At 43.2% G+C, this 57671-nt stretch carries 52 protein-coding genes and 2 pseudogenes (1 of these 54 running past the window's edge); 24 read left to right on the forward strand and 30 right to left on the reverse strand.

What is annotated here, in order from left to right; all coding sequences use genetic code 11:
- Positions 1 to 12: 12 nt before the first annotated feature.
- Together BB427_RS12725 and BB427_RS12730 are read right to left on the reverse strand one after the other, a co-directional pair.
- Positions 13 to 432 carry a DoxX family protein gene (locus tag BB427_RS12725; RefSeq protein WP_083229874.1) on the reverse strand — a complete coding sequence of 140 codons (420 nt, stop codon included), beginning with the start codon at positions 430 to 432 and terminating at the stop codon, positions 13 to 15.
- Between the two features lie 135 nt (positions 433 to 567).
- Positions 568 to 1464: a LysR family transcriptional regulator gene (locus tag BB427_RS12730; RefSeq protein ID WP_069020997.1), complete on the reverse strand. Its 897-nt coding sequence runs from the start codon at positions 1462 to 1464 to the stop codon at positions 568 to 570.
- Positions 1465 to 1567: 103 nt separating this feature from the next.
- Here BB427_RS12730 and BB427_RS12735 point away from each other — a divergent pair, with 103 nt between their 5' ends.
- Positions 1568 to 2413, forward strand: a complete 846-nt coding sequence (locus BB427_RS12735; RefSeq protein ID WP_069020998.1) for an SDR family oxidoreductase — start codon at positions 1568 to 1570, stop codon at positions 2411 to 2413.
- Positions 2414 to 2464: 51 nt separating this feature from the next.
- On the opposite strand, the gene BB427_RS12740 is transcribed toward BB427_RS12735, so the two are convergent.
- Together BB427_RS12740 and BB427_RS12745 are read right to left on the reverse strand one after the other, a co-directional pair.
- Positions 2465 to 2821, reverse strand: coding sequence for a hypothetical protein (locus BB427_RS12740; RefSeq protein ID WP_010605604.1), 357 nt, complete (start codon positions 2819 to 2821; stop codon positions 2465 to 2467).
- Positions 2822 to 3020: 199 nt separating this feature from the next.
- The gene (locus BB427_RS12745; RefSeq protein ID WP_069020999.1) at positions 3021 to 3587 is read right to left on the reverse strand and encodes a uracil-DNA glycosylase family protein; all 567 of its coding nucleotides are present in this window, start codon (positions 3585 to 3587) and stop codon (positions 3021 to 3023) included.
- Positions 3588 to 3779: 192 nt separating this feature from the next.
- On the opposite strand from BB427_RS12745, the gene BB427_RS12750 reads away from it, so the two are divergent.
- Genes BB427_RS12750 through BB427_RS12760 form a run of 3 tightly spaced genes read left to right on the forward strand, consistent with a single transcriptional unit; the run spans position 3780 to position 6003 of the window.
- Positions 3780 to 4085, forward strand: a complete 306-nt coding sequence (locus tag BB427_RS12750; protein ID WP_010376045.1) for a hypothetical protein — start codon at positions 3780 to 3782, stop codon at positions 4083 to 4085.
- Positions 4082 to 5671, forward strand: a complete 1590-nt coding sequence (locus BB427_RS12755; RefSeq protein ID WP_069021000.1) for a PepSY-associated TM helix domain-containing protein — start codon at positions 4082 to 4084, stop codon at positions 5669 to 5671. Before BB427_RS12750 ends, BB427_RS12755 begins: the two co-directional genes overlap by 4 nt.
- The gene (locus BB427_RS12760; protein ID WP_045990636.1) at positions 5671 to 6003 is read left to right on the forward strand and encodes a DUF3325 domain-containing protein; all 333 of its coding nucleotides are present in this window, start codon (positions 5671 to 5673) and stop codon (positions 6001 to 6003) included. Before BB427_RS12755 ends, BB427_RS12760 begins: the two co-directional genes overlap by 1 nt.
- A 348-nt stretch (positions 6004 to 6351) precedes the next feature.
- Here the strand turns inward: BB427_RS12760 and BB427_RS12765 are convergent, their stop codons facing one another.
- The 4 genes from BB427_RS12765 to BB427_RS12780 all read right to left on the reverse strand — a co-directional run bounded on the left by BB427_RS12765 (position 6352) and on the right by BB427_RS12780 (position 11774).
- Positions 6352 to 7170 (reverse strand): hypothetical protein, encoded by an 819-nt coding sequence (locus tag BB427_RS12765; protein WP_069021001.1) that lies wholly within the window; start codon positions 7168 to 7170, stop codon positions 6352 to 6354.
- Between the two features lie 229 nt (positions 7171 to 7399).
- Positions 7400 to 9055 carry a hypothetical protein gene (locus BB427_RS12770; RefSeq protein WP_069021002.1) on the reverse strand — a complete coding sequence of 552 codons (1656 nt, stop codon included), beginning with the start codon at positions 9053 to 9055 and terminating at the stop codon, positions 7400 to 7402.
- A gap of 66 nt (positions 9056 to 9121) precedes the next feature.
- On the reverse strand, positions 9122 to 11041 hold the full coding sequence (locus BB427_RS12775; protein ID WP_069021003.1) for an alkaline phosphatase PhoX: 1920 nt from the start codon (positions 11039 to 11041) through the stop codon (positions 9122 to 9124).
- A 196-nt stretch (positions 11042 to 11237) separates the two neighbouring features.
- Complete coding sequence (locus BB427_RS12780; protein ID WP_069021004.1) at positions 11238 to 11774, reverse strand: lipocalin family protein; 537 nt, start codon at positions 11772 to 11774, stop codon at positions 11238 to 11240.
- Between the two features lie 173 nt (positions 11775 to 11947).
- Here BB427_RS12780 and BB427_RS12785 point away from each other — a divergent pair, with 173 nt between their 5' ends.
- On the forward strand, positions 11948 to 12490 hold the full coding sequence (locus BB427_RS12785) for a DUF6942 family protein (protein WP_069021005.1): 543 nt from the start codon (positions 11948 to 11950) through the stop codon (positions 12488 to 12490).
- Positions 12491 to 12792: 302 nt separating this feature from the next.
- Here BB427_RS12785 and BB427_RS12790 read toward each other — a convergent pair whose 3' ends face one another.
- The 4 genes from BB427_RS12790 to BB427_RS12805 form a co-directional block, all read right to left on the reverse strand.
- Positions 12793 to 13458: a class I SAM-dependent methyltransferase gene (locus tag BB427_RS12790; protein ID WP_069021006.1), complete on the reverse strand. Its 666-nt coding sequence runs from the start codon at positions 13456 to 13458 to the stop codon at positions 12793 to 12795.
- Between the two features lie 10 nt (positions 13459 to 13468).
- On the reverse strand, positions 13469 to 17128 hold the full coding sequence (locus tag BB427_RS12795; protein WP_069021007.1) for an AAA family ATPase: 3660 nt from the start codon (positions 17126 to 17128) through the stop codon (positions 13469 to 13471).
- Between the two features lie 4 nt (positions 17129 to 17132).
- Entirely contained in the window at positions 17133 to 18332 is a 1200-nt protein-coding gene (locus tag BB427_RS12800) for an exonuclease SbcCD subunit D (protein ID WP_069021008.1), read from the reverse strand.
- A gap of 81 nt (positions 18333 to 18413) precedes the next feature.
- Positions 18414 to 18653, reverse strand: a complete 240-nt coding sequence (locus BB427_RS12805; protein ID WP_010376069.1) for a hypothetical protein — start codon at positions 18651 to 18653, stop codon at positions 18414 to 18416.
- Positions 18654 to 19113: 460 nt separating this feature from the next.
- On the opposite strand from BB427_RS12805, the gene BB427_RS12810 reads away from it, so the two are divergent.
- From BB427_RS12810 to BB427_RS12835, 6 genes are all read left to right on the forward strand, one after another.
- On the forward strand, positions 19114 to 21537 hold the full coding sequence (locus BB427_RS12810; protein WP_069021009.1) for a M1 family metallopeptidase: 2424 nt from the start codon (positions 19114 to 19116) through the stop codon (positions 21535 to 21537).
- Positions 21537 to 22025 carry a DUF6702 family protein gene (locus BB427_RS12815; protein ID WP_039495427.1) on the forward strand — a complete coding sequence of 163 codons (489 nt, stop codon included), beginning with the start codon at positions 21537 to 21539 and terminating at the stop codon, positions 22023 to 22025. The genes BB427_RS12810 and BB427_RS12815 overlap by 1 nt, the downstream gene beginning before the upstream one ends.
- Before the next feature lie 112 nt (positions 22026 to 22137).
- Positions 22138 to 23025, forward strand: a complete 888-nt coding sequence (locus BB427_RS12820) for a hypothetical protein (RefSeq protein WP_045988636.1) — start codon at positions 22138 to 22140, stop codon at positions 23023 to 23025.
- Positions 23026 to 23315: 290 nt separating this feature from the next.
- Complete coding sequence (locus tag BB427_RS12825) at positions 23316 to 23909, forward strand: 1-acyl-sn-glycerol-3-phosphate acyltransferase (protein ID WP_069021010.1); 594 nt, start codon at positions 23316 to 23318, stop codon at positions 23907 to 23909.
- Positions 23910 to 24243: 334 nt separating this feature from the next.
- Positions 24244 to 24945, forward strand: coding sequence for a hypothetical protein (locus BB427_RS12830; RefSeq protein ID WP_069021011.1), 702 nt, complete (start codon positions 24244 to 24246; stop codon positions 24943 to 24945).
- Positions 24946 to 24960: 15 nt separating this feature from the next.
- Entirely contained in the window at positions 24961 to 25701 is a 741-nt protein-coding gene (locus BB427_RS12835; protein WP_039495419.1) for a reprolysin-like metallopeptidase, read from the forward strand.
- A 68-nt stretch (positions 25702 to 25769) separates the two neighbouring features.
- Here the strand turns inward: BB427_RS12835 and BB427_RS12840 are convergent, their stop codons facing one another.
- A complete protein-coding gene (locus BB427_RS12840; protein WP_069021012.1) occupies positions 25770 to 26390 on the reverse strand; it encodes an arylesterase in 621 nt (206 codons plus the stop codon).
- Here BB427_RS12840 and BB427_RS12845 point away from each other — a divergent pair.
- The 3 genes from BB427_RS12845 (at position 26389) to BB427_RS12855 (ending at position 30370) form a co-directional block, all read left to right on the forward strand.
- Positions 26389 to 27102, forward strand: a complete 714-nt coding sequence (locus BB427_RS12845; protein WP_010376092.1) for an ABC transporter ATP-binding protein — start codon at positions 26389 to 26391, stop codon at positions 27100 to 27102. The two genes, BB427_RS12840 and BB427_RS12845, sit on opposite strands and share 2 nt — an antisense overlap.
- Complete coding sequence (locus tag BB427_RS12850; protein WP_069021014.1) at positions 27092 to 29593, forward strand: ABC transporter permease; 2502 nt, start codon at positions 27092 to 27094, stop codon at positions 29591 to 29593. Before BB427_RS12845 ends, BB427_RS12850 begins: the two co-directional genes overlap by 11 nt.
- 159 nt (positions 29594 to 29752) lie before the next feature.
- Positions 29753 to 30370 (forward strand): HAD family hydrolase, encoded by a 618-nt coding sequence (locus BB427_RS12855; RefSeq protein WP_069021016.1) that lies wholly within the window; start codon positions 29753 to 29755, stop codon positions 30368 to 30370.
- Positions 30371 to 30389: 19 nt separating this feature from the next.
- Here the strand turns inward: BB427_RS12855 and BB427_RS12860 are convergent, their stop codons facing one another.
- Positions 30390 to 30770, reverse strand: a complete 381-nt coding sequence (locus BB427_RS12860; RefSeq protein WP_069021018.1) for a DUF3224 domain-containing protein — start codon at positions 30768 to 30770, stop codon at positions 30390 to 30392.
- Between the two features lie 144 nt (positions 30771 to 30914).
- Here BB427_RS12860 and BB427_RS12865 point away from each other — a divergent pair, with 144 nt between their 5' ends.
- A complete protein-coding gene (locus tag BB427_RS12865; protein ID WP_254663632.1) occupies positions 30915 to 31709 on the forward strand; it encodes a helix-turn-helix domain-containing protein in 795 nt (264 codons plus the stop codon).
- Positions 31710 to 31768: 59 nt separating this feature from the next.
- On the opposite strand, the gene BB427_RS12870 is transcribed toward BB427_RS12865, so the two are convergent.
- Positions 31769 to 32326 (reverse strand): TetR/AcrR family transcriptional regulator, encoded by a 558-nt coding sequence (locus BB427_RS12870; RefSeq protein WP_069021021.1) that lies wholly within the window; start codon positions 32324 to 32326, stop codon positions 31769 to 31771.
- Positions 32327 to 32412: 86 nt separating this feature from the next.
- On the opposite strand from BB427_RS12870, the gene BB427_RS12875 reads away from it, so the two are divergent.
- Positions 32413 to 32946, forward strand: coding sequence for a dihydrofolate reductase family protein (locus tag BB427_RS12875; RefSeq protein WP_069021023.1), 534 nt, complete (start codon positions 32413 to 32415; stop codon positions 32944 to 32946).
- Between the two features lie 40 nt (positions 32947 to 32986).
- Here BB427_RS12875 and BB427_RS12880 read toward each other — a convergent pair whose 3' ends face one another.
- Positions 32987 to 34360 carry an MATE family efflux transporter gene (locus BB427_RS12880; protein WP_069021025.1) on the reverse strand — a complete coding sequence of 458 codons (1374 nt, stop codon included), beginning with the start codon at positions 34358 to 34360 and terminating at the stop codon, positions 32987 to 32989.
- Between the two features lie 94 nt (positions 34361 to 34454).
- Here BB427_RS12880 and BB427_RS12885 point away from each other — a divergent pair, with 94 nt between their 5' ends.
- The 3 genes from BB427_RS12885 to BB427_RS12895 all read left to right on the forward strand — a co-directional run bounded on the left by BB427_RS12885 (position 34455) and on the right by BB427_RS12895 (position 36461).
- Complete coding sequence (locus BB427_RS12885) at positions 34455 to 35327, forward strand: LysR family transcriptional regulator (protein WP_069021027.1); 873 nt, start codon at positions 34455 to 34457, stop codon at positions 35325 to 35327.
- A gap of 213 nt (positions 35328 to 35540) precedes the next feature.
- Positions 35541 to 36053 carry a hypothetical protein gene (locus tag BB427_RS12890; RefSeq protein WP_069021029.1) on the forward strand — a complete coding sequence of 171 codons (513 nt, stop codon included), beginning with the start codon at positions 35541 to 35543 and terminating at the stop codon, positions 36051 to 36053.
- Between the two features lie 54 nt (positions 36054 to 36107).
- Positions 36108 to 36461: a VOC family protein gene (locus tag BB427_RS12895; RefSeq protein WP_069021031.1), complete on the forward strand. Its 354-nt coding sequence runs from the start codon at positions 36108 to 36110 to the stop codon at positions 36459 to 36461.
- A 243-nt stretch (positions 36462 to 36704) separates the two neighbouring features.
- Here the strand turns inward: BB427_RS12895 and BB427_RS12900 are convergent.
- Together BB427_RS12900 and BB427_RS12905 are read right to left on the reverse strand one after the other, a co-directional pair.
- Positions 36705 to 36940 (reverse strand): annotated as a pseudogene (locus BB427_RS12900) (helix-hairpin-helix domain-containing protein).
- Between the two features lie 37 nt (positions 36941 to 36977).
- A pseudogene (locus BB427_RS12905) lies at positions 36978 to 37199 on the reverse strand (nuclear transport factor 2 family protein); the annotation flags it as partial.
- A 129-nt stretch (positions 37200 to 37328) separates the two neighbouring features.
- Here BB427_RS12905 and BB427_RS12910 point away from each other — a divergent pair.
- Complete coding sequence (locus BB427_RS12910; protein ID WP_069021076.1) at positions 37329 to 37820, forward strand: GNAT family N-acetyltransferase; 492 nt, start codon at positions 37329 to 37331, stop codon at positions 37818 to 37820.
- An 84-nt stretch (positions 37821 to 37904) separates the two neighbouring features.
- Here the strand turns inward: BB427_RS12910 and BB427_RS12915 are convergent, their stop codons facing one another.
- Complete coding sequence (locus BB427_RS12915) at positions 37905 to 38660, reverse strand: DeoR/GlpR family DNA-binding transcription regulator (RefSeq protein ID WP_045965520.1); 756 nt, start codon at positions 38658 to 38660, stop codon at positions 37905 to 37907.
- 144 nt (positions 38661 to 38804) lie between these two features.
- Here BB427_RS12915 and BB427_RS12920 point away from each other — a divergent pair, with 144 nt between their 5' ends.
- A complete protein-coding gene (locus tag BB427_RS12920; RefSeq protein WP_069021032.1) occupies positions 38805 to 39452 on the forward strand; it encodes an HAD-IA family hydrolase in 648 nt (215 codons plus the stop codon).
- Positions 39449 to 39736: a hypothetical protein gene (locus BB427_RS12925; protein ID WP_019647463.1), complete on the forward strand. Its 288-nt coding sequence runs from the start codon at positions 39449 to 39451 to the stop codon at positions 39734 to 39736. Before BB427_RS12920 ends, BB427_RS12925 begins: the two co-directional genes overlap by 4 nt.
- 212 nt (positions 39737 to 39948) lie before the next feature.
- Here the strand turns inward: BB427_RS12925 and BB427_RS12930 are convergent, their stop codons facing one another.
- From BB427_RS12930 to ilvY, 11 genes are all read right to left on the reverse strand, one after another.
- Positions 39949 to 40419, reverse strand: a complete 471-nt coding sequence (locus BB427_RS12930; RefSeq protein WP_069021034.1) for an RES family NAD+ phosphorylase — start codon at positions 40417 to 40419, stop codon at positions 39949 to 39951.
- Positions 40419 to 40871: a type II RES/Xre toxin-antitoxin system antitoxin gene (parS, locus tag BB427_RS12935; protein ID WP_010376128.1), complete on the reverse strand. Its 453-nt coding sequence runs from the start codon at positions 40869 to 40871 to the stop codon at positions 40419 to 40421. The genes BB427_RS12930 and parS overlap by 1 nt, the downstream gene beginning before the upstream one ends.
- A 377-nt stretch (positions 40872 to 41248) precedes the next feature.
- Entirely contained in the window at positions 41249 to 44410 is a 3162-nt protein-coding gene (locus BB427_RS12940) for an EAL domain-containing protein (RefSeq protein ID WP_069021036.1), read from the reverse strand.
- Positions 44407 to 45357, reverse strand: coding sequence for a cytochrome-c peroxidase (locus tag BB427_RS12945; protein ID WP_069021078.1), 951 nt, complete (start codon positions 45355 to 45357; stop codon positions 44407 to 44409). Before BB427_RS12945 ends, BB427_RS12940 begins: the two co-directional genes overlap by 4 nt.
- 102 nt (positions 45358 to 45459) lie before the next feature.
- Complete coding sequence (locus BB427_RS12950) at positions 45460 to 46032, reverse strand: NAD(P)H-dependent oxidoreductase (protein ID WP_069021037.1); 573 nt, start codon at positions 46030 to 46032, stop codon at positions 45460 to 45462.
- A gap of 336 nt (positions 46033 to 46368) precedes the next feature.
- Positions 46369 to 47355, reverse strand: a complete 987-nt coding sequence (locus BB427_RS12955) for a sterol desaturase family protein (RefSeq protein WP_069021039.1) — start codon at positions 47353 to 47355, stop codon at positions 46369 to 46371.
- Positions 47356 to 47472: 117 nt separating this feature from the next.
- Entirely contained in the window at positions 47473 to 49680 is a 2208-nt protein-coding gene (locus tag BB427_RS12960; protein WP_069021040.1) for a TonB-dependent receptor family protein, read from the reverse strand.
- Complete coding sequence (locus BB427_RS12965) at positions 49673 to 50941, reverse strand: imelysin family protein (protein ID WP_069021042.1); 1269 nt, start codon at positions 50939 to 50941, stop codon at positions 49673 to 49675. The genes BB427_RS12960 and BB427_RS12965 overlap by 8 nt, the downstream gene beginning before the upstream one ends.
- Positions 50942 to 51023: 82 nt before the next feature.
- Positions 51024 to 52850 carry an Ig-like domain-containing protein gene (locus BB427_RS12970; RefSeq protein WP_069021043.1) on the reverse strand — a complete coding sequence of 609 codons (1827 nt, stop codon included), beginning with the start codon at positions 52848 to 52850 and terminating at the stop codon, positions 51024 to 51026.
- 309 nt (positions 52851 to 53159) lie between these two features.
- Positions 53160 to 53855 (reverse strand): response regulator transcription factor, encoded by a 696-nt coding sequence (locus tag BB427_RS12975; protein ID WP_010373828.1) that lies wholly within the window; start codon positions 53853 to 53855, stop codon positions 53160 to 53162.
- Positions 53856 to 53918: 63 nt separating this feature from the next.
- Complete coding sequence (gene ilvY / locus BB427_RS12980; protein WP_010605095.1) at positions 53919 to 54812, reverse strand: HTH-type transcriptional activator IlvY; 894 nt, start codon at positions 54810 to 54812, stop codon at positions 53919 to 53921.
- 105 nt (positions 54813 to 54917) lie between these two features.
- Here ilvY and ilvC point away from each other — a divergent pair, with 105 nt between their 5' ends.
- Together ilvC and BB427_RS12990 are read left to right on the forward strand one after the other, a co-directional pair.
- Positions 54918 to 56390, forward strand: a complete 1473-nt coding sequence (gene ilvC / locus BB427_RS12985) for a ketol-acid reductoisomerase (RefSeq protein WP_039497351.1) — start codon at positions 54918 to 54920, stop codon at positions 56388 to 56390.
- 270 nt (positions 56391 to 56660) lie between these two features.
- Positions 56661 to 57671: the 5' portion of a methyl-accepting chemotaxis protein gene (locus BB427_RS12990; RefSeq protein WP_069021045.1), read on the forward strand. Its footprint extends 891 nt past the window's final position; the window shows 1011 of its 1902 coding nt (coding positions 1-1011); its start codon is at positions 56661 to 56663; its stop codon lies off the right edge, out of view.

The following is a 57671-nucleotide window of genomic DNA, read 5'->3' on the forward strand; positions in this document are numbered from 1 at the left end:
CCGCAGCTCAGGTTACTTACTCTCTACGAGCTTACTATCGATACTGAATTGACCAGCACCTGACACGGCAAGTGCGAGAAAGCCACCAGCCATTGCAATATTTTTAAAAAACATTAAGAACTGCATTTGGTCGGCCAGATCAAAGTGAAACAGCAACGCACTGACAATACTAAATCCTGCAAATGCAATTGCTGTCAGCTGAGTAAATGCTCCCGCAAGAATGAAAAGCCCTCCTATCAATTCAAAGGCTATAACCAATGGCAGCAGCTCGCTTGGTAATCCACTTGAAGCCATGTATGCAGCATTACCTTCGAAGTATTGGATTTTATTAATCGCAGCCAGTATAAAAATGGCTGATAGCCCTACTCGGCCAAATAAAGATAATACTGATGCCATTGTACTGTTCGGTTTAATGATGTTAATTAGGTTCATGATACTTTCCTCGATAAATATAGACGGTATTGGATTGGCTCTCGGTGATGAGCCGTTGGAAGAAAGTATACGTTCGCTTTAAAATAATTAAATTAGTAAAAATATCACACATCATTCTGTTAAAAAGAATTAAAGCTATCCAAACAGATTCGCTTCCAATAGGTAGTCAATAACCGCCCGTGTCCTAGGTGGAATTTGTTTACGCGATGGATAAATGAGAGAAAACACCAGTTGCTCGCTACTTAACTCTGGACAGATCATTTGTAACTCCCCACGCTCAACTTCTTGCTTCACAGTAGAAGGCAATAACTGCGCAACTCCTAATCCTGCCACTGTCATTTGTTGTAACAGCATGGGGGAATTGCACCAATGTACTTGAGTTGGTGTAAAGTTTACGGCTTCACCGCCACGATAAAACTGTGTCATCCCCGTTGATTTAGCCTGCTCTAACAGTAACCAAGGTAACTGATTTAGCTGTGTGTCTTTGCTTGGTAAACCATGCAATGCTATCAGTTTAGGACTTGCATAGAGCTTAAAACATTCTTGATGTAATTGCCTTGCAACCAATGCGCTATCTTTAGGAAAGCCAACCCTGATGGCGAGATCTATTTGGTCGTTAATTATATCGCGCTTGTCATCATCAACGATGATATTTAATTGGATTTTCGGATATCGCGCCGTGAGTTCAGGAAGTTTTGGTAACAGAAACTTATGTGCGGTGTCGTGTGTCATGGTTATTGAGACCATACCATGAGGCTCTTTGTTATCGAGCAATACCTCAACATCATCCAAAATAGCGTGCAATGAATGCGCTTGAGCCAAAATGTCACGCCCCTCTCGCGTTAGCGTGAGTTGCCTCGTGCTACGCTGCAGTAGTCGAACGCCTAGCATGGTCTCTAACTGGGACACTTGTTCACTCACTCTAGAACGGCTAGTAGCCAGCTTTCGCGCAGCTTGAGCAAAGCTTCCCACATCCACAACCGTTGCAAATATAGCTAAGAGTTTTAGTGCATTTAAGTCTATTGTACTCAATTTCAGAACTCACCATATCGAATTAACCCACTTATGATAACAAAAATTACCACGCATAATAGCCACATCCAATACATTCTCGTTTTAAAAAGAGGTATACATCATGATCGCAATCACAGGCGCAACAGGCAAATTAGGTCAATTAGTTATCGAGTTTTTGACACAAAAGATCCCAGCCAAGCACATCGTGGCTCTTGTCAGAGATCTCGATAAAGGAAAGGCACTCACCAATTTAGGGATCACCGTAAGGCAAGCTGATTATGACAAACCGCATACACTTGATGCAGCACTTGCAGGTGTTGAAAAGCTGCTGCTGATCTCAGGCAATCAGATCGGAAGCCGCACACCTCAACACAAAGCAGTTATTGACGCCGCAGTGAAAAACCAAGTGCGCTTAATCGCCTATACCAGTATTTTGAATGTGGACAATTCACCACTAAAGCTGGCTAAAGAGCACAAAGAAACAGAGGCGTATTTGAGAGCGAGCGGCGTGGCTTATAGCATGCTGAGAAATGGATGGTATAACGAGAACTACACTGATTTAGTACCTGTATTTACAGCAAATAATGCCATTACCTCAATCGCGCCGAAAGCTCAGATCAATAGTGCTGCTCGTGCAGACTACGCACTGGCTGCTGCAACCGTATTAAGTAGTTCTGGCCATGATAATTCAGTCTATGAGCTGGCTGGCGATAACGCATTTACAATTGAAGGTTTAGCACAAGCGGTGTCAAAGCATACTCAAGTTGAAGTAAAAGCAAAGTTTGTATCTGAAGAAGAATACTTGGCCTACTTGGTTGCTCTTGGCGTGCCAGCAGCGTTTGCTGCGTTATTGGTTGACGCCGAGGCACAAGCACAGCAAGGATATCTGGCAACCCAGAGTAATGCGCTCAGCCAGTTGATTGGTCGCCCGACCACAACGGTGGCCCAGTCGCTCGCAAAGAGTTAAGCGTATTTTACCGCTGATATAGTGCACAGGCTTTGCTTGTGCACTTAATTTTTACTCAACCTTGCCTTCTAAGGTTGATATCAATAAGTCTCGGCTCACTAGAAAACCACAAATGCTCACCACGACTAAAAAGATACCGTACATAGAGCCGATATAGACCCAGTCGCTTTGGCCAAACCAAAGGCTTGCACGAGTACCATCATTCACTAACAAGATGTTAACAAGAGACAGTGTGATCACGCTGCGAAAATAAATCGGTTTATCCATATGGCTCGCAAATGCTGCGATAATGAGGGAAAACAGGCATAAGTAGAAGCCTATAACGGAAAACGCACCAGGTTGCATACTAGGATAAAATGCGACGAGAGAAAGGAGTACAGCAGCCCAACCGGTAGTTTTGTATATCATTATCAAGTCCTTTGAAAATGTTAAAAAGTGTTTGTTATGTAAACAGGCTGGAGTATGAGGTAATACTCGTAATTACGCAACTAAATGGTGATAAATATTGGCTGATATGACCTTTATTCCTTAGTTTTAAACCTATCAGATTGCCTTTGATTTTAAACCTAACCCTAAAGCATTAAGTGAAAGCTTAATTAGCGCGTTATCAAGATGATAGCGCAGCTGAAACTCTTGTCTTTAACTGCGGTACACTGTCTTTTTCAAACCAGTCGTGCTTTTTTAACCAGATCTGATTACGGGGGCTAGGATGAGGTAATGGCAAATGACTTTGACTGGAAAAGTCAGCATTTTTTACCATCTCAGTTACTGATGAATATTGCGTTAAGTAGCATTTTTGCGCATATTGCCCAATAAGTAGTGTCAGCGATACGTGGTTGAGTGTAGCTAGCACCTGAGAATGCCACGTGGGCGCGCAGATTTTAGGTGGTGGTAAATCTCCAGATTTCCCTTTACCAGGGTAACAAAATGCCATTGGCATAATGGCAAAGAGTTCAGGGTTACAAAACTGTATTCGACTTACACCCAGCCAGTCTCGCAATCTATCTCCACTTGGATCATTAAACGGCTGGCAGGTTTGATGTGCTTTTAACCCCGGCGCTTGGCCTATAATTAAGACTTTAGCGTTATAACTGCCTTGGATGATAGGTTTTGCGCCCATGGGAAGCGCTTTATCACACAGCTTGCACTGCCTAACACGTTCAAAAATATCCATCTTTCCTTACTTATTTTACCCAATGACACCAAGGGTCATTATGGCATAGCCACATTCAAAACCCCATTGAACCAAAAGCACTTAGTCGTTAAAACGCCTCCACTCAACTTAAAACAAGTACGAATCACTATCATTTAGATGCAAGTTATTGGATAATATTCTATTACGTTTTCTGTCTTTTTAAGAGGTGCTATGCCTAGTCGGGATAACACAAACAATAAGGCTATTTTGTACAGAGCTGAAGTGCTAGCACGCTTTTTCATCGCTATTTTCGGCGGCTATTACGTGACCGTTTTGGCTTCATCTTTGTTAGCTTTAACTTTACCTACTCCGCGCCTAGATGCGCTTTTATATGCATTAACAACCGGCATCGTCTTTTACGCCATCGTTTTTATTTGGGTGTTTGGATGCCGCTCTTTTAGAAAAGTATTTCTTGGCATGATCGGACTACTTTGTATTCTCTACGGCGCACTGACGCATTTTGGAGGCTCCCTGTGAGAGAGTCATTTTTCCGCAGTATGACTTGGCTACACACTTGGGTTGGTTTACTCGTTTGTTGGTTGCTGTTTTTAATCTTTTTTGCCGGTACAGCGAGTTTTTTCAGACATGAGATCAGTCTGTGGGCACAACCTGCGACACATCATCTACCTCATTACGATAGCGCTCAACAAAATGAAACCGTTAAAAAGAGTATCGAACGGTTTCAAGATATAGCACCAAACGCAGAGTCTTGGCGTATTGAAATGCCAACGGAGCGTCGCCCAAGCCTGCTATTGATGTACTCCGAAAAGCCAGCCGAAGGGGAAAGACGTGGAAAACGTCACTCTGAGTATCTTGACCCAGTAACGCTGGAGGCACTTCCTGAGTTTAGAGAGACTAAAGGTGGTAACTTTTTCTACCGCCTACATTTTGACTTGCACTACATGAACGCAATCACCGCGCGCTGGATTGTCTGTTTTGCGACTCTGTTTATGCTGATTGCGCTTATTTCTGGCGTGGTGATCCATAAACGCATTTTCAAAGATCTATTCCAATTTAGAAACGGGAAAGGACTGAGAAGTTGGCTAGATGCCCACAATCTCTCTTCCGTGGTGGCATTACCGTTTCATATTATGATCACTTATACCGGCTTAGTGACGCTTATTTTTATGTTGCTGCCACAACCTGCTGAGCAGCGCTTTGAAGATACAAAAACGCTCCGAGCCGAACGCTACCCCTTTCTTGCTGCGATCCCTGAAACAGGACAACCATTGAAGGAGCTCGCATTAAATACAGCGTTAGATCATTATTTTACTAACTCTGGTGACGCACCGCTTCGCCGCATTGTGATCTCATCACCAGGGGATACAAGTGCAACAATTAAGCTTTATGCCAATGCTCAACGTGCTGTTCAGGATGATCCACCAAGCTGGATGTATAGCGCGGGATCAGGTGAGTTGTTAAAAACACACAATGTGACACTGTCTGGCGCTGAAAATCTCTACGGCGGAATGATAGCACTGCACACGGGCCGTTTAGCAGAGCCGCTTTTGCGTTGGTTATACTTTGTTGCTGGATTAGCGGGATGTGCCATGATTGCTACTGGTGCGGTTATGTGGGCAAAAAGACTGCGCCAAAAGCTCAAAGGTGATGACAAGCCGGGTGTAGGCCTTAGGCTTGTGGAGTCGCTCAATTTAGGCACCATTATGGGTCTGCCAGCCGCAACGGCGATGTTCTTTTATGCAAACCGATTGCTTCCAATGGAATTAGCGGGACGTGCAGACAAAGAAGTTCTGGTGTTCTTTGTTACGTGGGGAGTATTCACTCTGGCTGCTCTATTTAAGTCGGATAGGCTAGCGTGGCTGCTCTCTGCGAAAGTAAATGCTATCGTGTGGGGCTTACTGCCTGTCGTAAACATGCTAACCATTGATGGCAGCATTGTGAGCTATTTCATTAATGGTCAGTGGGTATTATTTGGTTTTGATGTGATGCCTATTGGTATCGCGTTCGGTTTCTTGGTTCAAGCCAAAAAGCTCGGCAGTACCAAAGCAGCGCCAGCGCCAGCGACACCACGGCGCCAAGCAAAGCATGAGGTAAACGCCTAATGGAATGGCTAACGTTTTTACTTTGCCTGCTAGCGTTTATGGGTTTTGCAGTAGCAAAACCCAATCACTATAAAGAAGTATTTGGTACACGTCCAAAAGGTAACGTAACAAGTCAATTAACCATTGCCGGCTGGCTCTGCCTCGGCGGCAGCTTGGCACTTGCTCTTAAAACTCAGGGGGCCTACGGTAGCTTAGAGTTTATTGGTTATATGACCTTGGCAGTATTACTACTTATCGCTATCTTTGCGACCAAACCTAGTTACTTCAGATCACTATTTTACCTAGTCATTATCGCTATGCTGCTCAGTACGCTGTATTGGATCATATTTTAACTAAGGCGCCACTAACGGCGCCTTTTTTAGATCACAATTTTACTAACATTCCTTTGTTAACTCTTTGAAACCACATCATTTAGCATAAAATATCAGCAATAGTGGCGATATACACCGCAAATTTACTAACTCAAACTAAGGTAGGTTAGTAAAATCGTGATCTAATGAGCCCAATAAGCTTAATCAGTTGGTAAAAATATGATCTGATTGTCTTGTTTTCGGGCTAGCTTAGTAAAATCCTGATCTAAGCGCTAAAGGAATACTATTGGTTAGTTAAATTCTGATCCAAAAAGCGAGAAGAGTAACTCAGCTCTGCTCCGAGCTTGAGTTTTATCTTACCTTCAAGGTCTATAGCGCTCTATGCTGCGCTAAAAAGTCACGAGTCAGTTCGTTGGCTTGAGTAATTTCTTCTGGTGACATTTTTCCCTCGAGATCTCTGATTGTCCACTCAACTCTGCCAAATACGTCACTGTTACTCACCACTTCTACAAAAAAGTAAGCAAAAGCGAGAGACTTAACATAATCCTGCCCACCAGTTTGTGGATCTAAGTGTTGAAAGCCAGAGATAAGCTTTAGCATCGAATTCTCACCACCTTGAAGTGCGACCTTGTGCGCTAAGCGATATTTAGTCGCGATAAATGCTTGTCGACGCGAAACTTGTTCATCTCTTGGGACATCTTTTAACTTCAGCTCATCAACCAACTCAAAGTCGCCCAGTAGCCAAAGCAAAGACACTGCTTTATCTGAGCCCTTTTCAGCAGCTTCTATCAACATGTCAACATAAGGGGCATCGCGATCTGCGCTGCCTAAGCACACTTTAAACTTTCTATGCATACTATCTATGATTTCATAGTGCTCATCATTAGCATGCGCTCGTTCAGCCCAAGTGTCGAGTTCACTCTGCGTTTTAGGCACTCTTCTGCATATTCTTATGTTGTTTGCTTGCTCGTAGAGCTCATCAGAACTCTCGTGAGCATGAAGCAAAAGCGGTTGTTGAGCATTTGACTTCTCAACAAGGCGCTCTTCTTGAGGTAATGCCTTGATTAAGTTTGAATTTTCACCCACGAACGGAGTAAGCTGAATGCTGTTATCTTGTGTAAATAACCATGTTATAACGACTAACCCCGTAACAATAATAAAAACCAGCAACTTCTTCACGTATTTCAAACCCACTCCTGTCTTAAAACAAGTGTAACTTTAAAGCAGTAATAAAAACAATGAATTGCCCTCAGAAACTTGCTTTTGGAGTTTCAGAAATAATGAAAAGACATGCACTTATCCGCTACCAAAAGATTAGCGTGCAATTTCAATTTGAAACTACCTCTTATCAGTGCCAGTCCCCTATCTTTGAGCCTTTATCACCTCAGGGCAGGAAGTGTCCTACCCTGAATATACTTTACTCGGCTTTATTCCAATCCAGCTGCATATCCCATACATATCGGTGCTCTGGCTCTAGAGGCTGTTGAGAATCATCGACTTGTTCAAGTACATTACGCGCTTTTACTATAGTGGCGTCACGACCGAATAGGTAACTTTGCTCTTTGACAATGGTCAAGTAGGCTTTATTCAGTGCCAGCGCACGTGGTTTTGAAGGTGTGATCAATTCATAAAGGTTTTTCGCAGACTGCACTTTTTTGCTGTTTACCGTGCCATCTTCGTTAAACCAGCGCATTAGCATCTCTTGGTTTTGCCTAAACTCATCACCGCCGCCAACACGCATCATATAGGTCAAGAACTCCCCCAGCTCTTCGCCTTTGTTAGGTACGTCTTGCATCTCTTTTAAATTGATATAACCCCAACCCAGTTTGCCTTCAACTTTACGCGCAAACGAGAAGGTTTGGTCATAGGTTGAACCAATGGTTTTGTGACAACCATTACAAAAAGCAAGTTCTTGCTCATGTTGCGGACGAAGAGCACCATTTTTGTCTTCGATATAACCGTTAATCGTCCAACCGAAGTTGTTATTGATCCCTTGGTCGCCCAAATAAAGCGTTTGTGGGTAATTTTCGAATGACTTTTCTTTCGCTTCTCTGTAGTAAGCAGCGCCGAGTGACTGCTTGGATTTAAAGTTGTGCTTTTTCATGTAGCGCACTTCTTTCATTCTTGGCGCATTAAATACTTGGCCATTATCATCCACCCCAATATACCGAACGGTGTGTAAGAATTCAGTATCTTGTGGATATAACTGATGAGCAAGCTCGATAGTATTGGCATCACCAAGATAACGTTCACTGCGCAGCATGCTAGTGATCTTCGTGAGTTTGCCATCACCATTTAAATCTACGCCAATTCGCGACTCAGAAATCACTGGCGTTGATATTTCGTCAAGCCCCTTTACAGCCATTTCAACTAGGCTTAAGTTGGCAAGGTAAACGTCCTGATTATACGTTTCGCCCTTTTCTCTGAAGGCGTCAGCAAGGCGGATCATGACATCCCCAGTAGAACCATTGGTTGGCCAGAAAGTACTAGGGAAAGGTTTATAATTGAATGCCACCCAGCCACTGCCGTCTTTTGCTATACCAAGCTCATCGAAGGCTTTTTCCGGATATGCCAAGTTGTTAAGCGGGGTGATCTCACCTTTCCAGTCGGGGTTATTTTTTAGTTTTTCGATAAAAGGGCTGTAATTATCTTGGTTGACCCAGTTAGTAATATCTTGATCTGAGATACCTTTGATAAGCTCAGAACGATCTTTAAACAGATTTTTCCAATGGTTTTTAAATCCAAGATCGGAAAACTCATAGGCGCCTTGCAAATTGGCATCGCGCATCATGTTTGGTCGGTTTTTTTCATCATATGATTGATGGCAGGCATAGCAAGGGTTATTCACGCCATCCGTTTTGGTGTAACACTGAGGTGGGATCACTGATTCAGGGTTATAGACTTCATTGTGCTGCATAAATGCGGCCGCAGGAATATCATCACCCTGTTTATAAGGTGCTGTAGTTTGCGCCGACATAAGTGCGGTATTGGTTAGCCCTTGAGTCTGTTCATCATTACAACCAAACAAGGCTACGCTCGTCAATGCCACTAGAGTTAGGCTAACGTATTTCATTTTTATGACTCCAAAATTTTGCTAAAAAAAAGCAGCGCACCATTCAGTGCACTGCTACTTGCTTAATTATTTTGCTTTAGGGTCATAAAGCCAAAGCGTATTGTTTTCTTGGAAGCCATCTTCACCAATGATGATGCGACCATCTTCCATTACGATTACGTTATCAGGCTGCGAAAGCTGATTAACGTCACAACGCTCAGCGCCAGTTAATGACGAGCGGTAAGTTGCACCCATAACGACCGGCTCAATACGAGTTAGATTATAGTTGTTATCGATATGTGCACGGTATACACCGCCACAATCTTTAACACGCGCAGAAAGCTGCATGTCACCTTCGCCATCAATCATGGTGTTGTCGATATCCGAGATACCGATATACATATAGGCTTTATCTACCACCTCACCGGCAACAACATCTTGACCAGTTACTGCCTCAAGTACGCGGTTATGGTTGATGCTTAAGCCTTCAAGTTTACGCCATTCAGCCGTAGCGCCTTTTTGGCGTGCAGCCTGACGAGACTCAAGGAAGATAGCGCGGTTGTCCATCGCTTTACCTGCCGTTACTTTACCGCCACCGTTTGCAACAGTTGGATAAGTTGCAGCACCTTCTGCCCACGCTTTTACATCAGCAACAGACAGATAGCTTGTTTGACCTTCAACATAGTCAGTCTCATTGATGCCGTCGTATTCGGCCACCCAAGTTTCAATCTGTGTATTACTGCCGCTACCAAGCTCAACCCAGCTAATGTCAAAGCCAGTTACAGCCGGATCGGTAAGGCCTGCATCTTGAGTTAGCTTTGCTGCGTATAGGGTACCTGCACTTAAGTCTTCTGGTTGATCTGCAACAAATTTAAATAGTACGCCACCGGTATCATCTTGTGATGAATAGACAGTACGACGGTCAGGCATTACAACTGAGTTTTCATGCTCATAACGGCCAATTGTAAAGTGTTTTACAACATCAGGTGTTTCGGTTGTAGGATTTTTGATTTCTGCAATGTAACCGTAGCGATAAGGGTTAGGGAAATCAGGTGCCATTAACGCTTCCATTGTGTCATTACCTGTTTCAGCAGGGTTATTCCACTGTGGATCTTGTGTTGAATCAACTTCAGACCAGACAATCCATTCTTCCGAAGTCAGCGGTGTGCCCCAAGGTGATACTGAACCAAAGCAGTTAGCAGCAGTGCCTTTAACACCGTCAAAGTCTACCATCATGGCTTCTTCGATTGACCATTTACCCGTTGTCGCTTTACTCATTTTCAAACGACTGACACCACCTGGGTACGCTTCCCAGTTTGTGAATAGGTAACCTGTGTTTGCATCGACTGGAATATAACCATTGAAATCAGGGTTATCATTTTTAATGATTTCTTCACCAGTTGAGATGCTGTAATGTACACCCAAACCACCTGCTAACCCCTTAGTGCCAAGGTTTGCGAATGTATCACCTGTTTGGCCTAGAATTTGATATTGACCAATTGCAGAAATCACGGTTTGTTGTTCCATGGTCGAAGCAGGAACTGGCGCGCTTGGGATATTTGCAGGTAAATTATTAAAGTTCACACCGGTTAGTACACCAACAGTACCCGTATTGAATGGCTTGCTATTGAACTTATCAGTAGCTGTGTTGGTATCATTTGGGTGCTGAACATTGAAGAACAAGTCACCCCCTTCAGAAAGAAATAGACCAGTTACTTCAGCACCAGCAGGGACGGTTGCGATGCGAACAAGGCCTGGTACGCTGTAACTACCATCGCGACCATTTTGGCCGTCTTGTCCATTTTGACCGTCCTGGCCGTCAGTACCATTTTGTCCATTTGTGCCGTTTGTACCATTTGAGCCATTAGTACCGTTTGCACCATCTTGGCCAGCAGTGCCCTGCTCACCTTGAGGACCCGCAGGACCTTGTGCTCCATCGTCACCATCACAGGCTGTAAGTGCCATTGCAACTGCCGCTGCAATAAGAGAATATGCTACACGCTTCATGAGTTACTCCAGTTCCTAAGTATTATTTTTTGTAAAGCGTGCAACAGTGTGAAGTGTTCCTGTTACAGTTGACTGAATGATTTATTAACCATTTCCTACAGGAATAAGACACTTAGACTCAACTCACATACAGCCTCCCTTCTGTTAGTAAGTTTAAATACCCATAAAAGGAACTTTAGTGTAAAGGGGGTTTACACTATTCTTTTTGAACGGGATCGTGTCTCATATAGATAAGTTCATTGGTGTTAAAACCATATTGTTCAGACATAGTGTTAAACTTGCTCATTACGGAATCGGGCACTTTAGGTGCTCTAGATAGCAACCAAAGGTAATCACGATTGTAGCTGGTAACAAATGCATACTGGTAATCTTCATCTAACTCGAATACCACATAACTGCCATAAAACGGACCAAAAAATGACACTTTCAAATGCGCTATTTCATCATTTGCAACAAACTTAGCTTTGCCAACCGATTCTTTCCACTCACCTTCCTCTGTTACATATCCCTTATTTACGACTTTAATTGAACCGTCGGGATTTTGGCTATAAGTTGCCGTGACGTTCTGCATTCCTCTTTCAAATGAATGGTCTAATCGCGCGATTTCATACCAAGTGCCTGTATAGCGCTCAACATTAAAGTCTTTAACTGGTTTGATGCCATCTGGCAGCCCTGTGCATGCTGAAACTGCAAGCACTATAATCGCTGTGAAAAATAACTGTGGTACTTTCATATAAGTTCTCCATATTCCATCTTGATGTCATACGTAGTATCCAAGCACTAAGATTAGTGACAGGTTTAATTTTTACCTAGTAATAACAAAATTTAATTCAGAACCTTGCCATGCCAATTTCACCTTATTTATTTTAAACTTACGTGCAAATGAATAGACCGCAGCAAAGTATGATGAATACAGCACAGAGCAAAAAAATACTAACTCATGGTTTGGGTGTAGCAACGGGTAAAGTTGCGTTTTATATTGAACATCCACCACGCATAGAACCTTATAATAATTTAATACAAGTCAGTGCGTTAGCGAGTGGGGAGATCGAACATATTAATGCGCATTGCGGCAATGGTTGGCGGAAAATCTTCAATGTTTTTGCCAAGTTCTTATTTGCTGCAAGGCTACCAGATCACGATATTACTAACTATTCAACTTGGCAGTCATATCGAGATAGCGCGTTACTTCAAGCTTCAAGTCAAGAAGCCCTGCTCTTCTCAACGCCTGATTTTTCAGCAAAAACATACGATTGGCATATTATTGCAGGACGCACCTACGCGAAATCATTGCTCAGAGATCAGGTTTTTACTAACAATCTAATTTGGCTAGATGATGAGTTCGCCATTGACTATAACTTGCGCCTTATCATTTCGCCATTTTTGGATTATCGCCAACTTAGTAATATAAAAATCAATAAGTTAGTGGAAATAATAAGACAAGGTTAGATATTAGGCGGCAACTAAACTGTATGCCAATTTATGAAGAGATCAAATTTTTACTAAGTAAAATACTGATCTACCTTCCGTATCATAGTCATTGAGATCAGAGTTTTACTAACTTTTTAGAAGTAAATGACTTGAGGTTGAGATAGAGCGCGGTGACGTCAGTGGCAGAGCAGCAATTGACTTGATATAGATCACTATTTTACTAACTTAATACAAGCTACTTTGAAAGAGTAAGAAAGGAAAAGCCACACCCGAATATGGTCTGGCTTATTTATCCGAAGCTCAGGTTATTTAGATAAAAACTACTGTTTATCTACCACAAAGCCTGCAAATCCAAGGGCTTTGAAGAAAGGTTTAGCAATGCCAAAACCTGCGGTGTCTAGCAGTTCAGCAAGGCGCATTTTATCCACGGGGTAAAACTCATGCTCTAAATTTACCCTCATACGTTGCTCGCCAACATCAGTCAGCCCAAGTTGTTTGCAAACGATTAACTGCGCTTCACGTTCAAAGCTTGTCGCAGGTTTTTCTAAGTCGGCAATAAAAAGACGCCCATCCGACTTTAGCTGCTCACTCATTTGTTTAAACAAGCTTGCTTTATCACCGTTATCTTTTACAAAGTGCATCACCAGCAAGCACAGTACCGCATCTGCTTGATAAGCCTGTGGTGAAATCGCACCATGATGGATCTGCACGCGCTCTTGAAGGCCTAACTTAGTAAAATGCTGATCTGCAATTGCCAACATATCAGCAGATACATCTTGCGCTATAAACCGCCAACTAGGATTTAACTGAGCAAGCTCTACAATTTCTTTGCCTGTCCCTGCACCCACAACCAAAATGGTTGCGCTATCAGGGTAAAGTGCTAACAGTTGTGCCCCGGTAAGTTGGTGAATTAACGCATAACCTGGCACCAGTTTTGTGATCCTAGAGTCGTAGTTTTGGGCTTCTTCGCCCGTAAAAGTCGGCATCCAAATTTCCTTATGTTTGTGGTACTAAATTTAAAGATGAGTAGCCTCCCGGCTGTTTATTCACATGAATACGGGTGGCGATCCGCTCGCTCATCTGAGCAACATGCGAGATCACGCCAACCTTGCGGCCTTGTGATTGCAACGCATCCAGTGCATCAATTGCGACACCTAGCGTCTCGGGGTCTAACGTACCAAACCCTTCATCAATGAATAATGAATGTATTTGCACTTTATTTGATGAAAGCGCAGCAAGTCCAAGTGCTAAAGATAAAGATACCAAGAAGGACTCTCCTCCAGATAAGGTGTTGACGCTACGTTGTTCGTCAGCCATGTCTTTATCTATAACCGCAATTTCCAAAGATTGCTCAATATTAGTAAGCAGATAACGTCTAGAAAGCGTATGCAATTGCTGGTTAGCATACTGCAATAAGATTTTTAACGTTTGTGTTTGCGCCCAATTACGCAATTTTTTGCCTGTTGCGTCGCCTAATAACTTGTCTAGCAAATGCCATTGCTCGTAGTCTTGTTGCAACTGAGCGAGATTTGCCGCTTGCAAAGAAAATTGTTGTTTATTCTGAGCATCAACCTCTAATGCACTTTGCACTTGTAGTAACTGATTTTGAGTTTGCTCAAGTGCTTGCGTCGTCTCGGTATGACTTTGCTTAACGTGTTCACTATCAACCCCATCAGGATACTTACTTTCAAGTTGGCTGAGTTCTTCACGCTGATGACTAAGCTGCAGCTTAGTGTTTTGAAAGGCTTGCTGAACTTGCGCACACTTTTCTAAATTCGCTCGCGCTTCATCCAACGAAACCTCAAGTAACGCTAATACTTTTACTTTGTTTAGCTGCCCTTGCTGGTCGAGCAGCCATTGTTCAAAGCGCGCATCAAGTTGCTGCAACCGCGATGTTTGCTCGGCAATTTGCTTTTCTAGCTGCGTCAGACTGTGTTGGGTCTTTTCACGCTGTGCTTCGGTTTGGCTCAGCGCCAACTGGGTTTGTGTGATCTGCTCTCGGCTTTGCTGTTCTTGCTGCTTCAGCTCTGCAATCCAATCATCCAATCTGGTGTGCTGCTGTGGTAAGTATTCAGCACGTTCGCGATTGAGGCGTTCAATATTCTGCTGATGTTGTAAAAGCGTATGTTCTAATTCTTCAAGCCGCTGCGCCTCATCTTGTTTTTGTTGACTGACAAGATGTAATTGATGCTCAAGCTGAACTTTATTCGCCGTTAACGCATCTGTACGCTCGGTGGTTTTTAGCCAAGTTTGCACCCCCGTTTTAAGTTGGCTAATGGCAGCTTGAGGAGATGAATCAAAGTTTTGCCACCACGACTTATCGGAAATTAACGCTTCAAGTCGATTGCGTAAGGCGTCTGCTGTCTGTGATAGCTGCTCATATTCGGTTCGCAAAAAGGCAATATGATTGCCTAAATCATGGTGCTGCTGCTGAAGTGCCTGCCCTTTATGTTTAGCCTGCTCGAGGTGTTGTTGTGCCTGCTGAACCGATTGCCACTGGCGGTCGATATTATTGCGTAACTTTGATAGTTCATTTAGCCGTGACTGAATACTCACGAGTTGCAATTCAGCTTGCTCAGCGCTGCCAACTTTATACTCATCGCTCAATGCATCTAGTCGAGCGCGATTCTCATTTATTTGCTTAGTGCAGTGAGCAATTTCCTGAGTGACTGACTGCCATAGCGCATTCTCACGCTCCTTTTCACCGACTTGTTGATTATAACGCTGCAACACTTGTTCACGAGCTTGCTCAGCAGCTTGATACTGAGACCGAAAATCCGATAGTAGCTGTTCCCAGTGGGCATCGATGTGCTCCACACCATAAGGATGTTCTTTTGAGCCACACACCATGCATTCTTGCCCTGCCCGCAGTTGAGAGCGTAAATCGCTGATCCGCTCACTTGCGCGTAACTGCACTTGCTCCAAGTTATCACGAGTTAGGGCTAGGCGCTGCTTAGACAACTCGTCTTGCTGCTTGGTATCTCGGATCAGTATCTCAAGCCTTTCCAAGCCAATATGTTGTTGAGTTTGTTGCGATCGTAACTGATGCAGCAAGGCATCCCCTTCTTCGATACTACGATAGGCCTGCACGCATAGAGACCAGTTTTGCAATGCCAAATTTAGGTCTTGTTGAGTCAAAGGTGCGAGTGCTTCTTTTAACGCTGAGAGCGCGCTGGCTTCGGTGTCGTAAACCTTTTGTAGATGCTGTACCTCAGCCTCATGTTTGCTCAATTGTGTACCTAGCGCTTGCTGTTCGCTCGGTAATTTTTGCAACTGGGTTTCATGATCGTTACGTTGTTGTTGGTACTTTTGCAGATCATCGAATTGAGGCTGAACCACGCTCCATTGCCCGGCAATATTGCTAACTGAGTGCAAGTTCGCTTGCTCATGCTCTAGCTGCTTTAATTCAGTAGCGATCTCGCCTTGTTGCACTTGATACTTCTGTATTGCAGCTTCATGTTGCGCGATAAGATTGGCGTGCTTGTCGAGATAGGGCTTAGTTTCTCGTTCTTGCGCTTTGTGTAGGCTCAGCTTTTCATCCAATATACGAATGGTATTAAAGCTTGGTTCTAACTTTACAAAATTGGCTTGCTGCGTAATAAGCTGCTGTTCAAGTTGCTGCTGTTTTGCTTTTAGCGTTGCAATAGCGGATGCAAAATCTTGTTGCTGCAGTGCTAGCTGCTCTTGAGATAGCTGCGCAACGCGTTTATCCGCCAGCTCATGCTGCTCACGGTTATCACGCATCTCATTGGCTTTTAAGACTTGCTGCGCATATTCCTGCTGTGGCTTTCCCTCTGCTATTTGCTGCTCAAGCGTTTTTAGCGTGTGTTCCACCTCAGCTATTTTTTGCTTTCTTAGCTCGACATCCGCGAGCCATTGCAGCTGAGCTTGCAGCTTTGTGCTTGTTTCTTGTTGTCGATTTCTTGTTTCAATCAACGCCAACTTCTGTGCTTCAAGTTCGGCAAGCTGATCTGGTGACAAAAGCACAATTTGACCTAGCCTATCTTGCAGAGATTGCAGCTCAATTTTCTTTTGTTTGTGCGCTTCAAAAACCGCTTTACCGATATTGCTGAACTTTTCGGTACCCGTAAGACATTCTAGTAACTGAGCCCGTTCATCTCCCCCTGCCTTCAAAAACGCGGAGAACTCATGCTGAGCAAGCAGCACGGCCCGAGTAAACTGTTCAAAGTTAAGCCCGACTAGCTGTTCGATTTTTTGTCCCGTTTCTTTTTTCTTCTCACAGACTAGGGTCATATCTGGTAGGCTGAACAACTCAATTGTAGCGTCTTTTAAATTTCCTTTAGGGCTTTTTCTAGCGCGTTTTACCGACCAGGTAGCTTGATAACGCTTGCTATCTTGAGCAATAAAAACCACGCTCGCAGATGCTGCAACACAGCCCCGACGCAATAAGTTTCGCGGGTCATTTAATTTAATGTTATCGCCATTAAAGGCAACTCTCTCTTTGTCGTCCGATTTTAACCGTGCGGTTTTGCCATAAAACGCGAGACAAACCGCATCCAGTAAAGTGCTTTTTCCCGCCCCTGTATCACCAGTAATGGCATAAAGACCGGTGTCTTTGAGTGGTGCCGCAGTAAAGTCGACTTCAGCACTTTCTATAGAGGCAAGGTTGGTGATTAATATTTTTTCAAGTTTCATTGCACTACTCCTCCATGCTCGCGATCACTTCTGCTAATTTTTCATGCAATGTCGCGGGTGCTTTTTCCTGCTCAGGTTCAATTTCGCGATAGGCAATATCCAACAAGGTATTGGGCGATAACGATTCAACTTTGCCCAAATCTTCAAACAACCACTCACTGGCGGCTGCGCCTTTAGACACCCGCTCAATACCACAAAACTTAATATCCTTTCCTTTTAGCGCTTCATCAATCTCAGCTCGAAAGCGGCTATTGGTTTCCGCTGCAGATAATTTTAAGCGAATATAGGGAGCGCTATCGAACTTGCTAAAATCCTGCGCCGCGATAGCTTCGCATAATTCAGTCAAGCGCTTTGCACCATTTTCAGGGATATATAGCACATCTTTAAAACGGGGAACGTAAAGGGGGTTTACATCGATCAGACCTTGCTCATTAAATTCAGCGAGCAATACCTGATGCTTATAATTGCGTTCGGAAAATGACATTGGCAAAGGTGTGCCGCAGTATCTGATAGCGCTTTGCTTAGCGACGGTTTGCGCTTTATGTAAATGACCTAACGCAACATAGTCAAACTGCTCGCCAAACACGCCTGCAGATACCGCATCAAAACCGCCAATGTTGAGGTTACGCTCAGAATCTTCAGAAATCGTTCCCCCCTTGGCGTGCAGATGCCCCATTAGCACAATAGGACCTTTCACTTCTTCTATCGTGCTTAGCGCATGCTGATAAGCTAATTGTACCCCGGTTTGATAGTCAAACTCGTCAGCTAGCGGTTTTGGTAAATCAGCACTGCGCAAAAATGGCATTGCCACAACATGCATATGCTGCGCGGCGATGGGTAAATCGATAACAACTTGTTCAGGCGCTTGTTTGTTAAAGCGTCCAATAACATGGGTGTTGAATAAGGTTAAGAGTGGTTTTGCGGTTTCAATGCGATTAGCGGAATCGTGGTTGCCTGCAATCAGAATAATGTGCAGCTGAGGGCACAGTTGAGATGCTTTTTGGATAAAGGTATACAGTTGCTTTTCAGCACTGGCGGGCGGTGTTGCGGTATGAAAAATATCACCGCTGATCAACAGTACATCGACTTGCCGTTCAACCAGCGCATCGCATAGCCAGTCTAAAAACAGCTGATGCTCTTCACTGCGATCATGCTCGTAAAACGATTGCCCTAAGTGCCAGTCAGACGTGTGTAAAACCTTCATTTAGCGTTCCTTTTCCTATAGAAACGCTAATATAGCATCGTCGAGCAATATTCGTCTTGTGAATATTGACGCTTTAACAGCTTAGTGAGTCAACTGCCACCAAGCAAAAATGATTATAGGTAATGCTAGTAAAAAGAATTTAGCAGGTAACTTGAAAACACGACTATGCTTATCTTGCACGCGTTTAATCGCCGATTTCTCGTTACAGGCAGCTACTTTATCAACATAAAAATAGCCGTCATCTAAATAATCTTTACAGTTTTGTTCGTCTGCAGGAATTGCAACAAACTTCTCTTGTTTTTTTAGTATGTAGAAATCCATACTGCCCACCACATTCGATTCGCTAAACGGGTATTTAGTACAGAGCAAAACTAACGCCAGTTTTACCCAGAGATTGTAAAGTGCGCGATTTTAAAGACAAACTTGGGTCAATATCAACAACTAATTTTGTTTTCTTTATTTATTTATAAAATGTACACAATAACCCAGCAAAATACCTTTTTGGCATACAAATTAATTTTTTAGACCACTGTATTTTTTCTATCAAAAACAACAGATTAAAAAACACTCAAAACAGTCTCATTTCAGTCGTGTCCAAATCTTGTTACTTTATCTCAAAACTTTGATTTATGTGTTTTTATTTGTCAGTTTATTGACACGTAGAAGGTTTTATTTGTCTTCCTTTGTCACCATGTAAATCCCCTCTACTCACTCAGAGCAAAAAACTGAAATAAAAATGTTTATCGGTCAATGCCTTGGCATGATAAAACGGGAAATAACAATGAAAAAATCAACACCAGCTATGCCTTTATTGGTTGCACTCGCGCTATCCGGTGTCGCACACGCCAGCGCCATTTCACAAACCAAAGGGCATTTTGAAGATAAGTTTCGCCAATTAGACGAGACTTTACCGACCCCAAATATCTACCGCAGCGCAGCCGGTGAGCCCGGAGAGCGTTATTGGCAACAAAAGGTGGATTATGATATTGATGTAAATTTGGACGAGAAAGCCAAAAGATTAACCGCTACGCAGACCATAAATTACAAAAATAACTCTCCTCACACCCTCAAATATTTATGGCTACAATTAGACCAAAATATCTTCAAAAACGATTCAATCGCTGAACGAACTGCAACTTTCGGGAACGAATTACAGAGTAATCCGGTTACAAAACATGCAAAAATTTCACTAAATCAACTCAGACGCCAGCAGTTTATGGATGACACTGAGCTTGGTTTTGTCATCAATAATGTCAAGGATGGTCGCGGTAAACCGCTCAAGGTCACGATTGTTGATACCATGATGCGTGTTGACCTAAACGAACCGCTCAAATCAGGTAAAGATCTGCAATTTAGCATGGACTTCGCCTTTAATATTGTTGAAGAAGATGCGGTTGGCGCACGTTCGGGTTATGAGCACTTTGAAAAAGATGGTAATGACATCTTTTTGCTCGCGCAATGGTTCCCTCGTCTAACGGCGTATACAGATTATGAAGCTTGGACCAATAAGGCGTTTCTTGGCAGTGGTGAGTTCACGCTCGAATTTGGTGACTACGACGTTGAAATCACGGTGCCGGCCGATCATATCGTTTCTGCAACCGGTGAGTTAGATAACCCAAAGCAAGTTCTGAGCAAAACCCAGCGTGACAGACTAGCGCAAGCAAAAACAGCAAAACGCCCGGTATTTGTCGTTACTGAAGAAGAAGCGCTAGAAAACGAAAAAGCCGGCACAGATGACACAAAAACGTGGCGCTTTAAGGCCAAGAATGTGCGCGATTTTGCGTGGGCTTCATCACGTAAATTTATGTGGGATGCTAAAGGCTATCAGCAAGGTGGTGACGAGCAGCCTCTCGTGATGGCCATGTCATTTTTCCCCAAAGAGGGGGGTGACTTGTGGAAAAAATACTCCACCGAAGCCGTTATTCATACCATGGAAGTCTATTCACGCTTCTCGTTTGATTACCCCTATCCAACCGCTCAGTCGGTAAATGGTCCTGTCGGTGGGATGGAATATCCGATGATCACTTTCAATGGTCCGCGTACGAAATTGCAAGATGATGGCTCTCGCACCTATTCACTGGCCGAGAAACGTTTTTTAATCGGCGTTGTCATTCACGAAGTGGGGCATATCTACTTCCCCATGATAGTCAACTCAGACGAGCGCCAATGGACATGGATGGATGAGGGCCTCAATAGCTTTTTAGATGGCGTTGCCGGCCGCGAATGGGATCCCACCATTCCTTGGGGCGTAGAGCCAAGAGATGTTGCTGCCTACATGAAATCTGAAGATCAGTCTCCAATCATGACGCAATCAGACAGCGTATTGCATCTCGGTCCAAATGCCTACACTAAGCCTGCTGCGGCTCTTAACATTCTGCGCGAGGTGATTTTAGGCCGTGAGCTATTCGATTTTGCATTTAAAGAATATGCCTTACGCTGGAAATATAAACGTCCAACGCCTGCCGACTTCTTTAGAACGATGGAGGAAGCTTCTGGGGTCGATTTAGATTGGTTCTGGCGCGGCTGGTTTTACAGCACTGATCATGTCGATATCTCATTAGATAAAATCTATCAATTGCGGTTAGATACCAAAAACCCAGACATCGATTTTGGCCGCCTACGTGAGTTTGAAAAGAACAAACCAATGTCGTTATTCGTCAAACGCAATCAAGAACAAGGGCGCGCACTTTGGATTGATAAAAACCAAGACATAACAGACTTTTACGATAGTAATGACCAGTTTACGGTAACCAATGAAGAACGAAATGAGTATCGTGAGTTTTTATCTGAGCTCAAACCTTGGGAAAAACGTACCCTTGAGCGCGCGGTAAAAGAAGACAAAAACTATTATGTGCTTAAGTTTAGTAATGTCGGTGGACTCGTGATGCCAATCTTACTTGAGCTCACGTACCAAGATGGTAGCAAAGAAGAGCGAACTATCCCTGCCGAGATTTGGCGTCGCAATGCCCGTAACGTCAGCAAGCTAATTATTACAGATAAAGATAAGCCGCTTGCATCCGTGACTGTTGATCCGCGATGGGAAACTGCTGACGTTGATATCGAGAATAACCATTACCCAAGGCGCATTATAGAATCCCGCCTCGAACTCTATAAAAAGAAAGAGCGTGAAGGTAAAGTGTATCGCGATATCATGCAAGACGTGAAAGCCGAGCTAAAACCATTCGAAGAGAAAAAGGATAACTAATGAAAACCTGGCGCTTAGCCTGTTTATTTGTGCTGATTTCGCCGCTTTGTCAGGCGCACCAATTAAAAGCAGCGATCACCACTGTTTTATTTAACGAACGCAGTGGCAATATCGAGATCATGCACAGATTTTATCTCCATGATACTGAGCATGCGATAGAGAGCCTACTGAGTCACAATGCCGACATCTTTAACAATGCTGCAGATAGAGCAAGCTTTGCGGATTATGTCAGTAAGCACGTTGAAATAAAAACAGGCGCAGGGAAAGTTCTGCCTTTAAATTTGGTTGGTGCGGAAATCGATGGCCAATTCTTTTGGGTATATCAAGAAACCCCGCTGTTCTCACCAATAACAGAGCTTAAAATGCGTCACAATGCACTCAGAGATGTGTGGTCAGAACAAGTCAATTTAGTAAACTTCGAAGGCAAAGGAAAAGTCAGGTCGCTGCACTTTGATGGCAATGATGATTGGCTAAGCGTCACGTTTTAGGTTATCTAACTCGCTAAAGTAAAAAGGCACTTCGGTGTCTTTTTTACTTTATCAACTCACGTTCTGCGCTAGAGTTAAAGCATACATTGTGAACGCGCGACGAGGAAAAGGAATGATAGCCTCAATAAAGCTGGTTTTAACCTTCATATTACTAACGTCATATAGCGTCTGTGCAAGCGATCTTGTGCGCTATAACATCTCTAAAGAATTTGCCGATCCCAAACAAGACTACTACATCGCGTTGTTAAGACTGGCTTTAAATAAGAGCCGCGATAAATACGGCGCTTACCAACTCATTGAAAACTCTTTCGATCACACCCCCCAAGGACGCACCTTAGAAATTTTGGAGCAAGGGAAACTTTTAGATGTTCACTGGAGCATGACGTCAATCCAAAGGGAAAAAAGTTTAGCGACGGTATATGTGCCGTTATTAAAAGGGATGATGGGGGCGCGTTTATTTCTTATCCATAAAGATACCGAGGAAAGACTCTCCCTACTTAACTCACCCGCCCAATTAATGAGCTTCACGCTTGGCAGTGGTATCGATTGGCCTGATACCTCAATCTACGAAAAAAATGGCTTTGTTGTGGTTACTAGCATGGCAGCTCTATTACCTAAAATGCTAGAAGAAAAGCGCTTTGAGCTCTTTCCTCGTGCGCTTCACGAACCATGGACGGAGTTACAAAGTATGAATAGTGCAGTGGTAGAGTCCAAGTTCGCGTTTTGTTATCCCGCCGCCATGTATTTTTTCGTTAATAAAAACAATCGTCGACTCAAGGAGCGCCTTACCTATGGCCTCAACAAAGCAATAGAAGACGGCTCTTTTGATAAACTGTTTTTCAATCACCCAATTACTCGTGAAGCCATTGCAAAAGCTAAATTTGAAGAGAGAAAAGCATTGAAACTGCAAAACCCAAACTTGAGTGGCCACACAAGGGATACCCTGTTTAACCCCAAATATACTTGGCAACCTATCCACCAGTGCATATCCCCCAACTAAACCTAGCTCAGAGCGACAAGCTATTGAAACTTGAATTATCGGCTTTGGTTAATTAATCTGGGGCTGGGATACAGCAGTAAGGGATCTATATTAGTTCAATGATGCTTTTGTAGATTTCTCTGCCTAATCAGTAGTTCATTTTATATGATGGCATCGCACGCCTGCGTTTGGTACTTATGGCCTGCTTATCTTTCAATTTTGTTTTTGCAGCAAAGGTCAACAAGCCCCAAAACTGTCTACTAAAATAAATTCACCACCAATAAATAACAAAAACAAAGAAGGCCATTACCTTGATCAATATTCCACCTAATATCCCACGCTCGAACAGCCCTATTGGTCGAAAGCTTGGAAACTTGATGCTTAAGATGATGGGATGGAGGATAGCTGGCACTTTCCCAAGTGAAGACAAATTCGTAGCAGCCGTCGCGCCGCATACATCAAACTGGGATTTCTTTATTGGCATTGCTGTCAAGCTTGCACTTGATGTTGAAATTCGTTTTTTAGGCAAGCACACCATTTTTATCCCACCATTTGGCTGGCTATTACGCAAATGGGGCGGTATTCCGGTTAGGCGAGATACACCTCATGGTATGGTCACGCAGGTTCGCGATATCTTCAATGCCAACGACAAATTAATTTTGGGCTTAGCCCCAGAAGGGACTCGTAAATACACCTCAGAATGGAAAAAAGGTTTTATCTACATCACACAATCCGCCGAAGTCCCCATTGTGCCTATGGCAATAGACTACCGTAGTAAAACTTTTGTTGTTATGCCGGCGATTAACAATACTACAGAGCTCACTCCAGATCAGTTACTTCACCAAGTCAAACAACAGTTTTCAAAACAAATGGCAAAATACCCTGAACACGCATCAGGACTATGAATAAAAGCGTCAACTAAAGCTGAAAACTTTAAATATACAAATCAACTAGATAGAGACTAACAGATAAATAATGCCACTAATTGAAAAAATAAAGTCAATTTAATCAATCACTTTCAAAAAACACACTTTAGTTACATTAGTTTGACAACCCCACTGCTTAACACATTTAACCACACCACATTGTAAAGATTTGTTAATGAAATTTATACATATATATCATGAAGATATTTAATTTTAATGAATACAAATGAAAACGTTTGGTAAATTTAAAGTTGATCACAAACCCGCAAAATGAATAGTATTTCACCACTTATTAACGTATTCGTGGTGGATTATGCGATTGCTCATTGTTGCATTACTTGTTGGTTTTATTGGAATTGCTTTTTGGAAAATGATGCCTGAAGCTCAACTTTCACATGCAAATGTAATTCAAGTTTCGAACAACACAGAAGATGAGTCGAAGGCGACCCTAGAGCTTGACACGCTTGAACAAGGTTCTAAGCAAGCCATCACTACAGCAGCGCCAATACAAAAAAGTAGCGACTTTTATGCGGTGAATAAGGTATCGAATAAAGCAAAAGCCGTGCTGTCAGCCGCAAAGGTTTTACCACAAGACTTAAACAATGAAGCTTATATTGAATTTGACTTACCTACACTCAGAAAATTAGAAGGCGGCGATAACTTTGAATTGCTTATTCCGCAAACACAAGAGTCATTTGTAGCAGAAGTGACCGGCATATCCTTGGCAGAAAACGGCGATAAAAGCGTCTTTGGTAAGGTCACTGGTGCTGATGGTCGTTTCCATACCACCGTTTTGACGGTAGGCAAAGACGCCGTATATGGCCAACTCACCGCACCAAGCGGCAACTATGTATTCGAGTCAAAAGACCAATTTGGCTGGATCGCAGCCAAGCGAGACTTATATCGTTCTCACAAAGAAGAAGAACTGCATCCGCATGATAGTCATGATGAAACAAAACATAACTCAGTTTCTGTGAAGGAAGATATTTTTCAACCCAAAAGTAACGTTAACTAAAAGAAAGGAAAAACAATGAATACAACAGTAAAGGCAGCATCGCTGGCAACAGCACTCGCTCTATCTGCAAGCGCATCAGCAGTCACCGTTGATATCGGCATTCTTTATACTGATCAGTCAGCGGCTGCTACATCAAACATTAATACTAAAATCAATCAGTTGATTGCGTTTACAAACCAAGTTTACAGCCAAAATGGTATCGATCTGCAACTACGCCTTGCAGGTACGCAAAACTTAGGTAACTACAACATCACACCAACGAGTGCTTGGTTAGATTCTGTGACTAACAGCAGCTATGTAGCTAACCTACGTAATACTTGGCGTGCAGATATGGTTGCAGTACTTGGTACAGGTGAGCGCAATGGTAACTACATCACATGTGGTCTAGCTTGGGTAGGTCAAGGTAGCAATGGCAACCTATATTCAAGCATGAGCAACCGTATGTTCAGCATTACAGGTATCGATTGTGGTGCAACCACATTTGTTCATGAGCTTGGTCACAACCAAGGTCTAGCGCATTCACGCAAACAAGGTGACACCAGCGGTGGTGTATACGTTGATGGCATGGGCCACGGCGTACAAGACAACTTCGCTAGTATCATGGCTTATCCACATGTATTTGGTAATGCAACACAGTACGACTACTTCGCTAACCCGAACTGGTCTCTTGGCGGTGTACCTTATGGTGTAGTTGGTCAATCATATGCTTGGAAAACGGTAGATGCGACTAAAACGAGCATCGCAAACTTCAAGTAATCGCTTTACGTTCAAGTTTCAAACTAAAACACACCCAAACCCGCGCTCTTAGCGGGTTTTTTTCGTGCTTACTTTGCCAGCCATTGATTTATTTCTTTATACATAAAGTCGCGGATTAGAGGTTGTGCTTCTTTGTTTGGGTGTAGGTTATCGTTTTGCATTAACTCCGGTTTGTCCGCCACTTCTAACATAAAGTAGGGCATTAGGTAGCTACCGGTTTGCTCTGTCACTTGTTGGTAGCTCTCGGTAAACATACTGGTATAACGTGGACCTAAGTTAGGAGGTATTTGGATTTCCATTACGGCAACGTTGGCGCCTGCTTGTTGACTAGATTGCACCAGCTGTGTGAGATTTACCTTTAACCTTTTTACAGGGAAACCGCGCAAGCCATCATTACCGCCCAACTCGATTAATACATGAGTAGGCGAAATCGTTTTCAATTGCTGATTTATTTTTGCCACAGCATTACCTGTTGTTTGACCGCTAACGCTAACATTGATAATTTCGATCGGATTTTGTTCTGTTTCGTATTTATTTTGTAACAATTTAACCCAACCATCATCTTGTTTCAGGCCATAAGCGGCGCTTAAGCTATCACCAACTATCATGAGTTTTTGCTTGGCATTTGCGCTTAACGGCGTCATTACAATAACAAGTATGAACAACAACTTTAGGAAATAGTACTTCATGTCAGTGCTTTCTCAGTTAAATATGATCCAAGTAAAAGGCCTTACTAAACAGGTCTCTACCGTCGAAGGTAATCTCACTATCCTTAGTGATATCGATTTCACTGTCAAGTCAGGTGAGTCCGTGGCAATCGTTGGCGCTTCTGGCTCTGGTAAGTCAACCTTACTTAGTTTGCTTGCCGGCTTAGATATCGCATCCAAAGGAGAAGTTCATTTAGATGGCGAATCATTACAAAAAATGGATGAAGAAGCTCGAGCTCAACTGCGAGCAGAAAAAGTCGGCTTCGTATTTCAGTCATTTATGTTAGTGCAAAGCTTAACGGCGCTTGAAAATGTGATGCTTCCTGCTGAATTAGCTGGGGACAAAGGTGCAAAAAATCAAGCGACAGAGTTATTAGAAAAGGTTGGCTTGTCTCATCGTCTAACGCACTACCCTTCACAACTTTCGGGTGGCGAACAGCAACGAGTGGCCATCGCCAGAGCCTTTGTTGGCAAACCCAAAATCTTATTCGCCGACGAGCCATCGGCCAATTTAGACAGTAAAAACGGCCATCTTATCGAGCGTTTGCTGTTTGACCTAAACAAAGAGAATGGCACCACTTTGGTGCTTGTTACCCATGATGAGCAACTCGCTCAACAGTGTGATCGCATCATTCATATTGAAGCTGGAAAACTAGAAGTAATAAAACAAGGAGCGGCCGTCAATGTGGTTTAAGTTAGCACTTACTGTATTCTCTAGGGAATTTAGACGAGGCGAGCTCACCATCATTCTAGCTGCAATTGCGCTTGCAGTATTGACAGTGTTTAGCTTGTCTTCCATTACCGAGCGGATCCGTTTGAATCTAGAACAAAAATCCGCAGATTTTATTGCTGCTGACAGGCGGCTTTCAAGCAATCATGATTTCGACGACCGAGTACTAACCACAGCACGAGAGTTTGGCTTAAATACCGCCAAGCAAGTATATTTTGACTCGATGTTATTTGCCAACGATGAGTTAATACTTGGCGCGCTAAAAGCGGTGACAGAGACATATCCACTTAGAGGTAAGCTTACTTTAAGAGACAGCCTTAATGGCGAGAATTACCAAGTTCAAGCCGCTCCGAAAAAGGGCAATGTATGGCTCAGCGAAGGCTTGTTTTATTCCCTTGGCCTTAAAATTGGCGACGTGGTAGAAATAGGGGCAGGGCAGTTTACCGTGAGTAAGGTGCTCATTAGCGAGCCTGATGCCCCGTTCTTCTCGCTGGCGGGGAACAAACGCGTCCTTATTAATTATGATGATATTGCAGTGACTAAAGCCATTCAACCCGGAAGCCGAGTATTTTACCGCCTACTATTTTCGGGCTCAGAGCAGCAGCTGGGAGAGTACTACACTTGGCTCAAGCCACAACTCAAGAGCAACCAATCTTGGCAGGGAATAAAAGACAGGCAATCACCTTTGGGTGAAAACTTAGCTCGCTCAGAGAGCTTTTTGCTCCTTGCTGGACTATTTGGGATCATGCTCGCTGCCGTAGCGATGGCGGTTTCTGCAAAGCGCTATTGTGAGCGCCAATATGATCCCGTCGCCATGATGAAAACGCTCGGTGGTAGTCGCAAAACCATCCGCCGTATTTATCTTTTACACCTTTCTTTAGTGACCTTTTTTTCCGTTGTAGCCGGTCTTGCTATCGGTTACGGACTGCAAAGTATAGGAGCCGCTTATCTGATTAACTTTATGGATACGGCCCTGCCTGAAGCAGGGTTTAGGCCTTGGCTGTTGAGCATTGCCGTGGGTGTGGTATGCGCAATGATGTTTTCATTAAAACCACTATTAGATTTATTTGATATCCCGCCGCTGCGCGTCCTAAGACGCAACCTTGGAGACACCATCGCGATTAGCCGAATTCATATGGCGCTTTCAGTGTTAACTATTTTTGGGTTAATGTGGCTATTTAGTCGCGATATTAAGATCACCGCGATTTTATTCGGCGCAACCTTGCTACTCATGGCCGTGCTATACGTGATCTCACGACTATTATTTTCAGCGGGCAGAAAACTAGGGTTGAGCCCGGGCTCAAGTTGGTCTTTAGCCATTGCCACACTGCAAAAACGTGCCAATGCAAATGCGGTACAGCTAATTAGCTTTGCTCTGGCTATCAAATTAATGTTGTTTTTAGTGGTGCTGAAAAATGACATGATCTCAGATTGGCAGATGCAAGTTCCAGAAGACGCACCCAATGCGTTTTTTATCAATATCATGGAACAAGAAATTCAGCCAATGCAAAACAAACTCGATGAAAGTGGCATCAAGCATGAACATTTTTATCCCGTCTTTTTGGGCCGTGTAAATGCGCTGAATGGCGAAGAATTTGCGCGCAGGGTCTCACTACAAGAAGGTGAAGAAAAAGACGAAGATGCACGAGAAGGGGTAGGGCGAGAGCTCAACCTTACCTGGCTAGATGAATTGCCAGCGGGCAATGAAGTAGTCGATGGTGAGTGGTTTGATGACTCTGATGCGCTTCAAGTTTCCGTCGCCCAGGGGCTTGCCGAACGGGTAGGGATAAAAGTGGGGGACACGCTTAGCTTCCTAATCAATAGCCAAACAATTGAAGCCAAAGTGACGAGTTTACGTAGTGTCAATTGGGGCTCGCTGAAACCTAACTTTGTGATGATATTTAACGATAAAATCGCCGGCCAATTCCCAGTGACTTACTTTACTGCCGCCAAGCTTGAAATAGCAGACACTAAGGTTATTAGTCAGTTTTTGAAAGCGTATCCAACAATTAGCATGATCGACATTCAAAGTCAGCTCAAACAGGCGCAGTCGATGATTTCTCAAGTCTCACTGGCGATTAGCTTTGTACTTAGTATCGTGCTTATCAGCGGTTCTTTGGTGCTCATTTCTCAGGTTCAGGCGAGCCTTGCCGAACGTATGCAAGAAATCGTTATCTTGCGCACACTCGGTGCCAAAGGTCGTTTGATAAAACTCGCCACGCTTTATGAGTTTTTATTACTTGGCGGATTAGCAGGGCTGGTAGCTGCCGTGGTCAGTGACATTGCACTTTTGGTGATCCAAGTCCAAACATTCGATGTGGATGGCCGCTTGCACCCCTATATTTGGCTATTAGGGCCTGCAACTGGCGCAACTTTCGTCGCTGTAATTGGTTACTTTATGGTGGCGAACACTATGAAACAAAACACGCAAGGGCTACTACGCAAACTCGCATAGAACTTCGAAAAGTCTAAAAAGTGGCTCACCATTACCCTCAGTGAGCCACTCATCTCGCAAAAGCAAAACTCCATCGTCTTGATCTTTACAAACTTCAATTACGTACCTACCTTTAAGTAGGGCTACGCAGTACACATGCGAAACCAAAGGATATTAAAAATGGATAGGATACCGGTTAAAGGCATCATTTTTGACCTAGATGGCACACTAGTGACATCTGAACTCGACTTCTCACTTATTCGGGCACAAATTGGCTGTCCGGTAGGGCAAGACTTACTCAGTTTTATCAGTACATTGCCTTCACCTTACATGCGTGAAGAGGCCATGAACATCGTCCACCAACATGAATTATGTGACGCACAGCACTGTGAAGTTATTCCTGGGGTTAAGGAGTCTGTTGCGCACCTTTCGAGAATGGGGGTCCCGCTTGCCGTTGTGACCAGAAACTTTGCAAAAGCGGCGCGATTGAAGCTTAAAACAGCGGGATTGCCAATTCCATTGATTTTAACCAGAGACGACGCGCCAGCCAAACCAGACCCGGCCGCACTGCTGCAAGTTGCTCAGACCTGGCAAGTGCCACCTTATCAATGTGTTTATGTTGGCGATTACCTCTACGATATAGAGGCGGCACATAACGCCAATATGCCGTCATGCTTGTTTGCCCCCAATGACAAACCTCACTACGCAGAACAAGCAGATGTCGTCATTAGTCACTTTGCTGAGTTAGTTGATGCGCTGTACACGCTAGACATGAGAAGACACCGCTACTTAGCCTAGCGCAATAACATTGAAGCTATCAGTTATGTGTTATTTGGTAGTTTGCCTTTTTTCCCTCAGTCGACTCAAATGACCCTTTGTCACCCACCGCAATCGCGTCAACATCGCTCTGTACCACCGTAAAATTACTATGTGCTTTACCGTGCTTAAAACGACCATCGTGCATCAATACAATCTTACCTTGTTGCCCAGAAAAGCCCCCGGTTACGGCTTCAAAGCCATTAAACTCAACATCTCCTTCTTCGGTATAGTGAAGCTGATAATAAACTTCGCTACTGCCTTCAATTTCGCCTTCATAACTGAGGCTCACCACGGCTTTTGAGAGTTTAGCACCATCATCAAATTGTTTTTCTGTGGTTTCTTGCCAATTGGTAATTTCGTACACACCTGTTAGTTGCATCGCATTTCCCTTAATTTTATAGTAGAAGAGTTTGACCTTGCTCTGCAGTTTCATGCAGCTTGTTTTAAATCTAGCACGCAATTTAAAATTGGTATTGTAAAAACACGACAACAAACAATGAGCTCTATCCATAACAAGGCAGCGATGAAATCTAACCTTAGCCCAATCAACGGCGTACTTCACCAACAACAAAGCGCTCCAAACTACCAGCTTAGACGGTATTTCCCATGCACAGAGTTAAAAGGTCTTGTCGAGCAATTTTGGTTTGTCGACTGGAGTTTGCCGGATAATAAAACCCATACACAAAGAAACTTACCTGATCCCAACTTTCATTTACTGCTAAGTACCGATGAAATAAAAATTATTGGTCCTGTAAGCAAAGTATACGATTACACAATGTATGGAAAAGGGCAGATCTTAGGGGTTAAATTTAGGATCGGTGCCCTAGTAGAGCGATTTGATATCACCCCTTTGGCATGTGTCGATAAAACCTTTTCTTGGGAGCATCTTTGCGATGTGCCGTCAAGTTCACTTGTTTCTTCATTAACGATGGCAAGTGACGATGCAGAGCGGGTACAAGTGCTATCACAATTTTTAACGCCGTTTACACCCCCCTTAAGCACAGGTGCAGCTATGGCTGAAGATATTCTCAACACTTTGCAAGATCACAGCGATATTTTTACGGTTGAGCAACTTGCTAAACACTGCGACATGCCAATACGAAAAATACAAAGGCTTTGCCAACACTACATCGGTTTTAGTCCCAAATGGCTAATTCGAAAGTATCGCCTGCACCAAGCGCTTGCACTGCTTGAATCTGATGCGACTACAATGGCAGACATTGTTGCTCAGTTGAACTATACCGATCAGTCACATCTTATTAGAGATTTTAAAGAAATAATCGGCACCACTCCCAATCGTTATCTCAAGCGTCCCTAACAGGTACTTCGCCTCTATGTGTTGTAATGCCCCTTTACAACGCCACAACGCAATGACACTTAAGCCTCAATCGCTTTACAAATTAGTGCAATTGCACCGCTTGTCATCGAGACATTTAACGCTTCTCTATCTGGGTTACACTCCATAGCGAGTGCAAAACCATGCAGATAATCAACCAGTAAGCAAATCGCATCTTGTTGTGCCTGCCCTTGTAATTCAAGCGTTTGAGTCACTTCTTCAAATCGAGTTTGAAACACTTCAGCTGGACCTACTGAGTCCATTGATAGCAGCACAGTTAACAACCCTGGATAGTCGTCGAGTAGCTGTAAATAACTTGCACTGAGCTTTTGCAGTTCTGTTTGCCACTGTTCATCGCAGCTAGGTTCATATATTTCATCGACTAAAGAGCAGGTCAAAGCTTCGAGCAAAGCCTGTTTGTTTTTAAAGTAGTGATAAATTGCCATCGCATCGACATTTAGGTTGCTCGCCAACGCTCGAATACTAGGCACTTTTCTGCTTTCCTTCATCTGCAATTTGGCTGCTTGTATGATCCGCTCCTGACTTAGTGCTTCACCTTCCGCTAACGGTCGGCCACGCTTCTTCTCCTTGACACTCATTGTTTACTCTCGCTAAGATAAAATAAATTCTACATTGTAGAATTTATTTTATCTTGAAATGGTTTAGGGTTCAATTGGAGTATAAAATGGCAAACATCGTCTATATCGGGGCAAGCCTAGACGGCTTTATCGCGGATAAAAACAACTGCTTAGACTGGCTACACGATTTACCCAACCCTGAAGGTTCTGACTTGGGGTTCGCCGATTTTATGGCCCGCGTAGATGCCATCATCATGGGACGTAATACCTTTGAGACAATCCAAGGATTTGATTGCGAATGGCCATACAATAAACCTGTTTTTGTACTAAGTAATACGCTTAAAGAGGTACCAAAAGTCTTTTCAGATAAGGTATCGCTTGTACGAGGTGAACTGACAGATATCGTCAAACAACTGGCTCAGCTGGGCTTTAAAAACCTTTACATTGATGGCGGAAAAACCATACAAAGCTTTCTTCAACAAGATCTCATTGATGAGCTAATTATCACGACCATTCCAACTATTTTAGGTGGCGGAATACCTTTATTCGGAGAATTAAACGAACCGCTTAAATTTAGACATGTGAATGCTGTGAGATATTTAGATTGCGTGGTAAAAAATTACTACATACGCCAAAGATAACCCTAAGAAGGCGCTTAAAATAAGCGCCTACAATATGCAACTAAGCGCACGGCTTATCACCTGACGTAGCTTCCATATCTGCATGCTTTAACTGATATAAATCACGCCAAAGCAGAGGGATGATAATAACGGTTAACGTGATGTTTGAGATAGGTACCGCAAGCCACACCCCATCAACACCAAACCAGAAGGGCAATAAATATAAAAACGGCAATTGCACCAGCATGTTTCCAAGCGAAATAGCCAACGCTTTACCGCCTTTGCCTACCGCGACAAAGTACATCGAGGTAAGAAATATAAAGCCATCCAAGAATAACGTGGATAGATGCAGCTGCAAACCACGCTCGGCCGCGTTGAGCAAAGCCAAATCCTCACTGAAGAGCCCAAGTACATCCTTCGGAAACAGATAAAACATCGTTACCATCATCACACCAACACCCAAGCTCACTTTGAGTGCCAGCTTAAACATAGTGTGAATGCGCTGGTAAAGGCCTGCTCCATAATAATAACTGATGGGCGGCTGGACACCATTCGCTACGCCTTCTGCGATAAAATAGTAAATAACGCTAAGGTAACCAACCACAGCGAAAGCTGCCACCTCAACTTCACTGGCAAATATCAGCAACTGCTTGTTGTGTAACGCAACGATAAAGCCAAAATATAAAAACATCACCAACCCTGCAGCGCCTAGCTTTAGTATTTCCAGAGCTAGTGGCTGATTAAACGCGCCTTTGGGTTTACTTTCGTCACCAGAAGTGAGCAAAAAGTAGAGCGCTGCAAGTGCGACTATCCCTTGTGAAATCAGCGTAGCAAGTGCAGCACCGGGCAGTTGCCATTGCATTTTCACAATCATAAAATAATCGAGCACTATATTGCTGAGCGCCCCTATAATTAGCAACGCTGTTGCCATTTCTGGTTTACCGTTGTTTCTTAGTAGTAACGGCAGTGCACCTGCCGCAATGGTAACCCCAGCACCCCAATTCAATACCTGTAAGTAGGCCAAACTGGAATGTAAAAGCTCGCCCGATGCACCTTGAAGCTCGAGCAAACTCGGTCCGAATAATACAAGGACAATCATTGCAACCACAGTCAAGATAGCGATGAGCCAAAAGCTGGTGCTCATCAGCTGCTGCACACCTGTATTTTCGCCAGCGCCACGATAAATCGACAGCAAACTGCCAGATCCCATCCCGACTAAAACGCCAAAACCAATAATGATCCCTATAATGGGCCAAGCAAGGTTTACTGCGGCCAACCCCTGAGCACCAAGGTAGTGACCAATAAAAATACCATCGACGATTTGGTACAATCCGTTGACCACCATTGCGACAACGGCAGGGATAGTATAACGCCAAAAAGTGCGGGTAACGTTAGCGTCTTTTGTGGGGGTTTTGCTCGCTGAATCTAACAGCATGATGAAATCCTTAAGCATGAAAAGCCGTTATTATCCTTGTAATTGAGATTGGTCAAAGTTAGTATCCATCCGAAATTCGGATAGGTTAATCATTATGCATTGGACACTCGATCAACTTGAAGCCTTTGTCACCGCCGTCAGGTTGGGGTCATTTTCAGCTGCGGCAAGATACTTGGGAAAGGCACAATCTCGGGTCAGCACCGCAATTGCCAATCTGGAAGCCGATCTAGGCTTTGCACTTTTTGACCGCTCCGCCAGGCTGCCTGTGTTAAATCAAGCTGGTCTCGATCTGTTTAAAGAAGCCGAAGCGGTGCTCATGCAATGTCAGCGACTGCAATCAAGAGCCAATTCTCTTAATAGTGGCGAAGAGGTGTCTCTCACCGTTGCCATGGATGAAGCAGTGCCCATCATCGCATTTGAATCGTTGTTTGAACGATTAGCTCAGCAATTTCCGCTATTAAAATTAGCCATTATTAATGGCTCCCAAGACGATATTGCACAATGGGTGAGCGCAAAAAGGGCAGAAATAGGCATTTTATTTCACCAAAAACCATTGCCAGAATCGCTGGATTTCACTTCGATAAACAGCTTTAAACAAATCTTGATCTGCTCCCCTCACCACCCGCTGGCACAACATCCGGCCCCGAGTATTGAAGAGCTAAATCGACATCGGCAGCTCGTAATACGCGACCGCATTGGTAATACTCAGTCACAAGCCATATCCACAAGTCACTGGCACATTGACAGTTACTATTACATCATGGGTTTAGTCATTAGAGGCGTTGGATGGGCATTAGTACCTGAACATGTTGTCAATACGCCGTGGTACATGGGAGAACTGTTCGAGCTATCAACCGAACATATCCCTAACCCTCTAGTCGTCGAAATGGGCATAGTGCAACGCAGAGATCAAAGCAAAGGCCCTATTGTGCAGTGGCTTTATAACGAAACAGCTAACTTATTCTGAGTAAACCTATACTGTCAAATTAAAGCCATACAGGCTCTGCATAGGCTGGTATTTTTTCTACACTGATGGTTAAATTGATTTGTTTTGGATAAATTTCCTTTTAGCAAACACCAGTAACAAAAGTTCACATTTACATAGTAGAGTGGAATTAATACTGAGAACCAATTTAGGAACACGTAGTTTTATTGTTTAAGACTGCAGTTAGGATACATTATGTTTGATAAAAATACGCTTATTGAAGCCTACGAAAACGTTTTAATTACGCTCATTAAAAAGCGTATCAACGAGTTAAAGTTTTATGTAAATCAAAGTACTTATTCTCATATGTCGTTATCTGTTGAATTTTGGCATTACGATGTAAATTGGAATATCTACAGCCTGCCCGACAGCCGTTTCGAGCAGCATAAAAACGTTGCTTCAGACGAGTTTATCATCTTGTCTGATTTTGAAGATGATTGTCCAGAAGTCAGTAAACTGAGAGACATTTTCGAAAGCTGGGAAGATATAGAACTCGTTGAAGACGAGGACGAGAATATGGATATGTTGTTCAAGCTATCTCATGAAGCGCTCGCCGAGGCACTATGCGGAAACGAAGTAAAACCACTATTACTAGACATCTTTGCTGAAAATAAAGCGCTGAAAAATAAACCGCTTAACGAGCTTATCAAAGTAGAAGATCCGGACGGACGTTTTGATCTCAACTTTATAGCAGCCGCTTATCAGTAGGGCGGTGAGACAACGTTTTAAGCACACGCTTAGACATATTTGGAGCTTAGTCTAATGAAAGTAAAACGGATTATTTCAAATATTTACACCCCCAACCCAGAGGATGCCGCAGTATTCTATGAACGTGTCTTTGGTCTTGAGCTTGTCATGGACCATGGCTGGATTAAAACTTTTAGTTCAGGTGAAGAAATGATCGCACAAATTAGTGTGGCATCTGAAGGGGGATCAGGAACGCCTGTGCCTCAATTATCCATAGAAGTCGACGACCTTGACACCGCTTTGAATAGAGTTGTTGCGGAGCAAATACAGATTGAGTATGGACCCGTGTCGGAGCCATGGGGTGTGCGCCGCTTTTATGTTCGGGATCCATTTGGCTACTTAGTGAATGTGCTGCAACACGAAAAGTAAGCTACTTTTATCGCAGCAGATTGATTATTCGTAGCAACAAATAATAAGGGAGCTTTCTTGCAAACACTCCCTTATTCATTGCTCCAAAGGAGCCCTGATTTAAAAAACCTGTAGTTTAAGTTGCAACCCGATGTAAGATGGTTGATTCATACTCTCACTTGCGGATGATAGAGCGGTCAAGCCCATAAATCTAACCCACTTAATGTAAAGGGGCTTTACATCACACCACCATAAACCAGTCAGTTAACTTACTTCTTTGGCTTTGGTAATAGCAGCTTGGATCGCAGCTTTGGCCTGTGGGCTGTTTTTCCAACAAGTTGTTCGCAACATAGAAGCGACCCGCTCAGCTATTTCTTCAACTTCATAAGTCGCAAGTTCGCTCAAACTGCAAATACCGATTTCTTCAAAACGCTTTATTACCGTAGGGCCAACTCCCTTGAGTGCGAGTAAGGTGTTTTTTCACTTTCAGAGAAAACCATAATTCAGCTATCCTTTTCTTTATCAAAACGCTCAACATTAGCGCGATAATATTGAAATTCTATCACTATCTTGGCTTGAGAAGTCTGGATCAACATAAATATGCATTCTTGTGATCAAGTTATCAGAGAATTCGAACACACTACAAAAACGGCCAGATGAAATTTGATTATCAGGCCAGTGCGTACCATCACGCATCACACCGCCTTCGCGCCCTTCAACAACAACAGTTTTTCCAGACACAATGAAATTAAAATGCGCAAAATAAAGTCCGATGACGACAACCTGCCCCAGCTTGCTTTTCTCAACACAAAGCACGCATTGTATACCTCGAAAGGGAATGGTAACTTATTGATGAATTTACGTTTAAATTTATTGAAAGAAAGCTCAATGTTCAAGCTAAGACCGTTCCAAGCCAATGATGTTGACAACATAGTCGTGATTTTGAACGATCCCGATGTCGTTCGGTATTTATCAACAAAAATTCCTCAACCTTACACCGAGCAAGATGCCATGTGGTGGGTAAATGAAGGCAGTAAACACGGCTATGTTCGGGCGATTTGCGATGGTCAGCAACTTATCGGCTGTATAGGTGTTAATCCTGGCGAGTTTGAATATGAGCGCTCTGGTGAAATAGGCTATTGGCTCGCAAAAAGCCATTGGCGTAAAGGAATTACTCATAAAGCCATTTTGCACATTACCTCAGAGGTATTTAGCGAGACCAATATTGAACGGATCTTTGCCGCAGTATTTGACGACAATCATGCATCAATGAAGCTACTAGAGAAGTCAGGTTTTGAGCAAGAAGCGGTGTTAAAACACGCTATATTCAAAAATGAACGTTTCTATAACAATCACATTTTTGCCTTATTAAAGCCTTAAGTATACAGCTGCTTAGCTCAATAGTCAGTCGGCGACCCTAGTTGCTAAGTAGATCCATATTAATTTGTTGGCTTCATTATTAACCTAGACCAAGGTCAGCGCTATCTCTAGCGACTCAATCTGCTTTTTTAAGCTTGGATTGATTTCTTCATCAGTAATAATTGTGTCAATTTCGTTAGCTGTAACAATCTGATAAGTAGCGACTTTATCTAGTTTATTACTCGGTCCCATAATCACAGTGTGATCGCTTTGACGAATAGTCGCAGAGAGGATCTCCGCTTCTTCGATATAGCTTGCACTAAAACCGTGATGAATATGGAACGAGCAAATCCCCATAAAAACAATATCAAAACGGATCCGTTTCACCATTTCGATCGCCGTCATGCCTACCACCCGCATTGCTGGTTTAAACATCGGGCCGCCCAATAAAATCACATCCACCAGCGAATGATAAGCCAACTCTTTGGCGATCAGCGGACAACCCGTAACCACAGTCAACGGCATATTTTTAGGTAAGTGTTGTGCCAAATAACGGCACGTCTCGCCAGAATCAATCACGATCGTTTGTCCAGGCACGAGCATCGCTAAGGCAGGCTCAATATAACGAATTTTACTGGTATCGGGTTTATCTAAACGCTCGATATAGTCAGGAGTATTATCCTGCAGCGCTAAAGCGCCACCATGAACACGCCGCAGGAGCTTAAGCTCAGCCAGTTTGTTTAAATCCCGACGGATTGTGTCTTCGCTTACATCAAGCGTTTGCGCCAAGGACACTGAGGTGATCCGCCCTTGTAAATTAAGCTGATCGAGAATGAATTGATGACGTTCTGCCAATAGCATTGCATGTTCCTGCATGTTTTTGCGTAATTTTACTTGAAAAAGATCGAGATACAAGCGTATTATTTGCACAAACATGCATGATAAAGCCGATTTAATATTAACTAACGCCTGTTTATGCGTGAAATATTATCATAAGGAGTAAAAATGGCACTTAATTCACTCAACCTGAACCGTTATCAGGGATTGATATTCGATATGGATGGCACACTTGTTGATTCTGAAATTGCAGTACGACAGGCCGTCGCGCCTTGGTGTGAGAAACATCATGTCGATTTAGAAATGGTATTAACTACGGGCAGAGGTGCACGTTTCAAAGACTTTATAGAACAATTTACTCCGCATTTAGATAGCCTGCATGAAGTTGAGCTGTTGGAACAAGCAGAAGCCGACCTTGCCCAGACCGTCACAGCCATTCCTGGAGCTAAATCGTTTTTAAGCGAAATAAAAGCGCAGCAACGCAAGTGGGCCGTTGCAACTTCTGCAAATCGTCACAATGCAGTTGCACGACTCACCACAGCAGGTTTACCTATTCCTGAAATATTAATTACCGCAGATGATGTTGGGCAAGGTAAGCCTCACCCTGAGCCATTTTTATTGGCGGCCAAACGACTGGGAGTGGCAACCTCTAAATGTCTTGCATTTGAAGACTCAGATCAAGGGGTAAGATCTGCACTTAGCGCTGGCTGTGACGTAATCGTAGTTAACCGTTTTTGCACTATTTACCATGACCATATTGTTGCCCGTATCAATCACTATCAGGATATCTACTTATCAGAGGAAGTAAGCCAATGAAAACATGGCTGACAGGCTTTTATCAAACGAAAGATACCTACTGGGATTTCGCCGGTGTGTTCTTCGGCGGTATCGGTTTTATCGCATTATTCGGCCAGCTACTTAGCGAACTTGAGCGCCAAGGCCCAACCAACTTGTCCTTTACGTTTTTAATCGGGTATGTGTTGGTGTTTAGTTTTTGGCTGATGTATGGGCTGAGATTTCAGCGAATGGCAATCATTGTTACTAATGTACTTTGCCTACTTTTACAGATCTTAATTTTACTAACTGCGATTTTGCGTTGAGTAGTTGGCAAAGGAGAGAACCTTTCAATAAAAGGGGGGTGGGTGAGTGCCTACCCAAGAAATCACCGATAAAATGTTTAAAAATGGTGAATAAGAAATATAGGATACATTTTGATATCAGCGACTGAGGGCTAGATTACCTTATTACCTCACAAAGCTAGATTATTAATACTTGTATTGACTAAACTATTCTTTTGGCAAGTGTTACGTGACTATTTAAAAATTCGAGGATCAAATCCAAACTCAAGTTTCTCATGGTTTTTAAAACTTGCTTTCATTGCAGGGTGATTCGGGTTAACAACATAGTTTTTATCTCTTGGTGAAATGGTTGATGGAACCTGTAGGGCAGCGTATTGAGGCTTTACTGCATTTAGAAACTCATCACCAATTTCCTGTGTTTCTTCACCTGCAGGAATGCTTCTCCAAGTTTTAGGTAAATCCTCTTCGTCAAGCTTTACAATAAGTTCATCCGGCACCTCTATACAGTAAAGATCGTATTGATCTACTATCTTTGGATCATTATTTACATGCACAAATACTTCTAGAGAGCACAGCGACTCTGATTCAGCGAAATACAAAGCTTCTGTTCCCTTAGAGTTCCATCTACCGCCATATAGCTTCGCGCCTTCGGGACTAAAAGGCGTGTCCGCAAACTTTTTTTGAGTTAAGCGGTAAAGCTTCATTATGAGAAAACCCCGTGTTTAATTCTTCCTATAAGGTCCTTTACAATCTCAAAGTCCACCGTAGTTGACACCATATCGAGCGGTCTCTTGCCACTCAATCCATAGACATTTTCACGAATCCATTCTAATGCTCTTTTCTCATCATTGAATAACTCGGTAGCTAACTTGATTAACATAGCCAACCTATAAATCGCGTCGCTTTCTTGGGTGCTAAAGCGTTCTTCATTTTTAAGTCGGCGCTTGATAGTGCTAACAGGTATATGAGTTACGGTGTGAAATTCATTTTGAGAAAGCTTTGTCATTTCTATAATATTGCGATACACCTTTGGCTTGAATCCCTGATGTACCGCTTCTGTCCGCGCTATATTTGCGTCTTCAATTCCAAGACTAATCCAAAAGTTTGTTTTGCTACTACGCTTGGGCTTGAAGCTTTTTAATTGGGCTGTAGCCATCCTACCTCTCTCATTTTTTCGGCTCATATGACCTAATCATATTGGCTCAAATGAGCTGAACATGCAAACGATAAATTACACCGAACTGTATTAAGTAATCCAAAGTGATGTATGAGATATCGTACTGATAGCTTATATGGTGCGAGCAAAGAGCATAATTGCTATGAGTTAAAAATAGGCATAGGCGACATTGTTTGGTTCATTCTCTATGTAGGTTCAAAAGAATGGACGAGAAGTGGATAAATAAAACAGAGGTAGATTAACTTCCGATATAAGGAGAAAAGTCCTGAATGATATGTCTGTAATAACTGAGCAAAAGCTAGCATGTAAGATCAGACACCACGAACCCTCACCAAATACAACCCAAGCCACACACTTCAATCCAACCACAACTTAGGAGATGCTCGCTCCGATGCAATGGCAAATTGCTCAACCCAATCAATTAATCCCTCAATCGCCATTGGTTTGGCATAAAAGTATCCTTGTACATACTGACAGCCCAAGCCTTTTAAGCAATCTAGTTGTCCTTGTTGTTCTACGCCCTCAGCTATCACTTTGAGCGATAAACTCTCTGCCATCGACAAAATCGCGTTGACCAAAACGGCAGCATCTTGGTTTTGATCTATATCTTGAATAAAACCTCGGTCTATCTTTAATATATTGATGGGGAAGCGTTTCAGGTAGCTAAGCGAAGAGTAGCCAGTGCCAAAATCGTCGATTGCTAAGTTGACCCCCGTTGCCCTTAAGCTTTGCAGCCAAGCGGTTACGGCTTTATCATCTTCAAGTAAGATGCTTTCTGTGATTTCAAGCGTTAAGTTCTCTGGAAGAAAGCCTGATTGCTGCATGATTTGTTTAATGATAGTGGCGTTAAAGCCGAGTCGATACTGCTGACTCGAGACATTTACCGTCAAATAACAATTCATACCGAGCGCTTTATTTAATCTACGAATATCATTACATGCCTTAGCAAGTAACCACTCACCAAGAGGAGCAATAAGGCCGCTTTCTTCAGCGACCGGAATAAATTCAGCAGGGGAAATATACTGGCCGAAATCAGTTGGCCAGCGCATGAGCGCCTCGACACCATATAATTTACCCGACACCGTATCGACAATAGGTTGGTAATGTACGGTTAAGCGCTGATGTTCAAGCGCAGCTCGGAGCAGCTGCTCGAGCTCAACTCGACGATTCACCTGTTGCTGCATTTCTTGCGCAAAAAAGTGATACTGATTGCGCCCCGCCTCTTTTGCTTTATACATGGCTAAATCGGCAAGTCGTAATAGCTCTTTTTGATCTTTTGCATCACTTGGTAAAATCGCGATCCCGATGCTTGCCCCAGTAAATACCTCAAAGCCGTTGATCACAAATGGTTCGCTCAGTGCTTTGACAATTTTATCGGCTACTTGAGCTGCATGATCCGGATGCGCAATTTGGCTCAATAACAATACAAATTCATCTCCACCAAAGCGGCTCAAGGTATCGCTTTTACGCAGCAGGCCGTTTAAGCGCTTGGCTACGGAGATAAGTAAGGCATCTCCGGCCTCGTGACCCATGGTATCATTGACACGCTTAAACCTATCTAAATCAATAAATAACACTGCACTTTGATGATGAGTACGGCTCATGCGTTTAATATCTTGCTCAATGCGCTCAAGTAATAACGTTCTATTCGGCAGTCCGGTCAACACATCGTAATAGGCTTGATATTCAATCTGCTCTTCTTGTGCTTTGCGCTCGGTCATATCAGACAATATGGCAACGTATTGCTGCACAAGTCCTTTGTCATCATGCACGACACTGATTGCTAGCCACTCTGGATATAAAGTACCGTCTTTACGCTTGTTCCAGATCTCACTCGCCCACTGTCCGTGCGAGTTGAGGGTGCTCCACATCTGCTCATAAAAATGTTTGTCATGCTTACCCGAACTTAAAATATTAGGTCGTTGACCAAGCACTTCATGTTCTTCGTATCCAGTAATTTTGGTGAAAGCAGGATTGACCGCGGTGATCTCAAGTTTTGCGTTGGTGGTCATGATCCCTTCTTGCGTTGCATTAAATACCGCCGCTGCGGTTTTAAGCTGTGCACTTGCGCTTTTTTGTGCAGTGATATCTTCTTTGATCGCAATAAAGTTAATGATTTCCCCTTGTTGGTTTTTAATCGGGGAAATAGACGCATACTCCCAATAGTAATCTCCAGACTTACGGCGATTGTAAAACTCACCACGCCAGACTTTGCCTTGTTTGATGGTTTGCCACAGCGCTTTGTAGTCAGTAAATCCTTGTTTGGAGCCGAGTAGTTTGGGTGTTTGTCCTTTCACATCCTCAAGTGAATACCCAGTAACTTGTTCAAACTTAGGGTTAACGTATTCAATACGAGCACGAGGATCGGTGATCACAATGGAGGAGGGGCTTTGCTCAATGGCATGGCCCCACTTGCGAAGCTCTTCTTCCGCTTGTTTAAAAAGGGAGACATTAACACTCACAAACACTTGGCCATTGTTGTGCGTGTTCGTTTGTTTTACCTGTAACCAAGCGCCAGATTCGGTTTGATGCAAATTGGCATCGGAGTTAAAAATTTCTCCAAACTGCTGCTGCCACTCTTCTAGTTTGCGTGGCATTTTTTCGCTATCAGCAATTGCAAAATGATTACGCCAAGCACTGTTACAGAGCAGCAAATTGCCGCTGCGACTAAAAAGAGCAAAGCCTTCGGTTAAACGCGCAACGGCATCGGACAAAGTTTGGCTGGTGCTCAGAATTTTATTTTTGGCCACATAAAGCCGGTTTGCAAACACAATCAAGAGCAAAAATAGCACAATGGTCAGCAGTAAGAGTAATTCACTTTGATGCTTGGTTTTTTCTATGGTTTCACTGTGGTGCTGGCTATATGCCGCGTAAAGTGCTGAAAAAGCTTGGTCACTCGGCAAAGACAAAAAGCGTTGTTTTGCCTTTTTTAATTCTGCACTGTTAGCAAGGGCAACATTAAAATGCTGATAGATAAGCTGCTCTAAGCTACTTTCAGAGTTAATGGTCATTAAAGGCTCTGCGACAAATTCGTAGAGCTGACCCAACATTAAATTAGCAAGCATTCTATTGGCGTGGGTTGCCAGTTCGGGCTCACTCTGCTCCAGCTCGATTAGCAACTCGGGAAGATAAAGCAGGCTATTTTTAATATTTGCCGCCGCAGTTTTAATGGACTCGACTTGCAATACTTTATTACTGAGTAGCCGACGATAAGCATCAAATTGCTGTCGAATGTCAGGCGTGGCTTCTGCAAATAATGCATCTCGCTGTGGTGTATTCAAAGCATCAATTGCATGCGCTAATTGCGCTAACTCATCATATTGATTGAGCTGTGCACTAAGCATTTGTAACACAGCGGCATCCAGTTTGGCATCAATACTTTTGGCTTCAAAGAGCAGGGTAACTCGTGCTTGGTGTGTTTGACTACTGAGCTCTTGCTGCGAGTAAAAATACGCAAACAGCGCAATTGGCGCGCACAGCAGTAACGCTTGCACACTAATGAAGGCCTTATTCTTCATTCGTGGTTTTCCAAATCCATTTCGTGGTGATGTCCTGCTATGCTGTCAATAAAGGCAACTAGCTTGTTTATATCGGAGTCTGAGATATTGCGACCAAGTTGGTATTTGGCCATGGTCGCAACGGCGGATTCTAGGCTGCTATGACTAGCATCGTGAAAAAAGTATGCTTGTTTGCTAGCAAGTCGCAAGCTCGGTACTTTGAACACAAAGCGATCTTGCTCATTGCCAGTGACGTTAAAACGGCCATAATCCGCTTTTTGAATTGGTGTATTTCTATCGCCAAAATAATCACCAAAGGTGCCCATTTTGGCAAACATATTGCCACCAACATTGCGTCCTTGATGACAACTAATGCAACCATACCGTTTAAATAACTCATAACCGGCAATAGCCGACTTAGGCAGTTTTACGCTTTTATCTTTAAGCCATAAATCAAACGGTGCATTAAGCGTGATTAACGACCCTTCAAAAGTCGCTATTGCGTCTTTTATCGTGTGTTTCGTTACGCCCTGCGAGTACACTTTAGTAAATTGCGCGACCAGCGTTTTATCTTGATTTAACTTGGCAACGACTTCTGGCCAAGTCATATCATGCTCTTTTGGGTTTAAGATGGGTGAGTCGATTTGATCATAAAGCGATTGCGCACGGCCATCCCACGCTTGACGAATATTTAAAGCCGCATTGTAAACAGTTGGAGTTTTTAGCTCACCGAGTGCGCCATTAACGCCACTGGAAAGGGGTTTTACATCCGCGCCATGACTGGGTAATTGGTGACATGACGCACAGCTGACTTGGTTTCCTCGGGAAAGCCGCTTATCAAAAAAAAGTGATCTGCCCAAGCTGACTTTATCGGCATCAAGCCCTATTGCAGGCTCAAGTGGCAGAATTGGCTCATTTGCAGCTCCCAATAATGGAAACGCAAAAAGTAATAAACTCCAAATTCGCATACACTCCGCCCAAGTTGCCATCTTGGTGTAAAAGATAGCAACATTCGGCATTGCAAATTTTGATTTAAAATAAGCTTAGCAATAGAAGTTATGTGTTTTTATTCACTCACCCCGCACGGCTAGACTTGTCACTTCACTCAGCCAGTTATCAATTACCTCAGGCGTTGCTAAGTGCGCAGGGCCAAATAGCGTATGTTGAGTTGGCTCTATACCACAAAATCCTAGTGTCCCATGTTCTAGTTGAGCCATAAGCCCAGCAGCAACTTCTTGCAAATAAGTTTGCGGCGTGTCTGAGGTGAGAATGACTCTTGCGGTTTTATGCGGTAGAAGCTTTTCAATTTCAGTGCCGGCCTCACTGTATTTAAAAGCAAAGCCTGGAAGTAATGTTCTATCTATTAGCCCTTTGAGCTTGGCTGGTAACGCCAGCCACCAAATTGGGCTTACTATCACAATGTGCTGCGCCCACAGTAAGTTCTCTTGGAATTGCTTAAGGCATGGCTCTAATGGTTGGCTCGCTTCATAACCATACATCAAATTGATTTCAAAGTGCATTTCACTAAGATCCATTCTGCGTACTTGATGTTGGGTGCTTGCAGCTCGTTCATAACTTGTGGTGATAGCGTGGCACAAGCTTTTGGTTTTGGGATTACCGTTTAGTAGCAGTATTTTTTTCATCGTCGTTTCCTTATCACATGACAGAGAAACGAGTGTACTGTCTCCCCTTAACGGGAGAGTCAAGTTACTCTACCTGAGACTAGGATAACCTGAGCTGCGGATAATTAATGCCTTTCTAGCAGCCAGTTTTAGCGCTAACTGCGTTGAATTCACTTCCAATAGCCAGCTATTGGTGCGTAAATTCGCCTTGCCTACAGGATGTAGGTACCTTAGCGAGAGCAGGACGCGGAAGTGGTGTTTTCCCTAAAACTTGCTGGCTAGACAAGGAAAAAACTAAGTTGTGCTTTAGCAAAAATGAATTGGAACATTCCTTATCCAAACCTCAGGTTAACTAAGTCAGTCACCCTGCGGAGATTTAAGTGGCGGGTTATTTTTCTTCTTCGGTAATAACGTTTTCCAAGCCTGCTTGAATGGCTTCAAGTAAATTGCGGTCAGTGAATCATGCCCTGCATCATATTGCCCAACTCCAATGGTAATTTTACCCGCACTCGAGGCCTTAATCAGCGAGCCATACATACGGTCCCAAATGGCTAGTGCCGAGCCTAAATTGGTATCAAAATGGATTGGATTGCTACTGTGATGCACTTGGTGTTGTGCAGGACTAATAAACCAATTCTCTAGCCTATCACCCCAACTCAGCCATATATGTGAATGCCTTAAATTGGCCCCAAAGATATTAAATAAAAAGACAAACGCATTCGCACCAAGAATATCGTACATGCTCAAACTACTGCCAAATACGTAATACCCTATTCCAACCACAATTCCTTGAGTTAATGCCATACGACAGGCGTACAGGTAGCTTTCAACGGGATGTGAGCGATAAATGGTAAAGGGGGTCAGGACTTTTGCAGAATGGTGCACCTTGTGAAACTCCCAAAAGAATGGGATTTTATGTAGGATCAGGTGCAGCAAGAACCGAGTGAGGTCATCGACTATAAACAAAAATAACGTAAATAGTCCAATCACCAGCCATTCTGGCGCTTCAAGATGTAACGCTGGACCAAAAAGCGCTTCAAGCCCACCTGATAACCCCAACGCCACCGGTACCATAGTCAACAAGATAGGCGTGAACGTCGCCGCCTTTATCAATCGATTTGTGACCAATAAACAGTAATCGAGCTTGGCGCTTTTGCACCACCACACTTGCTTGGGAAACAGAAACTTTAAAAAACCTTTACCAGAGCGCGCTTTTTCTGTGGCGATATAAACAGGAACAGCCATCAAAATGGCACTAAACAAGTATGGCAAATACACTCTTTTATTGGCATCGAACAAGTAGCCTGGGAGTTCAGTAATGCTTTGCCATAATTGCTCTAACATAGTCATTTCCATCAAAAAGAAATAATGAGTTCATATATTTTTGGAATAGCTCCATAGATCTAGCGACAAGCCGCCATGAAGCTGCGGCTCTTATTTAAGAGCCGCATAGACAATCAATTAAAACTGGTATTTATAGCCTAAACTAAATTGTCTTGGTTTTCCTGGGCGCGCGCCATACGGGCGGCGACTGACAATTTCTGCTTCATCGAACAAGTTATCGATTTTAGCATAGATTTGACCATACTGGCCTAGCTCGTAACTTGCAGATACATCAACAATGGTTGTGTTTGGCACCTTTGCGCCTTCAAGTACAAGCTCAAAGTCTTCAGTGCTTCTGCCAGCAGCTTCGCTCATCTCACTGATGTATTTGATGGCTACGTTAACTTTCCAGTCACTTGCTGCGAGGCCAATGTTAAAAGTGGCTTGATGAGATGGTAAATACGGAAGCTCATCACCATTTTTAATATAACCCCATTGTGCGAACGTTGTCGCACGCTCATTCTGGAATTCACCTTTCGTATAGGTGTAGGTGAGACTATAAGGGATATCCAGTTGAAGGTTCAAAGGGTAACGTTGTGCAAACTGCATTTCGAGACCGTAAACAGCCACCTCACCGCCACTGAACTGCTGGTCTTGTTGGTCATTAACACCACAGTTAGACTGACCACAGCTTTCGTTCAGATTCTCATAATCGTTGAAAAAGCTCACAATCTCAAACTGAGTCACACCATCATTAAAGCGCCCACCAAATTCGTAGTTAACGCTCTTCTCAAGCTCTATATCCGGATCTTGTTGTGGTGAAGAAGGCACAAAACCTTGGTGCACACCAAATAAAAGACCGGCATCATCAGAAAGCTGATAGAAACCACTTAGGCTAGGTAGCCAAATACGGGTGGTTTTATCAATCCAAACATCGGCATCTTTATTATCTTGGTAAGACATGTCCATCAGCTCGCCACGAAGGCCGAGGCCCAAAGTCAACGCATCAAGTTGTACTTTATCTTCTAGATATACCGACCACGCTTTGGTATTTTCAGTATTCAGCGATGTAAACTGCTTTGACCCCTCTAGCAACACAGGTGAACCACCTTCCATTGCATACGCTTGCTCAAAGTGTTTGCGCTCAATTTCATCTTCGTGGAAACGCACACCAACTGCGACGTCATGAGTTAAATTAAACAGGCTAAAGCTGGTATTGGCATCGACTTGAAGACCTTGAGAGAAATACTCACGATCATTAGTCCCCATATTCAAAAAGATATTTGAACCTGCAACAACAGAGTCCCGTGCCCCTGTGATCACAGCGTACTCATTTGCAAAAGTCTCTGGGTTTGCCATGATTTTTGAAAGGGATGGTCCACTTTTACTACCTAGACTATTAAGCTTAAGCCAAGCTCGCTCATAGTCATTACGGTACAATCTTGTTGTAACGTTAAAGTCTTTGCCATCAAGCACATGGGATAACATTACCTGAGTATGCTTGGTATCCATCTCTGCAGGCTGAGACGCTGCATATCGACGATACGGGTTTTCAGCAAAATCTGCATCCGTTAAACCTAGGTAGGTTTCATCGGACAACTCATCAGCATAGCTGAGTTTTAAGCCAAAGGTATGGTTTAGCTCACCTTGTGAAAGTTTATAATTAAACTTAGCTAATATATCGTTCTTCTCAAACCCCGTATCACCACCGCCATCAAGCTCTTTAAAACCATCGGCTTGTAGATTTACCGCTTCGAATAAGAAGCCAACATTATTTACTACGGAACCATAGTAACCGTGTGCTTTGGAATAACCATCACTGCCAGCCGCAACATCAATACCGCCTTCTGTAAATTCTGGCACTTGGCGAGTCACTAAGTTGAGCGCACCAGCAACGGTTTGCGGACCATGCTTGATAGCCGCAGGCCCTTTGAACACCTCAACCGCAGTCATACGAGTCGTAACCGGAAAATAATAAGCAGCCGGCGCAGAATAAGGAGCTGGGCCAATGAGCACACCGTCTTCCATAATGGTGATTTTTTTGCTTCGCTCAGGTGTTACACCACGAAAACCAATGTTTGGTCGCAGGCCATAACCATCCTCTTCACGAATATTAACGCCAGGTACATTGGAAAGAATACGGTGAATATCGTCGTATTCGTATTCTGCCAACTGCGCTTCTGACAACAAGGTTGCAGAGCCGGCTTCTTTTCGCAATTTATCGTGATGGCTGATAATAGAGATATGCTCAATATCTTGATTATCATCCGCAGCTTGCGCTTGAGGTAGTGCAAAAATTACCGCTACCGCTAATAAAGATTTCTTCATGTTCATGCGCTTAGTCATTGTCACCTGCCGAAGTTTGTGGAAGTTCTAGGGCGAGCTTTTCGATAAACTCGGTCTTTAAATCATCCGTCACTTTTTTAACGTCTGTATGCGTTTGCGTCACTTGCTCTGTAGAACCTGCAAGCTCAGCTTTCAGGCTCGCATTCATCGCAAGCAGAGTAGCTTCTGCATCCGCTAGCCCTGCAAGCATGCGCTCTTTTACATCACTACCATTCTCAGCATCTAAAAAGTCGTCAAAGCCCAATGTATTCTCAGCATCTTGGCCATTACCAGTGAAGATGTTTCTAAATGCTCTGATGTTAGCAAGTAAATTCTCTTTCGAATGTTCTGCAATTGGCGACTCCACCGCTTCAGGGCAAGCCTCTAAACCACACGCATTCGGAAAACCTAGGCCTAACGGCGTCGCTATTTTGCCGTCTTTTAGCTCTTCGGTCATGTAAAATAGCGCCTTTGATATTTCATTGAGCGCTAAGTGAGGCGTGTCAAACGGTGACCCTGGTTGTCCTGCATTAACAAGTTTAGCTGCGTAGCCATTTTCTCCAGTCCACTGAGACAGGAGTATATTACTCTGTGCTTCAATGTCTTTAGCCACTTCCGTCGCAAACTCACAACGCGCAACCGCTCTTTCTTGAGTTGAACGGCTATTCCATGGCGCCAAAGCATCATTCACCGACGAGCAGTTGTGGTCAAGATTGGCATTGAATAGAAGGTGCTCTAAGGCAGTTAAGCCTTTACGGTTTGCAGTACGCTCAGAGATATTATAAGGATTGCTAGCATTACCATTAATAACGCCATCCTCAAAGTACACTACATCCAAGTCGATATCACATAAAGAGCCTGTAGCGGGCCAAACATAAATGTTATTTTTAAGCTCTTTACTATTGGCAGTAAGTGGACCCATTTGCATCAATTCAACATACTGCCACCCAACCATAGCGTTGCGCCAACTTTGTTGAGCATTTTGCTTTAACACAGCGGTATTTTCAGCCAGTACTTTTTCAGCACTACAATAACTCGCAACTTCAAGTTGTTGTGTTACAGCGAGTTCATTGAATTGCTCAATTGCAGGGGTAAGCACATTATTCACAAGGTTACTTACCAAGGCTGCTTCATCAAATTGCGTGGGTAAAGTTGGGTTATCCGTTCCAGAGTTATTATCCTTCACTCCAGGTCCTTGGCTACTTGAAGTACTTTCACCACAACCCGACAATACCAAAGCCATAGCGACGGCAGCAGCACTTAAACGTTTAGATACTCTCATTTGTATTCTCTATTATCTATATACAACAAAAGGTTAGCAGAATTAACGGCTAACCTTTTAACGTTATAAACGAAAATTTAGATTACCAGTTGGCAACATTCTCAGCATCGAAATCATATGCAGTTGCAATGATTTCTCGCGCTTCCAATAAAGCAGTCTTATAAGCTTCCACTTTATCTGCCGCGAATTCAGGCTTATCACCCATCAATTCATGGATTTTAACAAAATCTGCATCTGTGACAGGAGAAAACGGATTAAACTGGAAGTTTAATGCGAAGCCTTTCATTTCAGACCAGTGCTTTGCTACTGCATAGAATTGATCAGCATCAAAATCACCTGATGCGATATCGTCTAAATCACCATCATCATTTGAGATTGTATCATTGATATAATGCACAACGGTTGCAGCGATAGACTTTTCCCATGCTAGCAACGCTTGATTGCGCAATGTTTCTAAGCGCGCTTTGTCCTCATCTGACCACTGCGCAACATTAGTACCAACATTAGCGTTGATAAGTTTACGTGCTTCAATAAACGCTAATTGTGCTTCAGCGCTGAAGTCCGTTGGGTTAGCGTTAGATTTAGTGCCACGGTCACGTTTTGCAGCATTAGTTGAGTTACCAAAGTTAAACTCTGACAGTAAATCAATTTCCCCGTCGTTATTTAAGTCATGATAACCACTTGCATACGCTTCACGGCCACCTTTAGCTGAAAGTTCATCGTCTGTGTAGTCTAGATAATCAACAGCAGCACCGAAATAGCCATAGCCTTCATCAAACTTGTGTTCAAGTTCCGTGTAGCTTTTGCCATCCGCCAATGTCGCGTTATCAGCTGACTTTTCACCAATGAGTAAATCATCTAGATAATCGTCCGCACCTTGAGAAAGCGACACTGCACCATTTAAATGTTTTTGCATTAGCTGGGCAAGATCAAGGCCTTCCGGTGTTACATATAGTTTGTTCAGCGTGATAGCTGTGCCATTATGCTCTGCTTTGATTGTTGAGCCATTTTCAAACTGCTGAAGTTGCGCTTGTAGCAGGTCTAAATAGTGTAGGGCTAAACCTTCAGGTGTTTTTGGCTGTGTACCAAAGTTAACCCAACCAGCCATGACACCATCCTCTTCCCATGCTTTATGCATATTAGAGGTATCACGTCCCGCAATTTTACCACCTTCGCCAGCGACGTTTTTCAGTGAACTTGAAATTTGTCCTAATGTGGTTTGTGCAGCGTTTGCGGCAACAGCGAAATCAAGGGTTTCATCCAAGACCACTGTGTCTGTCGGCATTAAGAAGGTTTTAATCTCAGTGATTGCCGCTTCAGCTGTTTTTTGCTCCGCCGCATTACCCACAGTTTCATTATTAAGCTTACCCATTAGGCTCTTAATATGAACCATAGCTGCGTGACGTGCGATTTGGCCAGAATAAGAAACTGAAGATTCACCTTGTGTGTTATTAAAGGCATAGCGGTTTACACCCGCTTTGTTTTCTTCAGCAATTTGTTGAACAGCAATTTCAGCTTCAACTTCTGTTTTCTCGCCTTTGCTGTCAGTTGCCGTGATAGTTACCGATACTTTACCGCCTTCAACCTGTTCGAAGTTTAGTGCGTTTGCAGCTTTGAGCTTAACCGCACCGTCAACAATTTCAAAACGGTTGTCAGAGATGGTTAGTGTCAATGCACTTACTTCATCGCTATCGTCAGAAAAAGAGATATTTGCAACCGCAGCACCAAGCGTATCCTCAGATACTGATGCACTGTCTACGGTAATAGTAGGTGCAGCATTGGTGGCTGGAGGTGGTGTTGTGTTGTTATCATCGTTGTCATTTGAGTTGCTGCTAGAGCCACCACATGCGGTGAGGCCTAAAGTTGCAGCGAGAATAGCAGTCGTTAACAGAGACTTTTTAAGTGCCATTGAATTGTTCCTTTGAGACTAATTATGTTTATATTTTCATAACTAGGCGTAAAGTATACACACACCTAAATAGCAATCAATATTATTTGCATTGTATAAATAACAATTTTTTTAAAAGTGCTACGTAACAGCTAACTATTCCAGCGCTATCACTTGTGAAAGAGAATACGGATACTCCATATAAAACAAAGGGATAACATCATAAAAATGACGTTATCCCTTTGTCTCAGAAACCTGTTTCACAAATTTCTCCGAATTGAGCATTCGAAAAATCCGAAGTATCTTTGCGTTAAATCAAATTGTTACTTTTTAGTTCCAAACATCGGTAACAAATAAGTAACCCTGACGCCAAATCGTTTTGATCTTCTCTGGACGACTCGGATTATCGTGTAGCTTTTTACGCAAGCGAGAGATGCGGACGTCTATTGTTCGCGTATCTGGGCGATAGTATTTGCCAAGGATCTGCTCGTATACAAAGTCACGTTTCACTACTTTGCCGCCATTGCTCGCAAGTAACCATAGCAACTCAAACTCATGGGTTGTGAGGTCAATGCGCTCCTGCCCATAACTCACGCGCCTGGTGTTTTTGTCGATATGCAGCTGGCCAAAGGTTAATTGCTCTGGCTCATCGTCAAACTGCGAGTTTGCAGCTTGCCTTCTTAACACTGCATCAAGTCGAGCTCGCCATAATCTAGGCTTTGCATCTTTGGAAATAACTTCATCAGCACCGAGCTCTAAAAACAGGCTGTGAACATCCTCGTCATCGCTGTCAAGACTGACGATCACAGGGGCTTTGAATCTTTGTCTAAATTGGCTGATTGAATCGCAGGTTGGTACGGATGCGATAGCTTGATCAAGCACGATACCGTTAATAGATTTCCCTGAAAAACCATTCAATTGACCTAATTCCCTCAACAACTCAACAGTATAGCCTTGCTCTTCAAGCATTTTTTGTTGTGATGTCAATATATTGTTATTGCTTTGTGCAACCAAGATAGTGGACACGGACGCACCTCATTCATTCAACATGGATGAACACAGTGTAGTCACGCAACCTGAATGGATGCTTTACAGCGTAAATAATCCTTTTGCCGTATCCCAAAGTGCTTTAACAACTGGGTCATATAACCGTTTATTCTTAGTTACAAGTCCAATTTCAATTTCATCCGATCTAAGCTGCAAAAGCTGAACTTGATTCTTAAATGGACTTTGACTAATTACTATCTCGGGGACACACGCAATACCAAACCCTAAACTCGCGAGCGCAACCATAGCTTCATGGCCCGAAACATGCGCATAAACCTTAGGAACAAAATTGTGTTTTTTGCAAAAGTTATCGATTCGATCTTTTAACACGCCTTGCTCTGGCATAATAAAAGACAGCCTCTGCCACGGCATTTCACTATGACTATATTCATCAATAATAGACTTAAGCGGACAGTCCATCGTTGGGCCAATAAACACCAATCTCGAACGGCCGATTGGCAAGTACTCTATACCGTTCGGTAGATGTTTTGGCTTCACTGCTACCGCAACATCTTCCTTACCACTGGCCACTTCTGCTATTGAATGCGCGGGGTCACCGGTAATAAGATTTAACTCTACTTGCGGGTACAGATGGCGAAACTTGGAAAAAAGGTCATAAATAAAACTGTAAGTCGCGGTCACTGAACAAAATAAACTCAGCTCACCAGTCAAAGGCTTATCATCGTCAACGCATTCACTCTTAAACTGACGCCAGCTTGCCAACGTCGCTTGCGCGTAATGAACAAACGCTTTGCCTTGCTGAGTCAGCTCAACGGTGCGATTATCTCGCAGGAATAAAGGCGCGCCGACTTCCTCTTCTAACTGTTTGATTTGACGACTTAATGTCGGAGGACTTACAAAACAGCGTTCACTCGCCCGAGAAAAATGCAGCGTATCTGCAAGTGCCAAAAAATATTTAAGTTGTTTGTGATTCATAGCATTTCACCTTTTGAAACACTATAGTTCAAATATATCATTTTACGCAATCAAAAGTTCGCCCTACTCTGACTTCAATCTATTTCTACAGAATCAGGAAATATCATGTCGAATTACTTTAATACTTTATCTTTACGTGAGCAATTAGCTCAGCTTTCTCAATGTGAATTCATGGATCCAAAAGAATTCGAACAAGGTGTCGACGTTCTGATTGGTAAAAAACTGGTCATCGTTGGTTGTGGCGCACAAGGTTTGAACCAAGGTCTAAACTTAAGAGACTCTGGCTTGAACGTCAGTTACGCACTACGCCCTTCAGCAATTGAAGAAAAACGTCAATCTTTTCTTAATGCATCTGAAAACGGCTTTATAGTTGGCACCTATGAAGAACTCATTCCTGAAGCTGATTTGGTTCTAAACTTAACGCCTGACAAACAACATACTTCTGTTGTAAACGCAGTCATGCCGTTAATGAAAAAAGGCGCAACACTTGCTTATTCTCACGGCTTCAACATCGTAGAAGAAGGTATGCAAGTGCGTGAAGATATCACCGTAATCATGGTTGCACCAAAATGCCCTGGCACAGAAGTGCGTGAAGAGTACAAACGCGGTTTTGGTGTACCTACGCTGATTGCAGTTCACCCTGAAAACGACCCTGAGGGTAAAGGTCTCGCGCAAGCTAAGGCATATGCGGCGGGAACCGGTGGTCATCGTGCTGGCGTATTGCAGTCATCATTTATTGCTGAGGTAAAATCAGATCTAATGGGTGAGCAAACCATCCTATGTGGTATGTTGCAAACCGGCTCACTACTATGCTTTGACAAAATGGTAGAAGAAGGCATTGAACCTGGATATGCATCAAAGCTCGTACAATATGGCTGGGAGATCATCACTGAAGCGCTAAAACACGGTGGTATCACCAATATGATGGACAGACTGTCTAACCCCGCCAAGTTACGCGCATTTGAACTGAGCGAGCAACTAAAAGACATTATGCGCCCGCTCTATAACAAGCATATGGACGACATCATCAGTGGTGAGTTTTCAGAAGGTATGATGGCTGATTGGGCTGAAAACGACAATAAATTGCTTACATGGCGTGCAGAAACCGCACAAACCGCGTTTGAGAAGCAAGCGAATACTGATGCTGAAATTTCAGAGCAGACTTTCTTCGACCAAGGTATTTTGATGGTTGCTATGGTAAAAGCCGGTGTAGAGCTAGCGTTTGAAACCATGACAGCAGCAGGCATTATTGATGAATCAGCATACTACGAATCACTACACGAAACGCCGCTAATCGCGAACACCATTGCGCGCAAAAAGCTGTTCGAGATGAACCGTACTATTTCTGATACCGCAGAATATGGTTGCTACCTGTATAATCACGCATGTCTACCACTATTGAAGCCATTTATGGAATCAATCACAAAACGTGAGATTGGTGAAGGCTTGTTAGACAGTGACAATTATGCTGACAACCAAAAGCTCATCGCTGTAAACCGTGCGATCCGTAACCATCCGGTAGAAAAAATCGGTGAAATCCTTCGCGGTTACATGTCAGATATGAAAAAGATTGTTTAGTAAGTAGAAATAAATTTGCGTCAATAATATAGCAAACTAGTTCGCTTGTTAGTAACCAAGGCCACTTTCCACCCTGAGATTGTGGCCTTTTATCTCTATTTCTCAACATAACCTCCCATTTAACTCAAATACAGTTAACACTAAATACTGAGATTAACTTTATTTTATAAACCAAAATTATTTTTTTGTGACTTGGATTGTTACTTGTTCCGAGCTGGTTATTTACTATGCTAGAATAATCGGTTCCACGGGATTACACACACAAATCGAATGCAAAACACAGGTTTAACAATTACTCAAAGAATTACCCTTTTGGGTAGTCTCATTGCGATTGCTGTCGCTTGTTTAATCGGGTTTACCTCGCTTTACAGCGCCAAAACGCTCATCAATGAACGCATGATGCAATCTGAATTGCCAAGCAAGATAGAAAGTATCAATAAATCATTAAGCAAGCAGATAGACACGTTGAAAAATGCAGCCGAGCAGCTTTCAAGCAATTTATTAATCACCCAAAGTGCCAAGCAAAATACTTTGGACGAAAAACTTCTTGTCAACGAACTCAAGCGTATTGCGGCGCAGTATGACTTAGTTACGGCTTCTTGGGCTAACCGCGAAACCAATCAATATTGGAATCAAAACGGCTTTCTGCGAGTACTAAATAGAGAGCAGGATGGTTGGTTTTTCGGCTTTACCACTAGTGGCTCGCCATACTCTATTAGTATCTATCAAGAGGCGCCGGGCGATGTAAAAATGTTTGTAAACCATCAACAACTAAGCGGTGTTGGTTTAGCTGGACTTGCGAAAAGTATTGATGATATGCAGGCCATGCTTGCTAATATGAAAATCGAGCAAAGTGGCTTTGTTTTCGTCATTAATAGGCAAGGTACGGTGCAATTGCACCCAGATGCAAGCAAAGTCGCAAAGTCCTCAATTGAAGACTTTTACGGCCAGCACAGTCGCGATTTTACCTCCACACGTGGATTTATCATTAAAGAGTTGGAAGTGGGTGGCGAAACCAATTTAGTTGCAGCGAGCCCAATTCCAAACACAGATTTGCTTGTTATTGCCCAAGTGCCAACCAGTGAAATCAATAGTGGGATCACTTCTTTGCAGTGGCAAATCATTGGTTTTTCGCTGGTGATTGCGCTAGTGGCGAGCTTTTTTAGTATGCTACTGGCTAAAAACTTAAGCGCGCCACTCAAAAAGATGGCAGATTTATTTGAACAGCTTGGCAGCGGCGACGCAAAACTCAATTATCGTTTACCAGACTCAGCACAACCT

It is taken from the genome of Pseudoalteromonas sp. BMB (assembly GCF_001709235.1).
GTDB lineage: Bacteria > Pseudomonadota > Gammaproteobacteria > Enterobacterales > Alteromonadaceae > Pseudoalteromonas > Pseudoalteromonas maricaloris.

Excerpts from the sequence above, each read along its gene's own strand:
- BB427_RS12950 (WP_069021037.1), bottom strand. The coding sequence starts at position 46,032 with ATGAAAAAAATACTGCTACTAAACGGTAATCCCAAAACCAAAAGCTTG.
- BB427_RS12775 (WP_069021003.1), bottom strand. The coding sequence starts at position 11,041 with ATGAAGCGTGTAGCATATTCTCTTATTGCAGCGGCAGTTGCAATGGCA.
- BB427_RS12850 (WP_069021014.1), top strand. The coding sequence starts at position 27,092 with ATGTGGTTTAAGTTAGCACTTACTGTATTCTCTAGGGAATTTAGACGA.
- BB427_RS12895 (WP_069021031.1), top strand. The coding sequence starts at position 36,108 with ATGAAAGTAAAACGGATTATTTCAAATATTTACACCCCCAACCCAGAG.
- BB427_RS12795 (WP_069021007.1), bottom strand. The coding sequence starts at position 17,128 with ATGAAACTTGAAAAAATATTAATCACCAACCTTGCCTCTATAGAAAGT.
- BB427_RS12800 (WP_069021008.1), bottom strand. The coding sequence starts at position 18,332 with ATGAAGGTTTTACACACGTCTGACTGGCACTTAGGGCAATCGTTTTAC.
- BB427_RS12725 (WP_083229874.1), bottom strand. The coding sequence starts at position 432 with ATGAACCTAATTAACATCATTAAACCGAACAGTACAATGGCATCAGTA.
- BB427_RS12855 (WP_069021016.1), top strand. The coding sequence starts at position 29,753 with ATGGATAGGATACCGGTTAAAGGCATCATTTTTGACCTAGATGGCACA.
- BB427_RS12845 (WP_010376092.1), top strand. The coding sequence starts at position 26,389 with ATGTCAGTGCTTTCTCAGTTAAATATGATCCAAGTAAAAGGCCTTACT.
- BB427_RS12750 (WP_010376045.1), top strand. The coding sequence starts at position 3,780 with ATGCCTAGTCGGGATAACACAAACAATAAGGCTATTTTGTACAGAGCT.
- BB427_RS12965 (WP_069021042.1), bottom strand. The coding sequence starts at position 50,941 with ATGAGAGTATCTAAACGTTTAAGTGCTGCTGCCGTCGCTATGGCTTTG.
- BB427_RS12835 (WP_039495419.1), top strand. The coding sequence starts at position 24,961 with ATGAATACAACAGTAAAGGCAGCATCGCTGGCAACAGCACTCGCTCTA.
- BB427_RS12875 (WP_069021023.1), top strand. The coding sequence starts at position 32,413 with ATGGCAAACATCGTCTATATCGGGGCAAGCCTAGACGGCTTTATCGCG.
- ilvY (WP_010605095.1), bottom strand. The coding sequence starts at position 54,812 with ATGAATCACAAACAACTTAAATATTTTTTGGCACTTGCAGATACGCTG.
- BB427_RS12860 (WP_069021018.1), bottom strand. The coding sequence starts at position 30,770 with ATGCAACTAACAGGTGTGTACGAAATTACCAATTGGCAAGAAACCACA.
- BB427_RS12910 (WP_069021076.1), top strand. The coding sequence starts at position 37,329 with ATGTTCAAGCTAAGACCGTTCCAAGCCAATGATGTTGACAACATAGTC.
- BB427_RS12870 (WP_069021021.1), bottom strand. The coding sequence starts at position 32,326 with ATGAGTGTCAAGGAGAAGAAGCGTGGCCGACCGTTAGCGGAAGGTGAA.
- BB427_RS12865 (WP_254663632.1), top strand. The coding sequence starts at position 30,915 with ATGAAATCTAACCTTAGCCCAATCAACGGCGTACTTCACCAACAACAA.
- BB427_RS12940 (WP_069021036.1), bottom strand. The coding sequence starts at position 44,410 with ATGAAGAATAAGGCCTTCATTAGTGTGCAAGCGTTACTGCTGTGCGCG.
- BB427_RS12735 (WP_069020998.1), top strand. The coding sequence starts at position 1,568 with ATGATCGCAATCACAGGCGCAACAGGCAAATTAGGTCAATTAGTTATC.
- BB427_RS12790 (WP_069021006.1), bottom strand. The coding sequence starts at position 13,458 with ATGCCGACTTTTACGGGCGAAGAAGCCCAAAACTACGACTCTAGGATC.
- BB427_RS12970 (WP_069021043.1), bottom strand. The coding sequence starts at position 52,850 with ATGGCACTTAAAAAGTCTCTGTTAACGACTGCTATTCTCGCTGCAACT.
- BB427_RS12955 (WP_069021039.1), bottom strand. The coding sequence starts at position 47,355 with ATGTTAGAGCAATTATGGCAAAGCATTACTGAACTCCCAGGCTACTTG.
- BB427_RS12780 (WP_069021004.1), bottom strand. The coding sequence starts at position 11,774 with ATGAAAGTACCACAGTTATTTTTCACAGCGATTATAGTGCTTGCAGTT.
- BB427_RS12740 (WP_010605604.1), bottom strand. The coding sequence starts at position 2,821 with ATGATATACAAAACTACCGGTTGGGCTGCTGTACTCCTTTCTCTCGTC.
- BB427_RS12945 (WP_069021078.1), bottom strand. The coding sequence starts at position 45,357 with ATGCGAATTTGGAGTTTATTACTTTTTGCGTTTCCATTATTGGGAGCT.
- BB427_RS12920 (WP_069021032.1), top strand. The coding sequence starts at position 38,805 with ATGGCACTTAATTCACTCAACCTGAACCGTTATCAGGGATTGATATTC.
- BB427_RS12830 (WP_069021011.1), top strand. The coding sequence starts at position 24,244 with ATGCGATTGCTCATTGTTGCATTACTTGTTGGTTTTATTGGAATTGCT.
- BB427_RS12840 (WP_069021012.1), bottom strand. The coding sequence starts at position 26,390 with ATGAAGTACTATTTCCTAAAGTTGTTGTTCATACTTGTTATTGTAATG.
- BB427_RS12760 (WP_045990636.1), top strand. The coding sequence starts at position 5,671 with ATGGAATGGCTAACGTTTTTACTTTGCCTGCTAGCGTTTATGGGTTTT.
- ilvC (WP_039497351.1), top strand. The coding sequence starts at position 54,918 with ATGTCGAATTACTTTAATACTTTATCTTTACGTGAGCAATTAGCTCAG.
- BB427_RS12960 (WP_069021040.1), bottom strand. The coding sequence starts at position 49,680 with ATGACTAAGCGCATGAACATGAAGAAATCTTTATTAGCGGTAGCGGTA.
- BB427_RS12805 (WP_010376069.1), bottom strand. The coding sequence starts at position 18,653 with ATGGATTTCTACATACTAAAAAAACAAGAGAAGTTTGTTGCAATTCCT.
- BB427_RS12745 (WP_069020999.1), bottom strand. The coding sequence starts at position 3,587 with ATGGATATTTTTGAACGTGTTAGGCAGTGCAAGCTGTGTGATAAAGCG.
- BB427_RS12930 (WP_069021034.1), bottom strand. The coding sequence starts at position 40,419 with ATGAAGCTTTACCGCTTAACTCAAAAAAAGTTTGCGGACACGCCTTTT.
- BB427_RS12815 (WP_039495427.1), top strand. The coding sequence starts at position 21,537 with ATGAAAACCTGGCGCTTAGCCTGTTTATTTGTGCTGATTTCGCCGCTT.
- BB427_RS12880 (WP_069021025.1), bottom strand. The coding sequence starts at position 34,360 with ATGCTGTTAGATTCAGCGAGCAAAACCCCCACAAAAGACGCTAACGTT.
- parS (WP_010376128.1), bottom strand. The coding sequence starts at position 40,871 with ATGGCTACAGCCCAATTAAAAAGCTTCAAGCCCAAGCGTAGTAGCAAA.
- BB427_RS12770 (WP_069021002.1), bottom strand. The coding sequence starts at position 9,055 with ATGAAATACGTTAGCCTAACTCTAGTGGCATTGACGAGCGTAGCCTTG.
- BB427_RS12890 (WP_069021029.1), top strand. The coding sequence starts at position 35,541 with ATGTTTGATAAAAATACGCTTATTGAAGCCTACGAAAACGTTTTAATT.
- BB427_RS12810 (WP_069021009.1), top strand. The coding sequence starts at position 19,114 with ATGAAAAAATCAACACCAGCTATGCCTTTATTGGTTGCACTCGCGCTA.
- BB427_RS12915 (WP_045965520.1), bottom strand. The coding sequence starts at position 38,660 with ATGCTATTGGCAGAACGTCATCAATTCATTCTCGATCAGCTTAATTTA.
- BB427_RS12820 (WP_045988636.1), top strand. The coding sequence starts at position 22,138 with ATGATAGCCTCAATAAAGCTGGTTTTAACCTTCATATTACTAACGTCA.
- BB427_RS12925 (WP_019647463.1), top strand. The coding sequence starts at position 39,449 with ATGAAAACATGGCTGACAGGCTTTTATCAAACGAAAGATACCTACTGG.
- BB427_RS12885 (WP_069021027.1), top strand. The coding sequence starts at position 34,455 with ATGCATTGGACACTCGATCAACTTGAAGCCTTTGTCACCGCCGTCAGG.
- BB427_RS12785 (WP_069021005.1), top strand. The coding sequence starts at position 11,948 with ATGAATACAGCACAGAGCAAAAAAATACTAACTCATGGTTTGGGTGTA.